Origin of the sequence: Streptomyces sclerotialus, from assembly GCF_040907265.1 — a bacterium.
Classification (GTDB): Bacteria; Actinomycetota; Actinomycetes; order Streptomycetales; family Streptomycetaceae; genus Streptomyces; species Streptomyces sclerotialus.
The window spans coordinates 1,033,895-1,091,565 of sequence record NZ_JBFOHP010000002.1 but is presented as its reverse complement, the minus strand read 5'-3'; the positions used below and the strand labels follow the sequence as shown (position 1 = coordinate 1,091,565).

At 69.1% G+C, this 57,671-nt stretch carries 49 protein-coding genes and 3 pseudogenes (1 of these 52 cut by a window edge); 25 read left to right on the top strand and 27 right to left on the bottom strand.

Translation table 11 applies throughout. The annotated features are described in order from the left end of the window. Together AAC944_RS04940 and AAC944_RS04935 are read left to right on the top strand one after the other, a co-directional pair. On the top strand, positions 1 to 764 hold the 3' portion of the coding sequence (locus AAC944_RS04940; protein WP_258052514.1) for a ferredoxin reductase. 265 nt of this gene lie to the left of the window's left edge; 764 of the gene's 1,029 nt are visible here — the last part of the coding sequence; its start codon lies off the left edge, out of view; the stop codon is at positions 762 to 764. 52 nt (positions 765 to 816) lie between these two features. Further along, positions 817 to 1,953, top strand: coding sequence for a fatty acid desaturase family protein (locus tag AAC944_RS04935; RefSeq protein ID WP_078888421.1), 1,137 nt, complete (start codon positions 817 to 819; stop codon positions 1,951 to 1,953). Positions 1,954 to 2,000: 47 nt separating this feature from the next. On the opposite strand, the pseudogene AAC944_RS04930 reads toward AAC944_RS04935, so the two are convergent. From AAC944_RS04930 to AAC944_RS04920, 3 genes and pseudogenes are all read right to left on the bottom strand, one after another. Then, positions 2,001 to 2,139: pseudogene (locus AAC944_RS04930) on the bottom strand (IS5/IS1182 family transposase); the annotation flags it as partial. A 589-nt stretch (positions 2,140 to 2,728) separates the two neighbouring features. Then, positions 2,729 to 3,316: pseudogene (locus AAC944_RS04925) on the bottom strand (IS5 family transposase); the annotation flags it as partial. A 52-nt stretch (positions 3,317 to 3,368) separates the two neighbouring features. Beyond that, positions 3,369 to 4,256 carry a helix-turn-helix domain-containing protein gene (locus AAC944_RS04920; RefSeq protein ID WP_030611585.1) on the bottom strand — a complete coding sequence of 296 codons (888 nt, stop codon included), beginning with the start codon at positions 4,254 to 4,256 and terminating at the stop codon, positions 3,369 to 3,371. Between the two features lie 589 nt (positions 4,257 to 4,845). Between AAC944_RS04920 and AAC944_RS04915 the strand changes: the two genes are divergently transcribed. The 9 genes from AAC944_RS04915 to AAC944_RS04875 all read left to right on the top strand — a co-directional run bounded on the left by AAC944_RS04915 (position 4,846) and on the right by AAC944_RS04875 (position 11,578). Then, positions 4,846 to 5,079, top strand: a complete 234-nt coding sequence (locus AAC944_RS04915) for a hypothetical protein (protein WP_030611588.1) — start codon at positions 4,846 to 4,848, stop codon at positions 5,077 to 5,079. 2 nt (positions 5,080 to 5,081) lie between these two features. Next, positions 5,082 to 6,041: a hypothetical protein gene (locus AAC944_RS04910; protein WP_030611591.1), complete on the top strand. Its 960-nt coding sequence runs from the start codon at positions 5,082 to 5,084 to the stop codon at positions 6,039 to 6,041. Further along, positions 6,041 to 6,748 (top strand): ATP-binding protein, encoded by a 708-nt coding sequence (locus tag AAC944_RS04905; RefSeq protein ID WP_030611594.1) that lies wholly within the window; start codon positions 6,041 to 6,043, stop codon positions 6,746 to 6,748. Before AAC944_RS04910 ends, AAC944_RS04905 begins: the two co-directional genes overlap by 1 nt. Positions 6,749 to 6,834: 86 nt before the next feature. Beyond that, on the top strand, positions 6,835 to 7,389 hold the full coding sequence (locus AAC944_RS04900; protein WP_030611596.1) for a WhiB family transcriptional regulator: 555 nt from the start codon (positions 6,835 to 6,837) through the stop codon (positions 7,387 to 7,389). Beyond that, positions 7,386 to 8,369 (top strand): DUF2637 domain-containing protein, encoded by a 984-nt coding sequence (locus AAC944_RS04895; RefSeq protein ID WP_030611599.1) that lies wholly within the window; start codon positions 7,386 to 7,388, stop codon positions 8,367 to 8,369. The genes AAC944_RS04900 and AAC944_RS04895 overlap by 4 nt, the downstream gene beginning before the upstream one ends. A 136-nt stretch (positions 8,370 to 8,505) precedes the next feature. After that, positions 8,506 to 8,730, top strand: coding sequence for a hypothetical protein (locus AAC944_RS04890; protein ID WP_030611602.1), 225 nt, complete (start codon positions 8,506 to 8,508; stop codon positions 8,728 to 8,730). 284 nt (positions 8,731 to 9,014) lie between these two features. Further along, positions 9,015 to 9,350 (top strand): plasmid mobilization relaxosome protein MobC, encoded by a 336-nt coding sequence (mobC, locus tag AAC944_RS04885; RefSeq protein WP_368396875.1) that lies wholly within the window; start codon positions 9,015 to 9,017, stop codon positions 9,348 to 9,350. 4 nt (positions 9,351 to 9,354) lie between these two features. Then, positions 9,355 to 11,094, top strand: a complete 1,740-nt coding sequence (locus AAC944_RS04880) for a mobilization protein (RefSeq protein ID WP_030611609.1) — start codon at positions 9,355 to 9,357, stop codon at positions 11,092 to 11,094. Between the two features lie 70 nt (positions 11,095 to 11,164). Further along, a complete protein-coding gene (locus tag AAC944_RS04875; protein WP_030611612.1) occupies positions 11,165 to 11,578 on the top strand; it encodes a hypothetical protein in 414 nt (137 codons plus the stop codon). A gap of 269 nt (positions 11,579 to 11,847) precedes the next feature. Here AAC944_RS04875 and AAC944_RS04870 read toward each other — a convergent pair whose 3' ends face one another. After that, complete coding sequence (locus AAC944_RS04870; RefSeq protein WP_051871561.1) at positions 11,848 to 12,594, bottom strand: PP2C family protein-serine/threonine phosphatase; 747 nt, start codon at positions 12,592 to 12,594, stop codon at positions 11,848 to 11,850. 253 nt (positions 12,595 to 12,847) lie between these two features. On the opposite strand from AAC944_RS04870, the gene AAC944_RS04865 reads away from it, so the two are divergent. After that, positions 12,848 to 14,956, top strand: coding sequence for an ATP-binding protein (locus tag AAC944_RS04865; protein ID WP_051871562.1), 2,109 nt, complete (start codon positions 12,848 to 12,850; stop codon positions 14,954 to 14,956). Positions 14,957 to 15,206: 250 nt separating this feature from the next. Here AAC944_RS04865 and AAC944_RS04860 read toward each other — a convergent pair whose 3' ends face one another. From AAC944_RS04860 to AAC944_RS04760, 21 genes and pseudogenes are all read right to left on the bottom strand, one after another. Beyond that, positions 15,207 to 15,428, bottom strand: coding sequence for a hypothetical protein (locus AAC944_RS04860; protein ID WP_030611620.1), 222 nt, complete (start codon positions 15,426 to 15,428; stop codon positions 15,207 to 15,209). A 211-nt stretch (positions 15,429 to 15,639) separates the two neighbouring features. Continuing rightward, the gene (locus AAC944_RS04855) at positions 15,640 to 16,014 is read right to left on the bottom strand and encodes an SPDY domain-containing protein (protein WP_368396871.1); all 375 of its coding nucleotides are present in this window, start codon (positions 16,012 to 16,014) and stop codon (positions 15,640 to 15,642) included. Positions 16,015 to 16,247: 233 nt separating this feature from the next. Further along, positions 16,248 to 16,457, bottom strand: a complete 210-nt coding sequence (locus tag AAC944_RS04850; RefSeq protein ID WP_196942880.1) for a hypothetical protein — start codon at positions 16,455 to 16,457, stop codon at positions 16,248 to 16,250. 237 nt (positions 16,458 to 16,694) lie between these two features. Continuing rightward, complete coding sequence (locus AAC944_RS04845; protein WP_196942898.1) at positions 16,695 to 16,862, bottom strand: hypothetical protein; 168 nt, start codon at positions 16,860 to 16,862, stop codon at positions 16,695 to 16,697. After that, entirely contained in the window at positions 16,859 to 17,650 is a 792-nt protein-coding gene (locus tag AAC944_RS04840; protein ID WP_030611626.1) for a hypothetical protein, read from the bottom strand. Before AAC944_RS04840 ends, AAC944_RS04845 begins: the two co-directional genes overlap by 4 nt. A 1-nt stretch (position 17,651) precedes the next feature. Beyond that, positions 17,652 to 18,245, bottom strand: a complete 594-nt coding sequence (locus AAC944_RS04835) for a DUF4913 domain-containing protein (RefSeq protein ID WP_030611629.1) — start codon at positions 18,243 to 18,245, stop codon at positions 17,652 to 17,654. Positions 18,246 to 18,624: 379 nt separating this feature from the next. Next, on the bottom strand, positions 18,625 to 19,221 hold the full coding sequence (locus tag AAC944_RS04830; protein WP_368397238.1) for a DNA cytosine methyltransferase: 597 nt from the start codon (positions 19,219 to 19,221) through the stop codon (positions 18,625 to 18,627). Continuing rightward, positions 19,160 to 19,486, bottom strand: a complete 327-nt coding sequence (locus AAC944_RS04825; RefSeq protein ID WP_368396868.1) for a DNA cytosine methyltransferase — start codon at positions 19,484 to 19,486, stop codon at positions 19,160 to 19,162. The genes AAC944_RS04830 and AAC944_RS04825 overlap by 62 nt, the downstream gene beginning before the upstream one ends. A gap of 7 nt (positions 19,487 to 19,493) precedes the next feature. Next, a complete protein-coding gene (locus AAC944_RS04820; RefSeq protein WP_030611636.1) occupies positions 19,494 to 20,678 on the bottom strand; it encodes a DnaB-like helicase N-terminal domain-containing protein in 1,185 nt (394 codons plus the stop codon). A gap of 5 nt (positions 20,679 to 20,683) precedes the next feature. Further along, positions 20,684 to 20,884, bottom strand: a complete 201-nt coding sequence (locus AAC944_RS04815; RefSeq protein WP_030611640.1) for a hypothetical protein — start codon at positions 20,882 to 20,884, stop codon at positions 20,684 to 20,686. Positions 20,885 to 20,971: 87 nt separating this feature from the next. Continuing rightward, entirely contained in the window at positions 20,972 to 22,774 is a 1,803-nt protein-coding gene (locus tag AAC944_RS04810) for a type IV secretory system conjugative DNA transfer family protein (protein ID WP_030611643.1), read from the bottom strand. Positions 22,775 to 22,885: 111 nt separating this feature from the next. After that, positions 22,886 to 23,248 carry a hypothetical protein gene (locus AAC944_RS04805; protein WP_030611645.1) on the bottom strand — a complete coding sequence of 121 codons (363 nt, stop codon included), beginning with the start codon at positions 23,246 to 23,248 and terminating at the stop codon, positions 22,886 to 22,888. A 102-nt stretch (positions 23,249 to 23,350) separates the two neighbouring features. Continuing rightward, complete coding sequence (locus tag AAC944_RS04800) at positions 23,351 to 23,845, bottom strand: hypothetical protein (protein WP_030611648.1); 495 nt, start codon at positions 23,843 to 23,845, stop codon at positions 23,351 to 23,353. Between the two features lie 41 nt (positions 23,846 to 23,886). After that, positions 23,887 to 24,609, bottom strand: a complete 723-nt coding sequence (locus AAC944_RS04795) for a hypothetical protein (RefSeq protein WP_051871564.1) — start codon at positions 24,607 to 24,609, stop codon at positions 23,887 to 23,889. A 224-nt stretch (positions 24,610 to 24,833) separates the two neighbouring features. Further along, positions 24,834 to 26,339, bottom strand: a complete 1,506-nt coding sequence (locus AAC944_RS04790) for an ATP-binding protein (RefSeq protein WP_030611653.1) — start codon at positions 26,337 to 26,339, stop codon at positions 24,834 to 24,836. A gap of 33 nt (positions 26,340 to 26,372) precedes the next feature. Further along, a complete protein-coding gene (locus AAC944_RS04785) occupies positions 26,373 to 26,828 on the bottom strand; it encodes a DUF6238 family protein (RefSeq protein ID WP_030611656.1) in 456 nt (151 codons plus the stop codon). A gap of 23 nt (positions 26,829 to 26,851) precedes the next feature. After that, entirely contained in the window at positions 26,852 to 28,324 is a 1,473-nt protein-coding gene (locus AAC944_RS04780) for an SCO6880 family protein (RefSeq protein WP_030611659.1), read from the bottom strand. 86 nt (positions 28,325 to 28,410) lie between these two features. After that, a complete protein-coding gene (locus tag AAC944_RS04775) occupies positions 28,411 to 29,802 on the bottom strand; it encodes an SCO6881 family protein (protein WP_037771724.1) in 1,392 nt (463 codons plus the stop codon). Between the two features lie 33 nt (positions 29,803 to 29,835). After that, positions 29,836 to 30,519, bottom strand: a complete 684-nt coding sequence (locus AAC944_RS04770; protein WP_030611664.1) for a hypothetical protein — start codon at positions 30,517 to 30,519, stop codon at positions 29,836 to 29,838. Beyond that, positions 30,519 to 30,827, bottom strand: a complete 309-nt coding sequence (locus AAC944_RS04765) for a DUF6112 family protein (RefSeq protein ID WP_030611667.1) — start codon at positions 30,825 to 30,827, stop codon at positions 30,519 to 30,521. Before AAC944_RS04765 ends, AAC944_RS04770 begins: the two co-directional genes overlap by 1 nt. A 68-nt stretch (positions 30,828 to 30,895) precedes the next feature. Further along, positions 30,896 to 31,979 (bottom strand): annotated as a pseudogene (locus tag AAC944_RS04760) (C40 family peptidase). A gap of 647 nt (positions 31,980 to 32,626) precedes the next feature. Here AAC944_RS04760 and AAC944_RS04755 point away from each other — a divergent pair. Continuing rightward, positions 32,627 to 33,376 (top strand): DNA-methyltransferase, encoded by a 750-nt coding sequence (locus AAC944_RS04755; RefSeq protein ID WP_030611670.1) that lies wholly within the window; start codon positions 32,627 to 32,629, stop codon positions 33,374 to 33,376. An 85-nt stretch (positions 33,377 to 33,461) separates the two neighbouring features. Here the strand turns inward: AAC944_RS04755 and AAC944_RS04750 are convergent, their stop codons facing one another. Then, positions 33,462 to 33,665, bottom strand: coding sequence for a hypothetical protein (locus tag AAC944_RS04750; RefSeq protein ID WP_030611673.1), 204 nt, complete (start codon positions 33,663 to 33,665; stop codon positions 33,462 to 33,464). Positions 33,666 to 34,257: 592 nt separating this feature from the next. Between AAC944_RS04750 and AAC944_RS04745 the strand changes: the two genes are divergently transcribed. From AAC944_RS04745 to AAC944_RS04735, 3 genes are read left to right on the top strand one after another with little or no spacing between them, the layout of a single operon-like run. After that, positions 34,258 to 35,421: a restriction endonuclease-related protein gene (locus AAC944_RS04745; RefSeq protein WP_030611676.1), complete on the top strand. Its 1,164-nt coding sequence runs from the start codon at positions 34,258 to 34,260 to the stop codon at positions 35,419 to 35,421. Further along, on the top strand, positions 35,418 to 38,768 hold the full coding sequence (locus AAC944_RS04740) for a DEAD/DEAH box helicase family protein (RefSeq protein ID WP_051871565.1): 3,351 nt from the start codon (positions 35,418 to 35,420) through the stop codon (positions 38,766 to 38,768). Before AAC944_RS04745 ends, AAC944_RS04740 begins: the two co-directional genes overlap by 4 nt. Continuing rightward, positions 38,762 to 41,425 carry an RNaseH domain-containing protein gene (locus AAC944_RS04735; RefSeq protein WP_030611682.1) on the top strand — a complete coding sequence of 888 codons (2,664 nt, stop codon included), beginning with the start codon at positions 38,762 to 38,764 and terminating at the stop codon, positions 41,423 to 41,425. Before AAC944_RS04740 ends, AAC944_RS04735 begins: the two co-directional genes overlap by 7 nt. Positions 41,426 to 41,693: 268 nt before the next feature. Here AAC944_RS04735 and AAC944_RS04730 read toward each other — a convergent pair whose 3' ends face one another. Further along, complete coding sequence (locus AAC944_RS04730) at positions 41,694 to 42,185, bottom strand: PIN domain-containing protein (RefSeq protein WP_051871566.1); 492 nt, start codon at positions 42,183 to 42,185, stop codon at positions 41,694 to 41,696. Positions 42,186 to 42,970: 785 nt separating this feature from the next. Between AAC944_RS04730 and AAC944_RS04725 the strand changes: the two genes are divergently transcribed. The 9 genes from AAC944_RS04725 (at position 42,971) to AAC944_RS04685 (ending at position 57,513) form a co-directional block, all read left to right on the top strand. Further along, positions 42,971 to 45,157, top strand: a complete 2,187-nt coding sequence (locus AAC944_RS04725) for a hypothetical protein (protein WP_368396866.1) — start codon at positions 42,971 to 42,973, stop codon at positions 45,155 to 45,157. Between the two features lie 99 nt (positions 45,158 to 45,256). After that, complete coding sequence (locus AAC944_RS04720) at positions 45,257 to 51,436, top strand: hypothetical protein (protein WP_030611691.1); 6,180 nt, start codon at positions 45,257 to 45,259, stop codon at positions 51,434 to 51,436. 248 nt (positions 51,437 to 51,684) lie between these two features. Further along, on the top strand, positions 51,685 to 51,948 hold the full coding sequence (locus AAC944_RS04715) for a helix-turn-helix transcriptional regulator (protein ID WP_030611694.1): 264 nt from the start codon (positions 51,685 to 51,687) through the stop codon (positions 51,946 to 51,948). 167 nt (positions 51,949 to 52,115) lie between these two features. After that, positions 52,116 to 53,438 (top strand): tyrosine-type recombinase/integrase, encoded by a 1,323-nt coding sequence (locus AAC944_RS04710; RefSeq protein WP_078888422.1) that lies wholly within the window; start codon positions 52,116 to 52,118, stop codon positions 53,436 to 53,438. Between the two features lie 34 nt (positions 53,439 to 53,472). Further along, a complete protein-coding gene (locus AAC944_RS04705) occupies positions 53,473 to 54,297 on the top strand; it encodes a HipA family kinase (protein WP_030611700.1) in 825 nt (274 codons plus the stop codon). Beyond that, positions 54,294 to 54,689, top strand: a complete 396-nt coding sequence (locus tag AAC944_RS04700) for a DUF3037 domain-containing protein (RefSeq protein WP_030611704.1) — start codon at positions 54,294 to 54,296, stop codon at positions 54,687 to 54,689. The genes AAC944_RS04705 and AAC944_RS04700 overlap by 4 nt, the downstream gene beginning before the upstream one ends. Before the next feature lie 257 nt (positions 54,690 to 54,946). Next, positions 54,947 to 55,708 carry a 3-oxoacyl-ACP reductase FabG gene (fabG, locus tag AAC944_RS04695; protein WP_030611707.1) on the top strand — a complete coding sequence of 254 codons (762 nt, stop codon included), beginning with the start codon at positions 54,947 to 54,949 and terminating at the stop codon, positions 55,706 to 55,708. A gap of 154 nt (positions 55,709 to 55,862) precedes the next feature. Then, complete coding sequence (locus AAC944_RS04690) at positions 55,863 to 56,615, top strand: SDR family oxidoreductase (protein ID WP_030611710.1); 753 nt, start codon at positions 55,863 to 55,865, stop codon at positions 56,613 to 56,615. 220 nt (positions 56,616 to 56,835) lie between these two features. Then, a complete protein-coding gene (locus AAC944_RS04685) occupies positions 56,836 to 57,513 on the top strand; it encodes a uracil-DNA glycosylase (protein ID WP_030611713.1) in 678 nt (225 codons plus the stop codon). Positions 57,514 to 57,671: the final 158 nt, after the last annotated feature.

The following is a 57,671-nucleotide window of genomic DNA, read 5'->3' as shown; positions in this document are numbered from 1 at the left end:
ACCTGGCCCACCGCCTCCACCCCGGGGAGGTACTGCGTCTCGGCCCGGCCCAGGGCGACTTCCAGCTGCCCGACCCGCCTCCCCGGCGACTGTTGCTGTTCACCGCGGGGATCGGCATCACTCCGGTCATGGCCATGCTGCGCGACCTGGCCGACAACGGCCGCCTCGCGGAGGGCACCGACGTACTGCTGGTGCATTCCGCTCCCGATCCCGCCCGCACGGTCTTCGGCCCCGAACTGCGGTCGATGGCCGAGGACTTGCCGTGGTTCCGGCTGCACGAGCACCACACCCGCGCCGGCGCCCGCCCGGCCGGTCACCTCGCTCCGGAGCAACTGCCCGCCCTCTGCCCGGACTGGCGCGAGCGCGACACCTGGGCCTGCGGTCCCGTCGCGCTGCTGGAGTCCGCCGAACGGCTCTGGGGTGAGGAGGGACTCGCCGAGCGGCTGCACACCGAGCGGTTCCGCCCCGTACCACTGTTGCCGTCCGGTACCACTGACAGTGCCGCCCCGGGCGTACCCGTGCACTTCGCAGCAAGCGGCGTGGAGACGGCCGCCGGCACCGGCACGCCGCTGCTCCACGTCGGGGAGGCCGCCGGGGTGGCCATGCCGAGCGGCTGCCGCATGGGCATCTGCTACAGCTGTGTCAGCCCGCTGCTGCACGGGCGGGTCCGCGACCTGCGTACCGGCGAAGTACACGGCGAGCCCGGCGACTTGATCCAGACCTGTGTCTCGGCCGCCAGCGGCCCCGTCGCCCTCGACCTGTGAATGCCCGCACCGGCCTGAGCACCCCGCTAGCCTCACCGGAGGAGCCACCACCATGAGCACAGCCCTTTCGACCGAGCCGGTCCTGCCCGATCCGCCCGGTGCGCCATCGCGCGGTACGGACACCGAAGCCCTGGGCCGTGAGCTCGACCGTATCCGCGCCGATGTCCTCGCCCGCCGTGGCGCCGAGGACGCCCGCTACATTCACACCGTCGTGGCCGTCCACCGCCGTCTGGAGATCGCCGGGCGTGCCGCGCTGGCGGTGTCCCTGCTGCCGCCGGCCTGGCTCGCCGGTACGGCCGCCCTCAGCACCGCCAAGATCCTGGAGAACCTCGAACTAGGGCACAACATCATGCACGGCCAGTGGGACTGGATGCGTGACCCGGCGATCCACTCCACCACCTGGGAGTGGGACAACCCCACCCCGGCCTACGCCTGGAAGCACACCCACAACCACATCCACCACACCTGGACCAATGTCGTCGGCCGCGACCGCGACCTCGGCTTCACCGTCCTGCGGATGAGCAAGGACCAGCCCTGGCACCCCTTCCACCTCTTCCAGCCCGTTCTCGCGGCCCTGGGCGCGCCGCTCTTCGAGTGGATGGCCGCCCTGTACGACCTGGAAGCCGACGCCGTTCTCCAGCGCCGCAAGCCCCTGCGCGCCTTCCTCCGCGACACCGCCAACACCGTACGAAAAGGCGCCCGCCAGGCCGCCAAGGACTACCTGCTCTTCCCCCTGCTCGCCGGCCCCTCCGCCGTGCCCTGCCTGCTCGGCAACCTCACCGCCAACACCGTGCGCAGCCTGTGGGCCCACACCGTCATCTTCTGCGGCCATTTCCCCGACGGCGTCCGCTCCTTCACCGAGGAAGAGATCGAGAACGAGACCCGGGGGCAGTGGTACCTGCGACAGGTCCTCGGCTCGGCCAACATCGAGGGCGGCACCGTCTTCCACGTCCTCACCGGCAACCTCAGCCACCAGATCGAACACCATCTCTTCCCGGACCTGCCCAGCAACCGCTACGCCGAAATCGCCCCCCGCGTCCGCGAAGTCCTCACCGCCCACGGCATCCCGTACACCACCGGCCCCCTCCTCAAGCAGTACGCCTCCACCTGGGCCCGCATCTGCCGCATGGCCCTGCCGAATCTCCACCGGGCAACACAGAGTCGGCCGCAAGGCGAAAAGGCTGCCTGAGGGGCCCAAAAGCTCTCTGGAGTGTTGGGTGACCCGCTCGTTTTGCGTCACCCAGCGAGGGTGAGGCCGCACAGGCGGGCGAGCCGAGCATGCCGTGTTGGATGCCTCGCCTTTCAGAGGGCAGCCACGGAGGACCTTCCATGCCTTCCTCCGGGCGAAGACATGCTCAATGCGGGCGCGGATCTGCGGTGAGAAGCGGCCCAATACGGCGCCGACTGGCTGTGCCGCCTGGGCGAAGAGGATGAGCTCCGCTGCCGTCACCGGGACCACTACCGGGCGCTGGCCCACCGGGCGGATGCCGCTTGGATGGGGCCGGACCAGATCACTCGGTAGGACCGGACGGTCGCCGAGCACGCCAACCTACGTGCCGCGCTGGACTTCTGCCTCGCCGAAGGGACGGACACTCCGCGCTGGAGATGGGCGGGGCGCTGTGGTTCTTCTGGCTCGCCTGTGGTTACTTGGGGGAAGGCCGCCACTACCTCGACCGGGCCCTGCAGCGGTGCCCGGCATCGGGTCCGGTCCGCAGCAAAGGGATATGGACCAGCGGCGTGATCGCCATGGGGCAGGGCGACTCCGACACCGTCGCGCGGATGGCACAGGAGTTCCGGGCCGGCGCCGAGGCGGCAGCCGACCCGGCCTCGCTGATCGCCGCCGCCCACCTCGAAGGCACGCACCTGCTGCTGCGCGGGAAACCCGCGCAGGCCGCCACGGTCTTCGATGCGGTGCCGTACACCCAGGAGCACGGCGGTGCGTACACCGGGGCGCGCTTCCTGGCATGGATGGTACGCACGTACGTCCACCCGCCAGCAGGTCTCGGCACGCGCAGCCGCCCCAGAACGGAGATCATCTGCGGGCTGTCGCCCCACTGCCCCGGGGTAGTCAGCAGGGCAAGCGGGCGTCGGCCGCCCTCACTGGCCAGGTGGATCTTCATCGTCAGGCAGCCCCGGGAGCGTCCCAGGGCCTCATCCGGGCGGTGCCATGCGGGACGGGTTCGCTTGCCCGGGACCCGCGGCGCACGTTTCCGGGCGCCGGCGGCATGCTGGTGAGCCCGGCAGACGGTCGAGTCCACGCCGACCATGGACCAGTCGATCCCTCCCTCGGCATCCGTGGCAGCCTGAAGGGCCCGCAGAAATGTCTCCCAGGTACCGTCCGCCGACCAACTGCGATGACGGTCATACACCGTCTGCCACTTGCCGAACCGGGTCGGCAAGTCTCGCCACGGAACCCCCGTACGCAGCCGGAACAGAACCCCGTTGATCACCTCGCGGTGGCACTACTTCCACCGTCCACCCCGCCCGGTATTCCTCGGCAGGTGCGGCTCTAGACGAGCCCACTCCGCATCCGATAAGTCACCCCGGCCCACACTGCTGAGAACGATCCAGGATGCAGGCTGTCACCGACTCGCCAGACACGCCCTAGCGAGAGCCGGAGTCTCTCTGCTCCAGCTCATCCACCAGGTCATTGACGATCGACATCACGTCGGCCGGCAAGCCCTGAGCGCCGCCGCGGGCGCGTACGCGGCCCACCGCACCCCGCCGTGAGGCTGACAGCAGCCGCAATCCCTCGTAGACCTGTCGTGCCACCGCGTCGTCGGGCTGGAAGTACATTGGCGAGACGCCGAAGAAGGCGGCGAGCCCTTCCAGGACGAGCGGGGCGGCGTTCGTCTGCTCACCGGTTCGGAGGGTGCGCACGTCCTCTGCCGAGGCGACGTGGGCTTCGGCGTGCGCGTTCACCGCTTCGGCGATCTCGGCGTCCGAGGGCGGCTTCTGCTGGCCGGGGAACGAGCGCTCCAAAAGGAACGTGATCTTTTCTGCGAGGGAGCCGGGCGGTCCGCCGGCCGCGGTCTTGTCTTCTCCCGCAGCCTCCTCCTCGGCGTCTTGTGCCTTGGCGATCGACCGCTCCTGCGCGCGCAGCAGTTCTTCCTCGCTCACCCCGTAAGCGGCAGCGAGCGGCACGACGTACCGGTCCTTGAGGCGCCGCTCCCCGCGTTCGGCACCCCGGACGGGCCCAGCGCTCTTGGTTCCGAGAATCGCGCTCGTCTCTTTCTGGTACAGCCCTGCATCGCAGCGCAGGTCGGCCAGGTCCGGCAGCCCGGCGCGCGGAAAGAGATCGTCCAGGTCCCGTCCGAGCACTCTGGCCAGCGCGGGGAGCTTCTCCGGGTCCGGCGAGGTCGGGCTGTCCGCTTCCCAGCCGGCCACGGAGGACGTGGCCACGCCGACGCCAGCTGCGACGTCGCCTTGCGACAGCTCCGCAGCGCGGCGCACCGCACGCAGGCGGCCTCTGTCGAAGTGGCGGGCAGGCATCGGACCTCGTTTTTCACTGAACCGAAGGAATGTCGGCGCGTTGACTTTGTTGCTCTATCGGAATAGGTTCAGCCTAGCGAAAAACGGAGTGGTCTGCACCCCGGGCTTCGTGTTGGTCGCGCCCGTCCTGTGGACTTCACGGGGTGGGTGCACGCCGTTACTCCTGCTGTTGCCGTTGGCGGGCGCGTGGAGCGATCCGGCGCCACGCGGTCTCGACCGAGGCAGTGCAGCCGGGAGGGGCTGTGCCCTGTTGCCGCAGGTGTCTGGCTCTGCGCACCCTGCGTCGATCGCCCGGGAATGTGTCGGGTTGGCGTCGGTGTGGGGCAACCCCCTCTAGCGGCTGGAGCGTTGACCGACCTGCGCATATGTTGCTGGTCCCTCGGCGAGAGCCGCCGAGGCAACGTCCGCGAGGAGCGCGACAACCACACCGAGCGTGCCGGAGGGAAACGCGCCCGGCGCCCGGAAGTAGCAGCTTCCGAGCGCCGGGACGCCACCCCCGAAGGGGCGCGGATTCATAACTGGGGCGGGTCGGCTGACCTTTTCGACGAGAGCGGCCGTCCCTCCCCACCTACGAGCGAGGAATTATCGCATGCCCGACAACGCCCGGGGAGGGGCGTCCGCGGCCCTGCCCGCCGATGCACCCTGCGCCGGCATCCGCCAGCAGCATCTCGCCGAGCTGCTCGCCGACATGGCGCGCGGCACTTACACAGTGATGCGCGCCTTTTCACGACTGGACGGGGGCGAGCCGCACTACCTGAAGCCGGCCGCGGGGGAGATGAGGCCCGCGGTTGAGCAGCACGCTGTCGCTGCAAGGGGGCGCTGAGCATGGCGAGGATCCGTACGTTGAAGCCCGAGGCTTTTGCCTCGGAGTCGCTCGCCGAGGTGAGCGTCCACGCGGAGCGGACGTTCTTCGGACTGCTGACCCAGGCCGACGACCGAGGCCGCTTCCGGGACCAGCCCGCCGTCATCGCCGGGCTCCTGTGGTCCCTGCGCCCCGAGCACGGCCCGGTCGACGTCGAGGACGACCTGACCCAACTCGCCGCCGCTGGACTGATCTGCCGTTACGAAGGCCCCGATGCCAAGCGGTACCTGCACATCGTCACCTTCGCCCAGCACCAGCGGATCAACCGGCCCAGCGGCATCCGCCACCCCGGTTGCCCGGTCCACGACTCCGAGGACCCCGCCGCGCCGGATGCGACGCAGACTCCGGGAGCCCTCCGTGAGTCCTCACCGAAGGCTCATGGAGGACTCAGTGAGGGTTCAGTGAGTCCTCATGGAGCAGACCGTGAGCCTTCCGCGGACCGCGAAACCGCAGGTCAGGAGACACTCACTGAGTACTCAGTGAGTCCTCACGGAGGAAGCAGTGAGCCCTCCGTGAGCCCTCATGGTCCGGATCTAGGACCTAGGAACGTGGATCTAGGATCTTCCCCTTCGGGGGCCGCAAGCGCCCCCGCACCCGGCTCCGCCTCCACCCAGCAGCTCATCGGCGAGTACGCCGCCTCCTGCGCCCACCGCCCACCGCAGGGTGTGCTCGGGCACCTGGGGCGCGAGGTCTCCAAGCTGCTGAAGGAGGGCATCGCGCCCGAGCACATCCGCGCCGGGCTGGCCCGCCACCGGGCGAAGGGTCTGCATCCGAGCACCCTGGCGAGTCTGGTGCACGAGGCGATGAACGCCACCGCTCAGCCCGGGAGCTTTGTGCGGCCGGAATCCGGGCCTACCGTGCGCGGTCACCGGGCCTGGGCCAACCCCGCCGACCCTGCCGCCGCCTACGCCGAGGAGCTGTGATGCGCGACCACGACGCCCAGCCCGTCGGCGGTCTCGCCCGCCGTCTGACCGGCATCCTCAAGGCCCGGGGCATCGACCCGAGGACACCGGTTGCCGACGAGGCCGAGCCCAGCCCCGCCCTGGAGGCGGCCCAGGCACGCATCCCGGCCCGCTACCAGGACGCCGTCGCCGACCACCCGGCCGTCACCGCCTGGGTGGACGAAGTCGCCGCCGCCGGACGCCGCGGCCCGGACGGAGCTCCGGGCATCGCCCAGGGGCGATCGCTGCTGATCGTCGGCACCACCGGCACCGGCAAGACCCACCAGGCGTACGGCGCCGTCCGGTCGCTGCTGGCCGCCGGTGTCCGCCTGCGGTGGAAAGCGACCACCGCCGCCGACCTGTACGCCGAGCTGCGGCCGCGGCCCGCCCACGACGGCGAACGCGAACTGCAGGACCTGGCCCGCTGCCCGCTGCTGATCATCGACGACCTCGGTGCCGCCAAGGCGAGTGAGTGGACCGAGGAGATCACGATGCGGCTGATCGACCGCCGCTACACGCAGATGCTTCCGACCCTGGTGACCACCAACCTCGGCATGGCCGACCTCCGCGCCCACATTGGCGACCGCGTCGCCTCCCGGCTGACCGAGATGACCGACAAGGTCATCCTCGACGGCCCGGACCGCAGAAGGGCCATCGCGGCCGAGCGCCGCCGCCTCACCGCCGCCTGACCGGCACCCCCGCACCTTCCTTCACGTACCACCCCGGGGCCGACGCCTGCCCGAATGCACCCCGGGGCCGTTCGGAGACCACACTCATGCACCACTCTCAGCCCGCCGAGCCGCGCACTCTCGGCGACTACACCTGGCACGACCACGCCGCCTGCCTGTCCACACCGGCCAACCCGGTCGACCCGGAGATCTTCTTCCCGGAGCCGGATGAGATGGACCGCATCCGCGCGGCCAAGGCCCTGTGCGAGCAGTGCCCGGTCCGCCAGACCTGCCTGGACGCCGCCTTGGAGGACGGCGACCGCGAAGGCATCCGCGGCGGAATGACCGAGGAGGAACGCGACCTTCTGCACCGCAACCTGCCCCACCGCCTGGACTACGCCCGCGTCAATGCCACCCTGGCCGGCCGCGACATCCACCTGACCGATGCCGAACGGCGCGCGGTCACCCGCGCCGCCTACCAGGCCGGCATTCCGGCCGAGCGGCTCGCTTGGCTGCTGAAGGTCACCGAGGAGCACGCCGAGAAGCTCTACCGACAGGTCCGCCGCGAGATCCGCAACCGCTCGGTCAACCGCAAGAACAAGGCTGACCTGTCTCTGGCCACTGCCCAGGCCGACCACGACGACCTCGGGGCGGCCGCATGACGCACACCGACGCCGCGCCGGTACGTATCACCGGCTGGGACCGGGCTGCCATTGTCACCCTGGGCGGGGCCGGCTGCGCGCTGTCCTACGACGCGCTGCAGCAGATGGCCGTCGCCATCCACATCCGTGGCCTGCTGACGTACCTCTTCCCCTTCGTCATCGACGGCTTTATCGGCTACGGAGTGCGCGCGGTGCTGGTCATGCGCAGCGCCTCCCTCGGCGCCCGCTGCTATGTCTGGGCGCTGTTCGGCACCGCGACGGCGGCCAGCATCTGGGCCAACGCCCTCCACGCCGTCCGCCTCAACGACCACCCCAATGGTGGCGGTCTCCGGCTCGGTGACGTCACGGTCGGCGTGCTGTCCACCCTCGCGCCGCTGGCCCTGGCTGGCGCTGTCCACCTGTACATCCTCATCGCCCGCCGCGCCGGACAGCCCGGACACAAGGAGACGGCACTCGCAAGGGAGACCGCGAGTGTCCGGACGGAGCGTGGCACAGCTGTCCCGGACAGTCGGTCGGGTCGGGGTGTCCCGGACAGTCAACCCCCTGTCCGGCCGGTCACCGGTCAGCAGCCCTCCACGCTGTCCGCCGGGGCCTCCGCCCGGCCCATGGGCATCCGTCCGGACGGCTTGGACGAAGAACCGGTCACCGCAGAATCCGAGCCGGTCAACGCTTCCAAGGGCGCTCCGGAGCAGGGGCGTCGGAACGCTGCCCCCAGTGGAGAGCCCGGCACCAGATCCGGGCACACCGCTCCCACCGATGTGCCTGCCTCGGAGAGCACCAGCCCAGCCGCAGCCGCCGAAGCGGACGACCTGCTGCGGATCGCCCGCCGCGCGGTCGCCGACACCGGAAAGCTGACCCGCAAGGTGGTCGCCGACGCCGTCCGCGGACAGCAGATCCCGCTGTCCAATGACCGACTGACCGAGCTGATGCAGCAGCTCCGCGCCGAGGCGGACAACCGGACGCTCCGGTCCACCGGCTGACCGCGCGAAGTCATTCGGCGGACACCTCGCCCGGTCACTCCGGACACCGCTCAACCGGTCGCCGAGAGCAGGGTGTCCGCCGCGGCTCGGTCACTCCGCCCACCCCGACGTTCCTGTCCTCCGCAGAGGAGACCCTGTGCGCACTACGCCGCCCACTACCGACGAGATCGACGCATGGATCGTTGTCCTGAGCGCCCACGGCCATCTGCACCACGCCGAGCCCGGCCCCGATGGGGCCTGGACGGTCCGGCGCACACCGTCGAGTAGGCCACGCACGCTGCACCACCCCGTCCTCGCCCTCGACTACATCGCCGAGGTCCTGCGCGAGGCCCGCGTCGAAGCCGGAGACAACGCCCGATGACGACCCCGAACGCCTCGGACACCCCACGCGAGGGGCACCCGTACGACCACCCGGAACGAGGCCGAGCAAGCTGTAGCTTGCGAAACTCCCTCGCCGGACAAGCCGCCGAGGGAGTTTCGCAAGCAGCCCCCGCCCCCGGAGGGGCGGGGGAGGCCCGGCACCAGGGGGCGCCGGACCGGGCTGCGACCGGGGGCGGATCGCAGCCGAGGGAGGGGGAGGAGCCACCCGTCGTCGCCGAGCCGCGTATGCGTCCGCGCCTGCGACAAGCCCAGCAGCGCGACCGTGTGCGCAGCATCCGCCTGACCGCCGACGAACTCGCTGATGTAGAACGGGCCGCCTCCAGCATGGGCATGCGGGTGGCCGGGTTCCTGGCCGACGCCGCGGTCGCCGTCGCCCGTGTCCAGGAAGGCCCGCAGGGCTGGCTGATGGACCAGCGCACGCTCATCGAGGAGCTGATGAACGCCTCCACACACCTCGCCCGCGTCGGCAACAACCTCAACCAGGTCGCCAAGGCTTTGAACTCCGGTGGTGAAGCGCCGCACGCCGAGGACGTCCTCGCGCACGTACGGCGCGCTACCGCCCGGGTCGAAGCCGCCGCTGCCGAACTTGCGAAGCGCTGACCTCGTGGTCCCCGACATCTCGCTCGGCGGCCGTACCTACGGCCTGCTCGCCTACCTCTACGGTCCCGGTCGCCGCGAAGAACACATGGATCCGCATCTGGTCGCTTCCTGGCAGCCGGAGCTGGCCCCCGACCCCGGCCGCGATCCGGCGGCGACGCTCAAGCAGCTGCAGGAACGGCTCGACCTTCCCGTGCAGGCGGTGCCCGAGCACCGCCGCCCGAAGCGGCACGTGTGGCACTGCCCGGTCCGCGCCGCCCCCGGCGACCGGTACCTGTCCGATACCGAGTGGGCTGAGGTCGCGCGCCGGATCATGCACGCGACCGGCATCGCCGAAGAGGGCGACGACCAAGCCTGCCGCTGGATCGCCGTACGCCACGCCGAGGACCACATCCACATCGTCGCCACGCTCAAGCGCCATGACGGACGCTCTCCACGCCGCCAGTTCGAACGCGAACGTGTCCAGGCCGAATGCCGCGCCATCGAAATCGACTTCGGTCTGAAGCAGCTCAATCCCGGGGACCGCACCGCGGCGAAGCGTCCCACCAGCGCCGAGCGTGCCAAGGCCGAACGCACCGGCCGCACCGCCACCTCCCGGGAGCTGCTGCGCGACCACGTCCGCCAGGCCGTGGCTGGCGCCGCGGACGAAACCGAGTTCTTCCGCCGCCTCACCGAGGCTGGGGTACGCATCGATCAACGTCTTGCGCCTTCCGGTGACGTTCTTGGGTACAAGGTGGCCCTGCCCGGCGACCGTAACCGCCACGGCGAACCCATCTGGTTCGCGGGCTCCCGCCTCGCCCCCGACCTGTCCCTGCCCAAGATCCGCCACCGCTTCGCCCGGGACGAGGCCCCCGACGACCGGTCAGCCGAACCGCGCCCGCAGCCCAGCCGTGTGGCGCCGGCACGCGCACGGCGCGCTGCTGCCGACCTCGTCGACGACGTGTCCTCCGTCCTGGACGAGGCGAATGAAGCCGAGGCGGGTACGCATCTGTCGGGCATGGGCGAAGTGCTCGACGCCCTCGCCCAGACCTCTCCCACCTCGACCCGGCAGCAGACCATCGAGGCGGCTCGCGCCTTCGAACGGGCCACCCGCTGGCACAGCCGCGCCGAACGCGCGGACCATCGCGCCGTGCGCGCGGCCGCCCGCGGCATCGTCCGCGCCGGCACCGCCCTGGGCCGCGGCGAAGACGGCGGCGCCACCGCCATGCTCCTGTCCACCCTGGTCCTGGCCGCCATCGCCGCCGCCCGCTGGCACGCCGCCCGGCAGCACGCCCAGCAAGCAGCCGCCGCCCACCAGGCCGCCCAGCACCTGCGCGCCGCCTACCAGACGGCCGCGACCACCCCGATGCGCGCGATGCGCGACCACGGCCGCCGTCTCCCCACTCCGGACCGACACCGCCACAGCGACACCGTCGAAACGGTCCTCCCCGACCAGGCCGACGACCTGCGCTCCGAACGCGGCTTTGACGCCCTCCTGGCCACCCTCGACCAAGCCCAGCGCGCCGGACACAACCCAACGGCACTCCTGCATCGCGCGGTCGCCCACCGCGAACTGCACACGGCCGAGAGCGTCACCGACGTGCTCGTCTGGCGAATGCGCCGCCTCGGCAACCTGCCTGCCCAACAACCTCGTACCCGTACCACCAGCAAGACCACGAAGCAGCAGCCTCGAACTGCATCGGTGCCCACCGCCACCGCCGCACCACCGCGGGCTCCTGCCCGACCCGAGCGCCGGCCTCGACGCTGAACCGCCAGGCCTAAGCCCTGGACGCCACCGGCACACCTGTTACGGCTGACTGAAGGAGCACAAGGAGACCATGCACGTGATCACCAACGACCAGCAGCCCAGAACCACTGCGCCCAAAACCCCAACCGGCGATGACCCGCTGCTGCGACTGCAGCACGAGAGCGAACCGGACCACCCCCGCATCCGCTTCACCACGCACTCCGACCCCATCACCATCACCGGCATCACCGTGATGTGCCCGGCCTGTGCCGCCCGCCGCGATTGGATGGTCATCTGCGACGTCCCCGGCCGCGTCTTCCTCCGCTGCCGCTGCGCACACCAGTGGCACGAACCCGAACTCACCCGCGCCGACTTCGACGCCATGATCGAGGCTCCCGACCGGAAGTACCCCAGCCTCAAAGCCGCCGCCCGCCACACCGGACACGACGGCACCCTGGCCGGTACCTACCTCCCCGATGACTTCGCCACAGGAGCGTTCGGCTAAGGCGCAGCAACACAAATCCGTCAAACCCCTACGACCTCGTGCATGGTTGGCTCCGCGGCGCCGGTGGCAAGGATGCGCGTGGCGTTCATCCGAGGACAGTGGACGGTGGCCGGACTGCTGCTTGCTGGAGTGAGGCCAGTCCGGCGATCGCTTGAACGGTGTCGTCGAGGAGTTCGCGGGGGCCATCCTGGTGTCCGCGGCGAACGCGGTACGGCCGCACTGAGCACTTTACGGAGAGATCCGTCATGTGCGGGGATCGCAGCCCTTGATCACGGGGTCGAGGACTGGGGCCGGGGCCGGCGGCCGCCGTCGGGAGTGGCGGTCCGGGCGGCGGGAGCGGGCTGGACCAGGATCACGGTGAGGTCGTCGCCCGGGACGGTGCGCCCGGTGTGCCGGTGCAGCATGTCCAGGAGCTGGTCCAGGGCTTCGTCGAGGTCCGGGGCGCACAGGGCGGAGAAGACGCGCCGGTCGAGGGGGAAGTGGGTGCCGTCGGGGCTGCGGGCCTCGGTGAGGCCGTCGGTGTGGAACAGCAGACGCTGGTCGGGGAGGAGTCCGGCGCGCTGCATCCGGGGGTCGGGGCCGAGCCCCAGGGGCGGAGACGGCTGGGGCGGGGCGAGTGGGGTGAGGCGGTGGTCGATGCGCAGGGGCGGCGGATGACCGCAGTTGACCAGGCGGACCTCGTTGGGAACGAAGTCGGCCACCAGCAGGGTGACGAAGTCCTCCTCGCCCAGGCCGGGGCGTATGCGGGTGTCCAGGGTGCGGGCGAGGCGGACGGGGTCCTCCTCGGTGGCTGCGGTGTCCCGGAAGGCGGCCAGGACGGCGTCGGCCAGTGGGGCGGCGGCAGGACCGTGTCCCTTGACGTCGGCGACGAGGAGCCGGGGGCCGGCCGGAGCGAGAACGACGTCGTGCACATCACCGCCCGGTCCGGCGCCGCCCGCGGGGCGGTTGTGGACGGACAGCAGGAGAGGCATCTCGGCCATCAGCGCCGACAGCGGTCGCGCACGGTTCGCGGACACGGCACCCCCTCGCACGAACCGGTTCCCCCGCACCCGTCCCTCACTGCCCTTCCCTCACGGGCGGGGGAGCTTCCCCTGCCCTGAGGGGAGGCCGGGCAACCAGGCACTCTCCCACACCCCGGTGGCGGGCCGTGGCCACAGTGGCCGAAGTGCCGCGGCGAAACCCTGGTTTCTGGTAGCACCTGGACCCCTGCGGCCGAATGACGTGCCGGGGTCCGGAAAGGGGACGGTCGAGGTGGCGGAGGAGCGGCGGGTGGGGAACCTGCCGGTGCAGCGGGGTCGTCTGATCGGGCGGCGGCCGGAGCTGGCGCAGGTGGCGCGGCTGTTGCGGCGCTCGCGGCTGGTGACGGTGACCGGGGTCGGAGGAGTGGGCAAGACCCGGCTGGCACAGCACGCCGCCGCCGAGGTGCAGCCGCACTTCGCGGACGGGGCGTGGTGGGTGGAGCTGTCGCCGGTGAGCCAGGGCCCGGGGCTGCCGTACGCCATCGCCGAGGCACTGCCGCTGACCGACCAGACCACCCGGCCCATGCTGGAGGTGGTGGCCGAGTATCTGGCCTGCCGGGAGGCGCTGCTGGTGTGGGACACCTGCGAACACCTGGTGGCCGACTGCCGGGAGGCGGCCGCCACGCTGCTGACCGTGGCGCCCCGGCTGCGCATCCTGGTCACCAGCCGCCGCCCGCTGGGCCTGCCCGCCGAGGACACGATCACCCTGGACCCGCTGCCGGTCCCGGAGGCGGACGACGCGGCGGCGGAGGACAACGACGCGGTGCAGTTGCTGGCCGAGCGAGCAGCCGCGGCAGTGCCCGGCTTCACGGTCACCCCGGCCAACCGGAGCGAGCTGGTGGCGCTGTGCCGCCGGCTGGAGGGACTGCCGCTGGCGATCGAGCTGGCCGCCGCCCGGCTGCGCGAGATGCCGCCGGCCGAGCTGAACCGGCGGCTGGATGACCGCTACGCCGTCCTGGGAGAGACCGAGCAAGCGGTGCATGACGCGTACCCTCCCTGGCACCAGGCGCTGCGCACCGCGATCGGCTGGAGCCACCAGCAGTGCACCCCGGCCGAGCGCCTGGCCTGGGCGCGGCTGTCGGTGTTCGCCGGGACCTTCGACACCGACTCCGCTTGCCGGGTGCTGGCCGACGAGCACCTGTCCGCCCAGGACGTTCCCCGCCTCCTGGCCGCCCTGGTGCAGGACTCGATCCTGGAGTGGACGCCCACCGGGGCCGGGGAGCGGTACCGGATGCTGGACACCCTCCGCGAGTTCGGCGCGTTCTGGCTGCGCGGCCTGGGCGAGGAGCGGGCGGTGCGCCGCCGCCACCGGGACCACTACCTGGCCCTGGCCCACGCCGCCGATGCCGCCTGGGTCGGGCCCGAGCAGGTCGCCTGGTACGACCGGACGGTCGCCGACCATGCCAACCTGCGGACCGCGCTGGACTTCTGCCTCGCCGAAGAGGACGGGCACAGCGCGCTGGAGCTGGGCGGGGCGCTGTGGTTCTTCTGGTCCGCCTGCGGCTTCGTGCGGGAGGGGCGTCACTATCTGGATCAGGCCCTCGACCTGGGCCCGGCGCCTGGACCGGCCCGCGCCAAGACCTTGTGGGCCTGCGGCCTCGCCGCCATCGCCCAAGGCGATGCGGAGGCCAGTCTGCGCCTCGCCGGCCTCTTCCGGGAGACCGTGGCCGGGGAGAGTGACGGGACCGCGCAGGTCGCCGCCGCCTATCTGGAGGGCGCCAGTCTCACCATCAGCGGCCACCAGACGCAGGCGGCCGAGGCGCTCGACGCGGTACCGCACGCTCCGCCGCGCCGCGGGCGTTATGACATGGCGTGGTTCGTGGCGCGGGCCACCCGGGCCTTCGTCCATGTCCACCTCGGGCAGTTCGCCGACGCGTTGGCCGTCGCCGAGGACGTGTGCACGCAGTGCGTCCGGCGCGAGGAGACCTGGGCCCGCGCCTGGGGCGATTACACGCGCGCCTTGGCCGCGCTGGGACTGGGACGGACCGAGGAAGCCGCGGCCCATGCCCGCGCCGCCCTCGACGGCAAGCGCCCCTTTCATGACAGCCTCGGCATCGCCATGACCATCGATCTGCTCGCCTCCACGGCCGTCGCCTCCGGATGCGCCGAACGGGCCGCCCGGCTCCTGGGCATCGCCGAGCGGATCTGGCACACCATCGGCACTCCCCAGATGGGCTCACCCGAGCTCGTCGCCGCTCGCTCGGCGTGCGAGGCACAGGCCCGCCGCCTCATCGGGGACGACGCCTACCGGACCGCCTTCCGCTCCGGCTACGCCACCGCCCCCGCCGCCGGCATCGCCTACGCCCTGAGCGTGCCCGATCCGCCCCACCCCGCCACGGTGCCCGGCCGGCCCGGGTGATGCTCCCCGCCCCGTGCTCTCGGGCGACGGATCACGCTGCACATGCCGGAGGGCGCCCGCGCGCCACACCCGGCACCTTTGCTGACTCAACCTGCAGAAAGGTTGGTAGCGCATCTTCCCCAACACCGGCGTCGGCCGGTTATTCGTCCATCACAATGACATCAACCAGTCCACCGCCCTGGATCTGAGGCAGAACGTCCCACCCGCCCCGAAGGCGTCGCCATATCTACGTCCTTTGAGGAGCGCAGCACTAGGCCCAGGTCAGTTCCGTACGGACTGCGGGCGGGAGGACGCCTGCCTGGCCGTCCTCGGCGAGGTAGACCGCGCCCCTCTCGGCCTCGGTGAGGGCCACGACACGGGCGATGTGATGGGCGTAGGGCCAGTCCGGGTTGACCCCGAGGTACACGGGAAGTTCAGGATCGGTCGTTTGGAGCTGGCGAATGAGCTGCCCGACGGTGAGGGTGTTCGGCACGGGGACCTCCTGGAGGAGACGATCACGGAGTGGACAGCCGGTTCAGCGGAGAACCCCAGGCAACGCGGCCTGCCTGGGCCCAGCCGACTGTGCGTGGCGTTGTTGGACGCCGTGGTGGGTGCGCAGCGATGCGGGCCGTTGAACGGCACGAGTGCCCCTCCGTAGACGTGGGTTTTTCGAGACCTCCGTACGTTGACTTGGACTGGGAGCGTCATTCCAGTCCGTTCAGCAGGGTGTGTGTCTGCCTCAGGCGAACCCGGCGTGGGGAAAGCGCTGGTGGCCCCTCGTGCGGGAATGATTCGGTTGCCCTGGGCGAGCCCGGGGCGACTGAGGATGCATGGGGAGGCACGTACGCGGATGAGCAGCGCCAGTTTGACGGGAGCGGTGACGATGCCGAGGCGGCCATCGTGGGGCGGCCGGCCCAGTACACCGACGTCGGTTCGAGGAAGCGGTCGCCCTCTGGGGCCCAGGTGCTGGCGAGGGCTGCGGTGAGGCCGGCGACGCTCTCGGGTGGGAAGGTGTGGTCGAAGGTGGCCTGCCAGCGGGGCGGTGAGACGGCGTCCTGCGCTGCGGTGATCTTCCACAAGTCGTAGTCGTCGCCGAACCAGCCGATCTTGATGCGGTGGTCGGGGGACGAGGAGCTGGCAGAAGTCGTCGTCGAAGGTGTGGTGCGGCCAGTGGGCGACCGGCTCGAAGCCGGGGTCGCCCGCGTAACCGGAGCCGGCGAGATAGCGGGGCGTGATGCGGTACTCGCTCCAGTGCTCGATGTTGTACTCGGTGGGCATCAGGCAGGTCTCTCTCGCGTACACCGTTGCGCTGTCAGCGCTGGCGGCGGGGACGTTGCTGGGACGGCGCCGTGGCCTCGGCTGCCTGGGGGACCGTTTGGCCGTGGGCGGTGCCGACGCGGGTGGTGCGGGACCAGGCGGCGCGGGCTCGGCGGGCGTGCGGGTCGGACTGCGTGTGCTGGCGCTCGCGTTGAAGCCGCCAGGCTGCCGCGCGGTAGGCGGCGTGGTCCTGTCGCTCGCCCACGGCCAGGAGGAAGATAAACCGCAGTCCTGACGTGCCCGCGCATCCCGGCTGGTCTGCGCGGTGTGAATCATGTCATCGAGCAGTGCCCGTGCGTCTCGAAGCTTTTCCAGGGTGCGATCGATGCGGGCACCGCCATCGGCCGGCTCATGAGCCAGGGGCTGGCCCTGCGGACGTGGGCGGGCCGTCACGTCCCGCCCGCTGCGGCGAGAGCCGAATTATCACCCAGGTGAGACAACTTCAGGTGTCTAGAGAACCAGTGAGCTCGCGCTTTAGGGCGGCGCCGCGTTCGTTGCCGTGCACCAGGTGCTGCAGCTCCAGCAGCGCCAGGTCGCGGATGTTCTCCGGTGCGTCGCGGAGGTCGGCAAGCGCATCGGGGTGGGCGGCGAAGGCGTACCGGGCGCTCATCGGCGGCCACCCCTGGTACGGATCGTGCTGGGGGCGGTCGCCGGGGCAGCGCCACCGAGCGGCGTAGTCGGGCTGGGGCCAGGTGGTGCGGGCGTGGTGGACCGGGCGCGGGCGGCTGCCGCCCGGCGCCCGAGGCCAGCCTGCGGCTCGCGGGTGAGCGGCAGCGGGGTGTCGCGGGTGCGCATCCAGGCGTTGGCGGCTTCGGCGGTGGGGAAGGCGCCTTCGCGCACGGTGTAGGTGGCGAAAGAGGACACGGTCTCTTCGAGGAAGACCCGATAGGGCCTGTCGGCCGCATCGGGGTGGTGGTCGTAGAGCAGGGAGCTGACCTGAATGCCCTCGTCGAAGTTGCCAGGGTTGTCGGTGTAGTGATCCAGCAGCGTGTACCGGCCCTCGGGGTGATGGCGCAGCTGGTCCTCCAGGCGGGCGGTGAGCGCGTCGGCCGGGCGCGGGCCCACCGAGCCGCCCGGCTCGATCGCCCCGGCAGGGCAGCCCCGGTGGATGAGCCAGTGCTGGGCGAGGGGGACAGTGGGCCGCCGAATGCTCTCGAAGGTGAACGTGTGCGCGTTCAGGTCGCGCTCGATGTGCACGCCGAGGTATTCGGCGGTGCCGGGGACATCCCAGATGGCGGAGCCGTCGTAGAACAGCAGGAAGCTGTGCCGCCCGTCGGCGGTGTGGTGCGCGGCCAGTCCCGCGTAGGTGTCGTCGTTGATGGTGACCCAGTGGAAGTCGTCTTCGACGCGGCCGGAGGCGGGTTGGAAGCCGTCGAGGCGGTAGTCGGGCGCGGCCATATCAGCCCCCGTCCGCAGCCGTCTCGGGGCCGGGCAGCAGGCGGTGGTTCGGCCGCGTGGCGCTGGTAGTGCAGGCACCGAACGGCCCGTCCGGCGCCCGGAGCTGGAGGAGGGCCGGGTCGAGGTGGTCGCGATGCCAGGTGGAGGGCCCGGCGAGGCCGGCCTCGTCGTCGGTGTACTGCTGCCAGGCCAGCCACAGCGCATGCAGCCGCGCGACGGCTTCGGGGTGGACGCGCCACTGCTGGCACCAGGGGCGGCTGGCGGCGATCTCGCGCCCGTAGGCCGGCAGCAGCAGGTCGTCCACCCAGGTCGCCAGCGCCGCCAGCTCCTTGACGTAGGCGCGGCCTTCGAGCGTAAGGATGAACGAGGAGGACGGCCCCTGGGAGCCGTCCTCCTTCACTGATGTTGAGGGGATTTCCCGGTCGGGCCCTGCTGTCGGCTCGTCCTCCGGGGCGAGCTGTTCATCGGTGAGACGGGCGAGTGTCTCGGCCTGCCGCTGGCTCTTTGCCACCAGCGCGCTGACGGTGGCGACCAGGTCGTCCAGGTTGTGGTCCGGTATCCGTACCGGGCTGTCGTTCTCGGCGGTCCCCGACATCGATGCCCCTTTCTGACTCGGGTGGTTGGGGCGTCGAGGATCCGCAGAAAACGCGGTTTGGCCCGGCCGGGAAGCAGGGTGTAGAAGGGCGTCTCAGCCGTGCACGCGGTGGTGGCAGGCTGGTATGGGTGGGGCCAGGAGACGCAGGGCTTGGGCGGCTTGGTGCGGGAGGACGCCGTTGCCCAGCGCTGCGAGTTGTGCCGGTCGTCCGAGCCCTGGGGTGGCGGTTACCCAGCCGTCCTCAAGGCCCTGCATCCACTCCACGAACCGGGGTGAGAGACGGCCTGCTGCATCGGTCGGCGGTGGTGCCGGGCGGAAGATCTTCTCCCATCGGGCGATGGCGCCTGCGTATCGTCCCCAGGCTCCGGTGGATCCTCGGTCAGCAGCGAGGCGTCGAAGAGCGTCGCCATCGGCTGTTCCAGGTCCACGGGCCCGGCTGTGGAGCGCTGGTGCCGTTGGTCCGCTGCCGAGGGGAGGGAAAAGGGAGCCGTTGTGGTGGCGTTGGCGCGGCGATCCCATGGGCCCGTCGGACGCCACCTGGGTGGGCAGCAGCCACTCGACTTCGTCGGCCAGGTTCGGGCCGTGCCCGCCTTCCTTGCGTTTCGATGGGTGCTGGCTGCCGCCGTTCGTTGCGAGGTTGCTGGTCGGCGTCTTCAGCAACGGCCCAGTGTCGCCAGGCTGTGAGGAAGAGGCGTTCACGCCGGTGTGGGGCTCCGATGTCGCTGGCGCGTAGCACGCACCAGCGTGCATCACGCCCGAGGTCGGCCAGGGAGCCGAGTACGGCACCCAATGCCCGCACAACAGGCCGGCCTGCGCCGTCTCCCAGACACCACGGGCAGGATTCCACCTCGCCAGGGGCAGCGGCGGGGGAGGTGAGGAGTCCTCGTACGTTTTCGATCACCACCAGGCAGGGATCAAGGGCCTCGATGGCACGCACCACGTGGTGCCACAGCCCGGAACGATTTCCTTCCCGCAGGCCGGCACGGCGGCCGGCGACCGAGACGTCTTTGACAGGGGAACCTCGCGGTCAAGACGCACACCCGCGGCACGTCGGCCCACCGGATAGAGATGATGTCACCGAGATTGGGCACGCCGGGCCAGTGGCGGGCCAAAACGCGGGCGGCGCCAGGGTCGGTCTCGGCATGCCAAGCGAGAGAGCCACCCAGGGCGGCCTGGACGCCCAGGTCCAGGCCGCCGTAGCCCGAGCACAAACTGCCGATCGGCCACCGGGAGCCGGGCACTGCTGGATCACCGTGCACGTGCGGTCTCGGGCTTTGCGGAGGGGGAGGGTGCCGGTGCGGTCGCTGCTGGGGTGTGAGGCACAACGTTGCCGGATTGCGGTGTGCTGCTGCGGGCGCGGGCAGCGGCGGCACGCGCTGGAGGCGGCGCGGTGGGCGTCTCCGTCTGGGCTGGGGCAGTGCCGGGGCCGGCATCGGCGGCAGCCCAACGTTGGCGCGCCTGATCGAGTGGGGCGAGGGCGGTGCGGGCCTGGCTGATGAGCTGGCCCGGCGCCAGCGCCTCATTGCCGGCCAGGCCGCGGATGTGCTGTGCGGAGGCGGCAGCGGTGCGCAGCAGGGAGGCATCGAGGATGTGGGCGCCGAAGTAGCCGGCCGAACCCCCGGCGGCGGTGCCGCACAGGTGGCGGACGCGGTCGGCCTCCAGGGTGCCGTCGGCGAGGGCGCCGCGGCGTTGGCATTCCCACAGCACGGTGAGCTGGTCCACCGGCTCGCCCCGGTGATGCAGCGCCCCCAGGGCGCGGTAGATCTGCCCGTGGCCTGGGTCGGTGAAGTCCTCCGGGCGCAGCCAGCCCACCACGTCGCCCAGCTGCTGTGGGTAGGCGGACAGCGTGCCCAGGATGCTCTCCTCATCAGCCAGAACCCGCTCGTCCACCCGGGCAGGAGCGGCGGGGGCCGTAGGTGGCGTTGCCGGGCGAGCGGCGCGGGATTCGCTGCCCCAGCGGCGGCCGAGGTCATCGAGGACGTCGGCCAGGACCTGGGCATGGCGCAGCGTCTCGGCGACGCCCATGCCACGCTCAGCATCGGTGCGGGCGGCCTGGTGCAGGCGGACGGCGTGCTCGGTGACGCTGCGCTGGATGGCGCCTTCCAGCACCATCCGCCCGTAGATCGGTGCGTGTGCCGGACGTGGGCAGGCCGAGACCAGGGAGTGCATGAAGGAGGCGGTGATCCCGCGCGTGTGGGTACTGGCCCGTGCGAGCGTGTCGTTGACCCACGTCAGCGGGACCGGGGCGTCCGGCGGCGCTGTGGTTGCCGGGTGTGCTTCGGCGCGCAGGTCGAGCATGGCGGCATACAGGGCGGCGTGCGCGGGGCGGTAGAAGTGCTCCGGCCGCAGCCAGTCGGACAGGCGGCCGAGCTGGCTCGGCTCCAGCAGCACTGCGCCCAGGACGGCCTGCTCGGCCTGGAACAGCGGCGTCATCACGGTCACGCCTGCTCCATGACGGCCACGGCCCGGTTGGCTGCGGCCAGGTCAGCGGCGTGGCGGTGGAGCGCCTGCGTGAGTTCAGCGTCTGCGGGGACGGCGCCGCTGCGGGCATCGAGCCACCAGCGACCTCCCCGGTACACGGCGGCGGTATCGGCAAGCCGGTTGCAGACGTACGGGGACGGGGAGTCGAAGGAGGACATGGAACACCTCGATGGGAGACGGAAGCCAGCGGATAGATACAGGGCTGGTGGGCCGTCTTGCCGGGGTGCGGTGCGAGGCGTGCAGCATCATGCGGCGGGTCCATACAGGTCGCGGTCGGGCCGGTCCTTGGCCAGGGCGCGTTCGGTGATGGCGGCCGTGGCCTTCTTCGATGCGGCGCCGAGCCGGTCGGCGTCCGGTTCGCGGTACCAGGGCTTGAGGTCGAGCAGCGCGGGGCGAATGCCGGTGGCCAGCAGCAGCGCGGAGCCCTTGGGCAGCGCGCGGATCGCATCGGCCGGCAGGACGCGTTCCTGCCGCATGGAGAGGGAGGAGGACTTGCCGGACTCGCTGGTAGACACGGACACGGTCTGAACCTCGTGGTCGCCGGCCAGGCGGGAGAGCTTGTCGGCGAAGTCCGCGTCGTCGATGCCGGAGCCGATCAGCTTGATCGTCGCAGCCGACCAGAGGGCGTCCATGCCGGTCTCGCCCCACACCCGCTGGCCCTGCCGGTAGGACTGCAGGATCGTGATCGGGATGACGCCCCGGCTGCCGAGGTGGGAGTACAGGTCGGGGAGGTCCTGGATGCGGCAGACGTTCGCCGCCTCATCCAGGATCGCCAGCATCGGCGGGTCCAGGCGCCCGCCCGCGCGCTCGGCCTGGACGACGGCCGCGCGCATCACCGCATCGGCAGCGGCGGCGATGATCGCCGAGGCGGAGCCGCCACCGTCCTTCGACAGCAAGAAGAGGGTGTCCCGGCTGGTGGAGAACGCCTCTGGCCGGAACTCCTGCAGCTTGGAGCCGGGGTGCGGCGGGGTGACCCAGGCGGCGATCCGCGGGTCGAGCAGGCAGCTGGCGTACTGCCGCGCGGTCTCGAAGATGCCATCCCGGGTCTCCACGGCCCCAGCGACGGTGCCCTGCAGCTGGGCGGCGACGGCGTCCAGGCCGGCATCGGTGAGCAGGTCGATGGGCGTGCGGTCGGCCGGGGAGGCCAGCCAGGCGGTCACGTCGGTGACGGGGCGGCCGCCGCGGGCGGCGGCGAGGAAGAGGGCGGTGAGGGTGTTGGCGGCGGCGGTGGACCAGAAGTCTCCGGCGCTGGATTCGTTCACGCTGGCGGTGACGAAGTGCTGGGCCAGCCGTCGCGCTCCGGCCAGGTCGTGGGCGTCGGCGAGGATGTCCCACCACATCGTCTGCTCGGCGTGCGCGATCTGCTGGGGATCCAGCGTCCACACCGTGCCCACGCGAGCGCGTGCGTCGACCGTCGCGGTGAAGGCATCGTTCGCGGCCTTGTTGGAGGTGAGCAGCACCGGGCCCGGCGCGCGCAGGATCGCGGGGATGGCCAGGGAAGAGGTCTTGCCCGAGCGGGGCGCCATGATGGCCAGGAGCACGTCCTCCCAGGAGGAACGGACCTCCGCTGCGCCGGGCTGGAGGGTGCCCAGCAGCACGCCGCGGTCGTCGGGGGCGACGTCCTTCGGCTTGGTGGCGGCGAGGCCGGCGCGCAGGCTGATGGCCTTCGCGGCGGCCTTCTTCGGCAGCAGGTCGCCCAGGTCGCGCGGACCGGCTAGGCCGCGTGGGTTCGCACGGAAGCGCAGCCACAGCTTCGCCGAGACGAACACGGCCGTGGCCATCAGCAGGGCCGGGATGCCGTAACAGCTGACCAGCAGGCCGGCGTGGGGCAGGCGGGGCCAGAGCTGGTCGGGATGGAACAGCGCCTGTGTGGGTTCAAACGGTCCCCACGGTCCGGAACCGGAGGCGGCGTTGGCGAGGTTGCCGAACAGCCAGGCAAGGGAGCCGCCGCCGATACCGAGGGCGGCGAGGGCGAGCAGGAGGTAGAGCAGGACGTCCGTACCGGTGGTGGTCGAGGGCGTCCTGGTACGAGATGGCGTGGAAGGCAATGTGCAATCCCAAGAAGTGCGGAACGGTGCGCGCGGGGGAGGCGGCGGGCTCTGTTGGTGATCACGGCAGCTCCTGGCGGGGGAACGGATGGGCGCGCGGGTTGTTCGAGGTCATCGTGCCGAAGGCGTGCGACGGGCGTCTTGGCAGCGGCCGTCCAAGTGGGCCTCCTGTGTAGCGGGGCACAGGAGCGAATTGTCGATGTTCACGTCATAGCGAGCCGACAGCAGCCGGAACGCGGCTTGAGTGGCACGGGTTTTCTTCTCTGCCTCGGTGAAGTGCTGCGGCAGGTGGAACTTCTGCCACCCGTGGGGCCTTTCGAAGCCGCAGTCGAGGAGGATCGTCTCGGCACCTTCGTGGTAGCAGTCGGCGAGGACTGCGCTGCTGCGTGGCTGGCGGTAGATGTCGGCGTCGTCAGCGAACACCTCGTGGACGAAGGCGAGAAGGTGGTTCTTGAAGCGAGTGAGACGGGACATGAAGGCTCTCCGGGCAGGAATGATCGGTTGCGGTGGAGGGGGGACAGCAGGGCCAGCGGCCGAGGCCCGGGGAAAGGACTGTCGACGAGCGCGGGACGTCTCTCAGGAATACGGATGCTCCGGCAGCCGGTCGCTTACGGCGGCATCCAGCAGCTCTGGCAGGTCCACGGGGTTGGCCTCCCTGTTGTCGATCCACCATCCCGCCCGGGTGACCGCCCGTACGGCGCCTTCGACGCCCTGCCACGCGGATGAGTCCATGACGCCGTCCCTGACCAGGGCGGTGTAGGCGGCGGTCACCAGCCGGTGGCGGCAGCGGGTGGCCCAGCCGACGGCGCGCTCGCTGCCCTCCAGCGGCGGCATCCGGTACCGCTCGGCCCACGCCTCCGCCTCGGCCACCTCCTTGGCACGCTTCTTGGCCAGCCACTCCGCCTGCGACTCGCAGTCCGCTTCGCGGGAGGCGCGCCAGCAGTCGGTGCAGTCCCGGGCGGCGAGCCAACGGGCGTAGCCGGCGCGCTGATCAGCCGGGCGGGCGGACAGATCGACCTCCTGGCGGTGGCCGCAGGCGTGGTCAACGATCCAGATCTTCTTCACGGGCACAACAAGCTTCCTTCCAGAGAACGGGGAGTTGAGCGGGGCGGTCAGCGAGTGCGCCGGGTACGGGGTACGGGCGGCGGAGGCTGGGTGGCCTCTGGCGGCGTCTTCGCCGCTGCGGCCGGGCGGTGCGGAGAGGAGGCCGTCGCGGCGCCGGCACGCCGGGCAAGCACCTGCCCGTCTCCCTGCGTGACCGGGGGCAGGCCGTCCAGATAGTGCGATACATGAGCGAGCCGGTCGCCGAGAACCTCAACGTGTTCAGCGAGGCTGCGCAGGTGACGTGCCAGTTCGGGGCCGTCGGTGTGGTCGAGCCGATCGCACCAGGCGGCTGCCGAGCCGAGGAAGTGGCGTAGCTGCGGAATGACGCCGCCCTGACCGTCAACGGGGGAGCGCAACCAGTGGGCGACATCCGAGGGCCTCTCCAGCGAGGAAAGCGCGGCGGACAGATCGGCCAGCGACTGGCGTGGCGGTGTGACCGGGGCGGATGGCTTCGGCGGAGGACCGGTGGCAACGACCCGGGGGTCCGCTGCCACCGACAGCCCCGCCCTCTGGAGCTTCCGAGCGGTAGCGGCCACTGCGTGGACAGCGGTGTGGTGTGCGGTGCCGGGTGGCAGCAGGTAGATGTCCCGCCGGGAGTCGTGGGCGAAGCCGTACTGACGCAGTACTTCAGCGGCCCAGGAATGGTCCTCGGACAGGGCGGCAGCCACCCCCAGGTCGGGGATGACACCGAACGCCACCTTGGGCTGCGCGGACTCATCGGGGCCAGGCACAAGAGCTTCCTTCAAACGGTGAACAGGGCGGGCAAGCGACCACGGCAGGGGCCGGGTCGCCGATCGTGATGTGGCGGGCGTCCGCCACGGCTACCTCGATGGATCAGAGGGGCGTGCGAAGAACGAGGGTGCGCGGCGAAGTGGGGCTTGGTGGTGTCGGCGATCCGGTGTTAGTGCGACCGCAGGGCCCGCCCTCCCGTGTCGCCGGTCGGCGTGACCGCTGGTCAGGCACACATTCGAGCATCCGTATCGAACAGCTCGCGCTCCCGTGGATGAAGCAGATGTTGCGTGACGAAGGAACGGCCGGCGACCTTCCACAACCCACGGCCCTTTGTCAGGGCAGACACCGCCTGCGTCTCGACACCGGTGAGCCCGAGCAAGGCGGCGGCGGAGTGGAGTTGGTCGGCTTCCTGACGGTAGATGATGCGGGTGGAGCAGTCCGTGAGCAGGCCCTCGGCCAGAGCTCGGCCGCGAGAGCCGGCGTCGCCTGCCGCGAGGAGGTCGGAGAGGCGGTGGATGACCATCATGTTGGCGATGCCCAGGCCGCGGCTGAGCTTCCACTGGGACTGCATGCGCTCCAGCAGGGCGGCGTGGCGCATGACGCGCCAGGCTTCGTCGTAGATGACCCATCGTCGCCCGGCGTCGGGGTCGGCCAGGGCGGCTTCCATCCAGGCGGAGGCGCAGGTCATGGCCAGGACGAGGGCGGTGTCATCGCCGCTGCCGCCCAGGCGGGACAGATCGATCGACAGCATCGGCGCGGCCGGGTCGAAGGCGACCGTGGACGGGGCATCGAAGAGGCCCTCCAGGTCGCCGTGGACCAGACGGCGCAGGGCGTGAGCAAGGTCCTCCGCCGCGCGGCCGAGACGCCCAGGCGTCTCATCGCGGGCGGCGTCGAGCTGCTCGGGGGAGCCGAGGACGTGGGCCACTTGCCCGAGCAGTGGCGTGGCGCCGCTGGCTTCGGCGCGGGCGACGACATGATCGAGGGCGACGTCGAGAGCGGTGTGCTCCATGGGATGCAACTCCCGGCGCAGCACCGTCTTGGCCAGTGAGCCCAGCAGGAGCAGACGGCGCTTGCGAACCTCGGTGCGCCAGTCCTCCTCGCTCACCCCTCGCGGTCGGGTGGGAGCATCCAGTGGATTGAGGCGACCGGGCAGGCCGGGGCCGAGGGCGATGGTCTGCCCGCCCAGTTCGCTCGCGACGACGGACCACTCACCCTTGGGGTCGCAGGGGACGTAGATCTTGTACCCGAAGGCGACGGCCCGGACGGCGAGGGACTTGGCCAGGGCGGACTTGCCCATGCCGATGACGCCGGCGAGCAGGATGTTGGGGTTGGTGAAGCCGTCGAGCTTGCCGTAGAGGGTGAAGGGGTCGTAGGCGAAGGCGCCCTCGGCGTGGACGTCGTGGCCGACGTAGATGCCCTGGGAGCCGAGCCCGCCCTCGGCGAGGAAGGGGTAGGCGCCGGAGGCGGTGGCGGTGGTCATCCGGTGTGGCGGGAGCTTGAGGTGGCCGCCGCGGGCGGAGGCAGGGCCGGGCCGCCCGGCTGGCGCGTAGCTGGCCCGCAGCTGTGGATCAGTCCCGGGGGCGGAGGTTCGGTTCGGTGGCCGGGAGGCGTGCCGGGCCTGTTTGCGGGCGGTTGTGAACTGCTCGCGCGCCGTCCGGCGTGCGCGGCGGTCGGCCTTGCGGGGTGTGTAGAGCGGGCTGGCGGTGGCGCGGGTCCTGGTGGTGGGCATGCTCGGCGGTCTTCCTCTCGGGCGGGCGGCGGGTCAGTGGCGGGTGAGGCCGGTGACGGGGTCGTGGAGGTCGGTGGGTGTGTGGTCGCGGCGTACCCGCGCGCTGGTGGAGAGGTGGCGCTGGCAGATGGTGAGGTCGGGGGCGCCCTCCGGGAGCCGGGCGCGGCACGCCTCCCGGCTCGGAAGCCGGCCGTCGGTGGCGGGTGGGGCTGCGTGGAAGGCGTCGTGGAGATGGTCGGCGGCCTGCCACAGCCGGATCCGGGTGGCCCGCAGGCGGTCTCCCTCGATGAGGGCGACCGGCCGGGTGCGGGCGGTGTGGGAGCCGAGCAGCCGGTAGAGGGCGGTGAGGTGGGCATGCAGCGCGTCCAGGTCGGCACGGCTGGCGGGTGCCTGGGCGGCGGGCAGGTTGAGGGAGCGGTGGAAGTCGAGCGCGGCGGTCGCGAACGGCACGAAGTTCTCGACTGGTTCGGGCAGCGGGGCGGAAGGCATGGGGGAACTCTCGCTAGGGTGGTTCAGGGGCGGCGGGCGAGGGGGAGGGCCGCGGTGGTGAAGGCTTCGGCCTGCTGCCAGGTCAGGCGGCGCAGGTCGGTCATGGCCGCCACGGCGGCGGTCTCGATGGCCGCGCACGCGGAGTTCAGCTCCTCGTCCGACTCGGCGGAGACGGTGAGCAGTCCGGTGAGGGCGACGTCGGCGTGGCCGGCGATCAGCTGGCGTTCGCGGTCCTTGATGTCGGCGTACTCCACCGAGTCCTCCTCGGAGTCGACCTGTCCCTTGCGGGCGCGTTCGGCGGCATCGGCGATGACGGAGGCCTTCTTGCGCTGGACGTCCTTGAGCGCGGCATCCAGGCCCTTGGGCTCGTAGCTGAGGGAGAGGGTGCGGCGTACGCCGGAGGTGAACAGCAGCTGGTGCAGGAAGCCGGGGCTGGTTTCGATGCGGGGCCAGTTCTCGATCCAGTAGGTGGCGTGGTGGGCGGAGTCGGTGGTGATGCGGTCGCTCTTTTCCACCATCACCACCGGCCCGGCAGCCGCGGGGGCCGCCTGCGGGGCGCCGGTGTCCGACCACTGATCCAGCGCGGCCGAGGCGGCCGGATCGTAGGCGCTGCGGATCACCGCAGCGACCTCGTCGGCCGCCAGCCACGGCCCCGGAGCGAGCCCTGTGTTGCGAGCGGACTGGTCGAAGGTGGAGGTCAGCTGTGCGAGCACGGCGAAGGCGCCGGTCAGGCCGCCGCCAGCCTGGTTGATCAGACGCCGGGCCGCCTTCATGTCCAGCGCCAGCGCAACGTACGCCTCGTGCGGCGCGGCGGCCGGCCCAGCGGCCTCGATCAGATCCCGGTAGACGTCCCCGGCCAGCGGAGCGTCGGCGTCACCGTGCTCGGTCCAGTAACGGTGGAGCGCGTCACCGGAGTCCGGGACGGTGCGCTCCAGGACCTGGATGCGGGCGATGTGCCCGGTGCGGGCGAGCGCGGCCAGGGTCCGGCCCCAGCCGGCCACGTTCGCCGACTGCGCCGCCGGATCGAGCAACGCGAACGCGCGAGCCGAAACTCGCACTACTGCGGTGAGCGTGGCCTGGTGCGGGTCGTGCACGGCCCCCAGACGCCGATGGGCGGAGGAGACCACCCGCAGCGAGGCGGCCGTGCCCGGCAGGTGCAGCAGTCCTTCGCGGCGCGGCCGAGTGGCGGGCCGGGCCAGCCACAACAGCTGCCCGCGCATCCGGCGCAGCGCGTAGCGCAGGGCGATGGGGGTCCAGTCGGCCAGCGAGCGGCCCCGGTGCCGGACGAAGACTGCCGCCAGCAGCCCGGCCCACGCCGGTATCAGCTTCAAGGCGCCAACGACGCCGATGGTCAGCAGCACCGCCAGGAGCAGCAGGCCGGTCACCGCGACACCGAGCAGCTGCGGTGCTGTCAGCCCCATCAGGACGCCGCGGCGAGTGCGGTGGGGGAACTTCACGGTGGCCAGGCCACCTGGCGCGGAAGAGTCGGAGGTCATGGCGAAGCCGTCCTAGAAGAGAAGCGAAAGAAGAGAAAGGCCCGGGGCGGACACCGTGGGGTCGGTGCCCGCCCCGGAGAGGCCGGTTACGACCCCGGCTTGTGCGGTGGGCCCGGGTAGATCCACCGCTGTGGCGTCGCACCGCCCTGCGGCGACGGCCCGCTCGCCGGAGGCGGACTGCTGGGCCGCGGGGAGAAGCCCTGCGGTGCGCCGGACGCACCGTCTGCGGCGCCTTCGGGCGTTGGTCCGGCGGATATGGGCGCCGCATCCGTACCGCCTGCGGACGCCTGGCCCGGGCGGCGGATGAGTGGCACGCCCCGGTCGCCGCCGGTCGGGGGACGACGGACGAGCGCGCGGCCCTTGTCACCCGCGGCGTGGGGGTTCTCGCCGTACCGGAAGCGCGTCTGCCTCGACTTCCCACCATCGCCGGAGCTGCCGCCGGTCGGGTCGATGCCCGAGGCCACGCCGCCCGCGCCCTGGCCGGGCACCTTCGCCGGGCCCTGAGGGGTGATGCCGCCGGTCTTGGCCTGCAGCGCCAGCTGACCCGCGGTCTTGGCGGCACCGGCCGCTGTGCCCATGCCGGCGACGCCGGTGCGGTGCAGATCATCGTGGCCGCCGCCGTCGGAGGCCCAGTGCACGAACTTGTACGTCGCATACGGGCACAGCAGCACCAGGACCATCACGACGATGCCTGCCATGGCGTCCGAGAGCGCGCCGAGCCCGCCGTGGGAGTCGGGCTTGCCCATGGCAGAGACGCCGAGCAGGAAGACGATGGTCATCAGCAGTTTGGAGACGACCAGCGTGGCGGTGGCTTCGATCCAGCCGCGCCGCCAGCGCTTGGCGACCTCCCAGCCGCCGCCGGCACCCGCGAAGACGGCGAGCGTGACGAGGACCAGGATGCCGACCTTGCGGGCGACCATGACGGCCCAGTACAGGAAGGCCCCGATCGCGCAGCCGAGTGCGACGATCGCGGGCACGCCCCAGCCCAGGCCGTACATCGCCCCCAACTCGTTCACCTTGACCAGGCGGCGGACTGCATCGTCGACGGAGCTGTTGGCCGCCTTGAAGAGGCCCGCGCTCAGGGCGTCGGTGACGGTGAGGGCGACGGTGGTGCAGGCGATCGCGGCGAAGGCGAAGAAGACACCGGTCATCGTCCCGAACGCCGCATGCGCCAGTGCGCGTTCGTCACGGCGCCAGGCGGCGCGAGTGAGCTGGAGGCAGAACGTACCGACGGTGAGCACCAAGCCGATCGGCAGGATCAGCTCGTAGTTGTGGCGGAACCACTCGGCGTTCAGGTCGACGGCGGTGGTCTTGTCCACGGCCTTGGAGGCTAGGTCGGCGGCGGACTGGGCGACCTCGCCCATCGACTTGGCGATCCAGGCGCCAATACCGCCGGTGATGGCCTCGCCGGTCTTACCGACCACGCCACCGACGGCCCCGCACACGTGGTTCATCAGGGGGAGGTCACAGGCACCCACCGCGCACCTCCGTCCTCGTTATGGTTGCGGCGGTCACGGGGCGACCTCCGGCAGCACGCCGGACAGGGCGCAGTCGTGGTCGGGGCGGCACTGGACGGCGAGCGTGACCTGGCGAGGTTCGGCGCCGGAGCCGCCGTGCTTCCAGGCGATGGACTGCTTGCCGATGACGGTGACCGCGTAGACGTACGCCTGCGTGATCGCACCCGGATCCTGGGCCAGGGCGGTCTTGAACGCCTCCGGCAGATGGCCCTCCTCGACCGAGGCAGAGGCGTGCTGGGCGTTATCCTGCAACCGCAGCCACAGCTTCGTGCCGGGCACCTGCCCGCTCACCGACTTCCAGTCGCGGTACTGCTTCTCGTCCGTCATCCACGCTTCGAGCCCGGACAGGTGCTCGGGGCGGGAGATGTGCCGGGTGTCGTACGTCCACAGCGCCCTGGTTGCTGCCTTGGCGAAGGTGACCGGGTCGTCGGTGTGCGGGGGCGTTGCCACGGTGCCCCGGCTACCGGGATGCGACGTGTCGTGAGGTGCTGGGGGAGCGGTTTGCGAGTCGGAGGTGGGCGGCGGCTTCGGGGCTTTGGGACGGGTGAGGTAGCCGACCAGGCCAGTGGTGCCCGCCAGCACCACGAGGACGATGCCGACCATCACCGTCCGCCGCACCACCGACGAGGAGGAAGCGACTGGCCCCTCCGAGCCCTTGGGAAAACGTTGCTTCGGCATCAGTGAACCTGCGTCCCCATCGCTGAGAAGAAGGCCACGATGCCGTTGGCGGCGCCGAGCAGCAGGGCACATCCGGCTGCCACCGTGACGCCCTTCTTGCCGTTCTGCTCGGCCTGGTGACCGCCGGAGTGGTGGCCCCAGGCCCAGATCAGCGCCGAGACCGCCAGAGCGCCGACTACGGCGATGATGCCGAAGAGGTTGATCGAGCCCATGACGTCCTTCAGCACGCCGAGGCCCGGGAGGCCGCCCTCCTTAGGGCGGACTCCTGGGTCGTAGGCCAGGTACTGGAAATGCTGCGCGAGCTGCAAAGGAACTCCCGTGTGAATCGGGCACAGAAGTGCCCGTATGTGGTGGAACGGAGGAAGAGCGATGTGGTTCAGGCGACGCGGCGGGCAGCGAGGAGCGAGGGGCGCCACTCGGCGAGGCGGGAGATCTTCACGACGTCGCCGGTGTGCGGGGCCTGCAGGATCAGACCGTGCCCGATGTACATCCCGACGTGCTCCGGCCGGGCGGCCGAGCCCTCGGTGAAGAGCAGATCCCCGGCCTCCAACCGGTCCGGGCTGACCGACTTGCCCTCCGTGACCTGCGTATACGTTGTCCGGGAGAGCGTGATGCCGCCTACCTTGTACGACGCCTGCATGAGACTGGAGCAGTCGCACCGTCCCATGGGGTCCTTGTCGTGCGCGTGCGCACACGACCCGCCCCACTGATACCGCGTGCCCAGCTGCCTCAGGCCCCACCTGATCGCACGACGCACCGGCTTCGGCGCGTTGGCAGGGATCTTGTAGCCCTTCGGCACCTTCCCCCTCGGGATCACACCGAACGACGCACCGGCCTCGCTTCCGCAGTCTCCGGCGCCGGGGGCGAGGGGCTTGTCGCCCTTCGCGGTTTCCGTTTCGGGGCCGTCGGGATGGAGGGAGTGGGCCAGTGCCTTCTGCAGTTCGGTGGCCAGCGGCTCCCACTTCGCGTACGCGTCAGGCAGGGCGCTGGCCTGCACCGCCTGAGCGGCCTGGGCAACGGTCATCGACTGCCAGCCTGGGACCTTCTTCAGGTGCTCGTAGAACTCCGTCGATGCGTGCACCGGATCCCGCACCTGCGCTGAGGTCCCCCAGCCCTGGCTGGGCCGTTGCTGGAACAAGCCGAGCGAGTCCCGGTCGCCATAGTTCAGGTTCTGCAGACCCGACTCCTGCAGGGCCGTGGCCAGCGCGACCGCCTGCCCCCGGGCCGGCACCTTCAGCGCAACGCCGGTGGCCTGAATCTTCTGCGCATTCGGGATCTGCTCCTTGGGGGCACCGAGCCCGGTGACGTGGACCGAACCGGACTTGCCGCCCTTCAGGATCGCACGGACCTGCTTCGCGATCGCCGCCGTATCAACGCCGTCGCCCGCGCCGTCTTTTACAGGCGGCCTCGGCCCTGTGCGCACCGGTCATGGCCATTGCCATGGGGGCGATCAGCAGCATCGGCGCGGCCACCACCACGCCGATGACCAGCACGGTCTTGTTCACGAGTGCGGACCAAGGTGGGCAACGATCCGGATGCCTGGCCGTGGAGCCGGGCATATCAGGGGAGGCCGCATCAGCAGCGCAGCTCCTTATACGTAGGTGTGAGCACGGGCGCTCTCGTCGGAAAGGCCACCCGCACCCTGGGCGAGACTGACAATCCCGGAAGGCGCGGCGGAGCCAGCGGCCGGGCCTGCCATTACCCGGCCACCGGACCGCTCAGTGAAGCGCGGTAGCAAGCCGCGCTGGTAATCTCACGCGCCACATACAGGAATTCCTTTCTTCCTTTCCGCCGACGTCAACGACGCGCTGACTGCGCCCCGGATTGGACGGGACACCACGCATCCACACCGTGCAGTCAGGCAGAACCGGCGCTCTGTCTGATGAACACGCCGAGACTGTAGAGACGGATTACGGCCGCACCAAACGAGCCCAACCAGTTGTCCTCGGCCGCCTCTTCCTGGCTTGGTGCGGCCGGAATTACCGGACTACTCTCCAGCGATCATCCGCACTCACCCCGCCGAACTCACGGGTTGAGAGTCCCCAGCGCACGTACTCCTTAGCGGAATGAGGAACGTGCGCTTGTTCCCGAGAGAGAGACAGCTGGAATGCCCTACACCCTGCACCGAGGCGACGCGCTGACCAAGTTGTCGGAACTGCCCGATAACAGTGTCGACGCCCTCATCGCCGACCCGCCCTACAACTCCGGCGGCCGGACCAGCAGTGAGCGCACCGGGCGCACCGCGCGGGTGAAGTACACCGCTGCGGGCGCCGAGCACAACCTGGCCAACTTCTCCGGAGAGAACCGCGACCAGCGCAGCTATGGCTACTGGCTCACCCTGCTGCTGACCGAGTCCTACCGGGCCACCGTGGAGTCCGGCACCGCCCTGGTCTTCACCGACTGGCGGCAGCTGCCCACCACCACTGATGCACTGCAGGCCGCGGGCTGGACCTGGCGAGGTATCGCCTCCTGGCACAAGCCGGTCTCCCGCCCGCAGCCCGGCCGCCTGAAGCAGTCGTGCGAGTACATCGTCTGGGGCACCAAGGGCAGGGTCGACCCTCACCGCAACCCCGTCTACCTCCCCGGCCTCTACACCGCCAGCCAGCCCCGCAAGGGCCGTGTGCACATCACCCAGAAGCCCATCGAGGTGATGCAGGAACTGGTGAAGATCTGCCCCCAGGGCGGCACGGTCCTGGACCCTTTCGCCGGCTCCGGCTCCACCGGCGTCGCCGCCCTGCGTGAAGGCCGGCAGTTCATCGGCATCGAACTGGACGACCACTACGCCGACATCGCCGAACAGCGTCTGGACCAGGCTCTCGCCCAGGACGACTACGACCTCGCCGGGCCCGAAGCATGAGCGCGAGACCCAGCACAGAATCTGGTACGCGAAAAGGGCGGTGCCCTCCTTCAGGGGAAGGCACCGCCCTTGTACGTTGTGCAGCTCAGGCTGCCGCGACGCTGCGCTGCAGAATATCGGCGGCTCTGTGCAGGTCGTCGAAGGAACCCAGTCGCAGCTCGACACCGTCCCGTACGCCCAAGCAGCCCGTCCCGCGCAGATCGCGGGTGAAGCCGTCCTCCAGCTCGACCGTGTCCGGGTCCAGTAGCAGGTTGACTACCAGCTGGTGCTTGCGCGGCTGGACGCGCACTGTGGCCAGGTTCTTGATTCGCCGGTAGGCAACGTAGTGCAGCTGCGTTTGCACATGGCCGTGCAGCCAGTACAGATAGGCTGCAGCGTGAGCACGTCGTCGAAGACCCGGTAGCGAGGCACCGCAGTCGCTCCGGGATCTATATGAAGGCCTGGACGCGGTCCTTCTCGGGTGTGAGGGTGTGCGCAAGGAGTGGTCAAGGAGAAGTTGGGCGCCGAAGCGGGACCAGCAGGTCGATCCGGTGACCGATCATCTGCACGGCCGTGCCACCGTCCAGCGCAGCACGGTGGCCGCGCCGACGCACTCGTCGGGAAACGGGCGGGCTGCCCGGTCGACCGACCTCCGAGCACTGCGCCCTTTGGCGAGGCGAGGGCGAACCGCATGGGAAGGAAATCACCCGAGCGAGTGAAACCCTGAATCACTTCACAGGCCCCGGTTGGACACAAACGGCCTGATCAGAATGGACGGGCCGTCCTCGGACGTCTGACGCGCCGGCCCAGGTGCTTGCGGTCGAATCTCCAGGACTCCGACATCATCACCTCCGTCACACAGAGCTCTCTGTCAAGAACACTCAGTAAAGTGAGATAGGGGAGTGACGGTGCTTGATGCCGTTATGAGCCGACGCCGGACCATGTTGATCAGCGCCACGATCCGCCTCGGATACGCGTGGATGGTCAGACGCCAAGAAGCCAGGGCCTGGCGCGAAGTCATGAGTATGACCGGGGTGGTCAACTCGATTCTCGGTACCGGCCACGAGGCCCTGACACCGGCCGAACTCGTCGACCAGCTTTCACGGCATCCACTGCGGCGAATCGCTCCCGAAGTCTTTGAGGATGATCCACTTGGGCGAGTCACGGTCCTGGAGTGGGGCGAGATCAGCGACGACGTCTACTCCGACGGATGCTCGGCGATCGTCGAGCTCCTTGAGAAAGGTGATCGTGGCCGCGGTTGGTTGCCCACGTGGACGTGGCTGCAACACGAGATCATCGAGAACGAAGCATTCCTGGGGCTCAAAGTCGGCGCGAGCGACATGGACTACGTGGTTCGTCGACGATTCCCGATCGAGCATCCAGCCGGCGAGCGGGAAGCCATCGCTGACCAGTGCAGCGATGCGGGGATTCTGCCCCCGGTCCGCTACGTTCCCCTCCCGCCGGACCGTGCCTATCAAGGGTGTTATTGGTGGCCTTGCCCGGAATGCCGCTGGCCCATGCGCGTCAACGGGACAGCGGTGCGTTGCAGCTACCGGACCCACAACGCCGCCTACGCCATCCGTAGCCTGAACGGCGGACAGCCTCCCAAGCTCCGTCCGCGCGATGACACGGTGCGCAGACAGCCCGCCGCCAAGAACGTGTACGCCGAGGGCCCTCGTCAGACGGTGTGTGTCGAGTTTCCGGTATGGCGCTACATCGTCGTTCCCGGCATCGAGGAACTCAGGCTGTACAAGAGGTGGGACGGCAAGCCGCCCCTGAGCGTTGAGCTATGGCCTCGCCAGGACGCCTACGACATCAAGTTCGCCATCGACGAGCTGGACTGGGCACTGACAATCGATCTCAAGGACGTCGCCAGTGCTTCCGCCCTGGCAGACGAGATTGCCAGAAAACCGCTTGTGGCGAAGACCATCGTCCTCCCGGACCACCGCGGCATGGCTCAGCGCGCGGAACTGCAGGATCTCCTGCCTGACTACACGGTGCTGATGGTCGAGGACGTGAACCGGATCGTGAAGAAGAAGCTTGCTGAGGCGAGGAGGGCCCGATGATCGACGCACGCGAACGCAACGGCCTCGGAAACGGGCAGTCCCGACTCCTTTCGCGCCTCGTCGCCTGCGCCTGCGCCTGCGCACAGGCCTACTTCCCAGAGGGCAGGGCGGGCACCACCCTGACGGCCGCCCAGTTCTTGCTCACCGGCAAGTACGACACCTGGTCGGTCTTCGCCTCGCTGCCCCTGGACGATCAACGTCGCCTCAGTCGACTGCTGGCCCACAGGGCGAACCCCCTCGCGAACGACACCGCGTTCCGTGAGTACGCCAGCACCAGCTTCTTCGAGAGGAACGTCCCCGGTTTCCGATTGCACGAGAGCGGTGAACATGTGGTCGCGCACCACGGCCTTGAGCCCCGTGCCTGCGTTGACCAGCTCCTGAAAGAGATGGATGACATCCGGGCGGCACAGCTGATCACCAGCCCGATCGCGAAGCCCGGTGAGTACACCCACACACTGCGGGTGCCTATGGCCGGCCGGCAGAGCGCACCCGTGCTCGCCTACTACACCTTCGAAGAGCACCAGACCCCGCCACGGCAATCGTCACCAGTACGGTTGTCCACCGCTCCGGAACTCGTGGAGGCAGCGCTCAAAATCGAGCCCTTCCTGCAGCTCAACACAGAGCTCGATGAGGCGACGGGTAAGGCGTTCCGGGCTGAAACCCTGACCCCCTTTTTCAAGAAGATGCGTACCGCACGGGGAGAAGCAGTCGAGAACATCCTGAGGCTGCAGGCGGGGCCGACGAGAGTGCTGAGCGCCCCCACGGGCTCAGGCAAGAGCGTGCTGCTGCGGAGTTACGCGACCTGGGCCGTGCAAGAGGGACAAACAGTGGCCCTGATCGTCGATACCAATGCAAACGCCCTGAAGCTCGCCCACGCGATCGAACAGGACCTGGACGAGTGGGGCGTTCTAAAGCGACTGGGGGTCGACGCCTCAACAGTGGTGGTCCCGTTGATGTCGCCGAACAGCCTGATGCGAGAACTGGATCGAGCGGTCAAGGGTGCACACGACCCGGACTACGTCGACTGGGTCTTCGCCCGGATCGGCTACTCCTGTCAATTGCCCGCATGCGCCTCGGTAGACGAGGCAGTTGACACATGGGTGCCCGGCGGAGAGCCCTGCACAAAGCTGACACCCGTACGTCCAGAGCGAGGTGAACCCTACCGGAGCATGCCGGCCCCGAGGGTCTGCCCCTTCCGGCAGGGCTGTGGCAAGTTCCGCCTGGCCCGACAGGCAAGTTCCGCGCAGATCATCGTCACCACGCACACCAACCTCTACGAGGGACGCATGCACATCCCCCTGGAGACCGACGACGGGGTGGTGGACGAAAAGATCAGCGTGGAGAAGTTCCTCACGACACGCGCCCAGGTCATCCTGATCGATGAGCTCGACGCCTTCCAGTCGACAGTGATGGACCGCTCCGGGCGGGGGCTGACACTGGCGTGGGGCGATCGTGGGCACGATCGCCCACTCCTGGAGACGGACACCCAGCTCGTCAGCGCCTTCAACCGACTGCCCGCAGCCTTGGAAGAGCGGGCACGCTCCAACGTGTCGGAGTGCAGGCGCCTGGCCGAGACCTACACCATGCACCTGGCACGAGGCGACCTCACCCTGAGCGAGCAACTCCCGGACGATCCGCACCACAAACTACGCAAACACCGAGGCGGCCGTCGGTGGATTGTTCCACAGCGCTGGGACGGGTGGCTGGGCAGGCACCTCGCCGCGTTCCTTGCCGACGACGTCGCCCAAGTGTCCAGCATTCCCGAACCTCAGCAGCCCGCAGGCGCCGCCGTGCTGCTGGAAGCCGTGTACGACAGCAAGATCGCCACGCACCTCCTGCCCGCGCATGTCCGCGAATTCACGCAAACAGTGCGCTCGATCACCACCGCCGCTGACGCTGCCGGGATTCTGGAGAACGCCCGCGGCGAGCTGTTCGAGATGCTGGCCTCCTGGGTCCCTGCGCCGAAGACCCGAGCCGCTGTGATCGACCGGCTGGTACGCAGAATGTTCCTCGTTCCCCTGAGGGACATGCTGTACAGCTTCGTCCACGATGCCCCACAGCTGGCGCTCGCCGGCGTCCCGGCGGCAGAGGAGATCGCCCAGGCCCTGGGCGGCTACGAAAAGTGGAAGGCCATCCCGCACGGACCGCTCGGGCGACTGGTGTTCGCCTTTACCGAGGACCACAACCCCAAATCCCCCCACGAGACCAAGCTCAGCGCTGCCGCGTTCGGCGGTGACCCGCACCGCTACATCACTTCGCTGGGGCAGACCGCCGCACTCGCTCACTCGGGGCACCCGAGAGTCGTCCTCGGCCTGTCGGCGACCGCCTATATGCCAGGCGCACACCGGCACCACATCCACACCCGGCCCCAGTTCATCGTGCCGGACGAAGGCTCATCGGTCGTGATCGACGCCCGAGCCATTCCCGACCTGACCGGCGAAATGATCCGGATCTCGGGGCTGACCGGGAAGAAGAGACGTGAGGCCACGAGAGAGCTCGGCATGAAACTGTGGAGCGAGCTCTCCCGGGAACTCGAAGGGCTCGCCGAAGGCAACCTCCCTGGTATCCAGGATGCGATCCTGCTCGCGACAACCTCCTATCAGAGCTGTCGAGACCTGGCCGAAGGGCTGCGCGCCGCCGGCGCGCCGCCGGGCCTGATCGCGGTAGCGGTACGACCTGACACGAACACCGAGACGATGCCTGAGCCGGAAGTTGAGGACCGGCCCTGGATCGAGATCACCGGCGATCAGCTGGAGGACTTCGGCGCCCTAGCGCACGCTCGCATTCTCATCGCCCCACTCAAGCGAGCCGAGCGCAGCCTCAACATTCTCACCCCCGGCGAGCGCCGCTCCCGGATCGGCTCCATCTGGCTCGCGGTACGTCCGATGTCGATCGTTGACGACCCTGATGAACTGCTCGCTCACGTGGGCGCGAGAGCCCTCGACGATCAATATCTCGACGACCAACCTTGGCGCGCACTTGCACGATCCAAGCAGGTCTCTGGCCAGTACTTCGACGATCTGCTCAGCAGCGAGCGCTATTTCAGCGCGCTGCCCCGTCGGGCGAAAAAGGCCATCGCGGCCGAGCTCATCGCCTCCATCATCCAGCTGGTCGGACGCGCCCGCCGCGGTGGCACACCTGGCCGGATCCGGCTCGTCGACTACGCCTTCCTGGACCCAAAGGGTAACTCCGACCTACCTAATCTCATTCGGCAGCTCCGTGGTGACTGGGCTCGCTCCGGTGAACTCGACACGCTGCTCACCACCAACGGCGAGGCTCTACGGGCCTTCTTCAAGTTCGCCGACAGCCACTCAGTCACCGCCGACTCCCTGGACACTGCATGCTGACCTCCCTGGCCTACCTCCTTGACCCCAAGCGTCTCGGCTCTGTCGTGCTCTACAAGCTGAGCGAGGACTTTGCTCAGGCATGGAGCGAGCTGCCGCGCTACCGAGACAACGACACCTCCAAGCCGGTACGGCCCGCCTACGCAGGACTCGCCACAGCGCTCTCCGCGGTGACCAACCAACCCGTCGTGATCATGCCGGACACCATCGCGCCGCCCGACGACGACCTCACCGTTCCCGCTGTCCTGGCCACCACCAAGCCCATCGCGCCACGTCTGCTCACACGGGCCATCCGCAGCTGGGAGCAGCTCATCCGCGGCGGCGTCGACGAAAACGTCCTCGCCCCGCTCCTGGCGCAGGGCGAGATGGTCAAGCCCAAACTCGACAGCTTCATCCGAGACGCGGGCGCCGGCCGACCGCGCGCGCCGCAGTGGTTCTACCGAGTCGCCGCATGGAACTTCGCCGCAACGCTCGCGCGCGCCCCGCTCCACCTGCCCGGGGGCGTGGCAGACGCGGGTCAGCGTCTCCACTGGCTCATGGACACCAGAGGCAGTCTGCTCGCGTGGAGCCACGTACTGGAAGGCAAGACCGAGAGGCCGGCGCGGGTCGGCTACGCGATGCACAAACTCGACTTCCGGGTCATCACGCTCCCCGGCGAGCCCCGGGTCGGCATTCACGTGCTACCGACGTTCAGCAGGCTGGCCACCCACTGGGCCGGCACTCGCACCGCGTTCGTTCAACGCGGAAAGAACACTGTGCTTCGCATTCCTGTCGGCCACCGCCGCACCGAGGAAGGTTGGGAACCCTACGCTCGCAACTTCGCGGCCCAGGTCGTCGCGGCCTGCAACCTTGAGGCGATCGAACTCGGCACCAACGAAACCCTGGCCAAGGTGTGCGGATCGGTACGCGCCTTGGTTCCCGGCCCCACCGAGCATCCGCTGGGAAAGGGCACGGGCACTCGCTTCAACCTCCATCTGGCCAACCACATCAAGGAGGCCACAGCCAAGCTGAAGGCTGAGCAGGTCACATATGAACGAACCGACGTGGAGGTAGTCCGCCATACGAAGGGGCCAGTCCTACGGGAAGACCTCGACCACGCGCTGAGCGGCACCGGACAGGACCGCGTGCGAATCCTCGCTTTGTACGACGCGGAGTACACACGCGAACGCATGATCACTGCTCTCAGCCCGTACCTTGAGGAACCCGAACAAGCCAAGGAATGGGTCGACACCCGCGATCACCGGCTCACGGATAAGCTTTGGGTCCAATTCCGGCGCATGCCTGCTCTTGTCTCCCCGGTACCAGTCGATTGGGACCGCGAACTCGCCTTCCTCGCCCCCCTTGCGAAGACTGCGCTCACCGGCGTATGGGTCGAAACACTCTGGAACCCCAAGAAGCGCACCGCTCGCAAGAGCCAACAGTCCGACATCTATGATCCGAAGCGTGACCTCCGCCGAAACTTTCACCTGCGAGGCGTGGTCTCCCAGTTCATCGCTCATCGTCCGCGCCCGAAACCGCCCAAGCCCGAAGACGAAGACTGCCTGCCTAAGAACCTTGAGGCCGGTGCCGAGCTTCAGACACCCGAAGCTGACGACGCCCCCGCGCCCGAGGAGCGTGAGGAGGTCAAGAAGCCGAAGCAGCGACGGCCCCGGCTGGACTATCCGGCGATCAACGGGTTGCGCGACCTGACGTTCCGCTTGGGCGCGGTGGACGGACGTCTCGCCGAGGGGGTCGCGCTCGATCACCCAGCGATCCTTGTCGGCCTACACCTGCGCCAGCAGCGGGTCAGCCAGAGGTTCGGCGCTGCCGACAAGACCCAGATGGTGGAGGTCCTCACGGCCCTGCACACCGATCCGGATCCGCGCCAGCCCTGGCGACTGGAGATGTACAGCCGCCGCGATCATGCCTGGCTACCGCTTCCGCAAGGAGAGGCTTCCTTCGGTGCCGGACCGATCGGTGTCGATCAGCACGCTCGCCACAAAGAAGGCGCTGCCCTTGTCCGTGAACACATTAAGGCGGCGCTGCGGATTCTCCCGGGCCAGACACCCCTCATCATCTTCGTGGACACAGAGGCATGCCGGACCATCTGGCCAGGGTTGCAACATGCCCAATTCGGTGAAGGCACGCTTCCCAGCGAGGGGCTCGATGACAACGGACGCTCGGTTGCCGTGGTCAGCATCAACACGTCGTACGGCGAAGTACCCACCCCCGTCGACCGCGCCGACGCCCGAGGCCGGCGTGACCCCGCTCGGCCACAAGCCCCCGACGACTGGCTGCACGAACGAGCCACAGCCACAGGGGTGACCAGCTGGTACTTCGCCCAGAAGTCGCGCAGCTACGATGGCTTCGGCCAGACCAGCATTAATGGCAGTACCTGCACCCGGTTCACGATTCCGAGCCACCTCAAAGAGACACTGCTGCGCAAGGACTGGCACAGTTTCACCGCAACTCAGATCACCGTGCCGCAGCCCGGCCAGCACAAGGCGAAGGATCTCGCCGCACTAGCCGCAGCACTGTGCCATCAGTCACTCGCCTGGGACGCACGCACCCGCCATCCTGTACCACTCCACGTTGCAGGAGCAGTTGATCGGAACCACCCCGAATACCGTGGCTCCAGCTTCGAAAGCGAGGCCGACCAGATCGGCGAGGACGTCTCCTGACCACTGAGAGTGCCGCTATGTCCGCAGGCTGGCGTCCAAGGCCGGCACCTGCATTCAAGTGAGGGACTGCTGTCGTTGTCCGGGCCAGGGGTGTCACCGAAGACGACCAGGGGGGTGGGAGGTGACCGCAGGCGCTTGGCCGGTGCAGCACAGCCGCTCCCAGGGCAACTCATGTCGGGTCGCTCGCCGAGGGGCGAGGGACGCGGAAGCGCGCTGACGTCAGTGGGATTATTCGGGACTGGCGCGTATGTTCTTGTGCTTCTCTGCGCTATCTCATCCATGGTGGCGAAGGTGCTTGCTCAGCGCTGTCGGCGAAGCCGAGCTGCGCAAGGAAGTCGAGTGGGGCGACGACGTCGCCCCCGTTCGCATGAGCATTTCGTGAAAGTTCGTCGTCTCTGGTTACAAGCGTGCACTGCTCGAATTCTGCCGTCACTCCGATCAAAGCATCGCGGGTGTTCCTGTCCTTGCCCGATTTCAGGACATCGAAGGTGACCGTGTCTTCGCTCAGACGAGCTTGATCGAGCCTCGACTGGTCGAGGACGAACCCACCGCTGAAGACGAGCCGGGCAAGGCTGACCAGCACTACCAGCAGCAGCTGCCGGCGTTCCAGCTCCTTAACCTGGGACAGCTCGTCTAGCGTGATATGCGGGAAGAGGATCTCGATGTGCTTCTCATCGACCGCTGCGCGAACCACTTCGTAAGCCCCAGGGAGATCAGCGATGGGGTCCACTGCGTTGGAGTCGAAAACGTAGCGGCGCATAGCGTGAACGGTAAGTGTCTGCGCTTCGCCAGTGCGGGAGGCACGGTGGCGAATATCGCGTAGCTCGATAGTCAAGGGAGAGGGCGCGGGCCGGGCAGGCTTCTTCGCCGACGCGGTGTGGTGCGCCGTACGTCTTCCCCACGGGAGGGCGGTCCGGCGTCCGTGGTGCATCCCCAGGTCGGCAGGGAAGCGCCAACGGGCTCCGCCGCACTGAAGGCAAGCGGTGGACCACGTTCCTGTACGCGGGTGTACCCGGAGCGTGTCCCGCCCACCGAGCAGGCAGGACTGTGCGCGTAAGGGCTACCGCGTACCGTCACGCTGGCCCCGACCAGTACATGGGCCCAGAACCTACGTGGATGGTCGCGCAAGGCCGTCATCGTATGGAGTCGACCTGGTGGTTCAGCTAGGGACTGCTGGTCTGGGTCGGTGACGACTGTGAGGTTGACCCAGTCCGGTGCAGCTCGTCGGCCCATGGGGCGGGGGCAAGCAGGGTGACGACTGAGCTGCAACGAAGAGACGGTCGAAAACGTGGCGGGAGTGCCGAAGGCAGGCATATTCTTAATCAATATGCATTTGGGTCGAGAGGCCTATGGTGCGGCGGAGGTGTCATGGGTGGGGAGCCGCGGAGACCAGCAGCCGTCGGGAAGTCTGGAGGGCTGCCTGAAGATCATTTAAAGTACGGGGTCGGGCAGTTGGGGCAGAGGAATCCAGCCGAGGGCTTGCCGGCGTCTCGGGTGGGTCATGCCGCGGCCAAGGTCTCGGACCCTTATGGAGACCAGGCGTTGTTGACCCCCGCCATGGTGGCGGGCCATGACGCGGTACCGGCGGTGGAACGGGAGCGGTTACTCCGGTACTTGGAAGCGGTCATCACTGTCCGTGGCATACCCCTGCACGCCGCTGTCGCTTTCAATGCCGTGTACTTCGGCTACGACCTCGGTGGTGACGGTTACGGCCGCAGCCCTCTCCGCCTGGACGACTTCCCTGTGGCCGCTCTCGGTGAGTGCGCGGCAGCGCTCCCGGTGGGCGCCATGGTGTGCGTGGCCACGGGGTCGGATCCGCTCTTTGCCGAGATCGTCTACAAGGAGGGCGCCCACCCGGACATAGGTGAGCTCGGCGAGGTGCCGGGCTGGGTGTCCGGAGCGCCGGCGGGTGCCGAGGGCCCGGGCAGGCCTGGGTCGGAGGCCTCTCCGCGTCGCCGGGAACTTCTGGTCCCGGATCCACACGCTTTTGGGCCCGGTGTGAGTCTTTCGCCTGCCCAGGTCCACCGTTTATGCAATCACCAGCGCTGGATCAACGAGGACGGCCATCTCGTCGTCGAAGCTCGCTATCCGTCGCAAGAGGCGGCCCAGCGCGATGACCTGTCCGCCTACACGGACTACTTGATGACCACCGCACGGGCGCAGCTCCTCAGCCCATTCGTTCCCGTGTCCATCGCCGATCTCGTGGGGAGCACGGACGACGAAGCGATCCGCGCCGGCCTGCTACGCCTGCTCGGTACGGTTCAGCGCATACTCACCTCCAGTGACTTGCTTCGTACCTGGGGGCCGTACGCCGTGTCACGGTCGGCCCTGGCGGCCGGCTGGCGCGACAGCGGACCGTTGGGTGGTGACGACTTAAGAACTCTCGCGGCCACCGTGGAACGGGCGGCCACCCCTTCGCGGCGCCGCTTCGGACTCACCGCTCCGACCGCCGTCTACACGGCGGTCGGTCCTCGCTTACGAGCGTTCCCCGGGGCCAAGGAACTCCTCAAGGGGGTGGGGTACGCCGCGGCGGTGTGCCGGGCGAATGTGGCGCTCGCGGACGTCGTTCAGCGCGACAGTGAGCAGGGGTTGTTCGCGAACGGTACGCGAGTGGTGCTCGACGACGCCTTCCAAGGAGGAGGTGTCTGGCGTTCCCGTAATCCCGGTGACACGGAAGCGCCGGCGAACCCCCTGGCCCCGGCCGGGCTGGGATGGACGTCCACGATGGGTAGGGAGCCGGAGCCGGAGCCGGCCGATCTTCCGCTCCCGGACGATGCTGTCCTTGGGCCGAGCGAGCTGCTGCAGGACGGACAGGATGAGTTCATTTGGCGACTGCCGCTGCGCTTGGCGCACCTCATCGACGGCTGTCTGCCTCTGCGCTCGCCCATCGCCGAGGAACTGCAAAGGGCCTTCGGAAGGCGTCCCGCCCTACGGCTAGAACTCGATCACCCCGGCGGCACTCTGGACGCCGCCGAAGGGGTACAGAACACCGTGGCAGAACTCGGCAGCGAAACCGGCTGGCTGACCGGAATCGTCTGGCCCCTCGATTACTTCCCCGGCCTGATGCTCCAGCTGCACTGGCGCCGCGGGAGCCGGTCAATCCGCGTTGTGACGTCCCGGCTCGATCAGCCGGTGCAAGTCGGTGACCGACTTGTCGGCCACTACTACGACCCTTGTGTTCTCACGCGGGAAGACGCCCCGGGCAGCGATCGTAACGGTGACACGGCAGTGGGCCTCGGCCCACGGCAACTGGTAATGCGCACGGTGCGACGCTGTGGGCTGCTGACAGTTGACGGTCACGCTCTGCTCGATCGCTTAGGTTTGCCGCTTGCCGTCTACGGGCGGCGCCCATCCCGTAGACAGTCGGCCGCGCTGGAAGCAGCGGTGGAGCAACTGCTCACCGAGCGGTTCCTCGAACCTGCCGTCGGCAGCCGTGACTCCACCGGCCAACCTCATTTCCCGGCATGCTTCGGGCAACCGGTCATACCGCTCATCGGTTACCGTCCGGCCCGAGTGCGCGTAAGGCATCCCTGGGGAGCTACCGGATCGGCAGATGAGCCGATGCGCATGCAGTATGTGCCTGGGCATCTGCGCCGCTTGCGGCCTGGTTGCTCGCCGAGCGAAACCCAGCGGACTGCCTTTCGGGAACACTGCCGAAGGCTCGGCAAGGCTGACGGCTGGGAACTACCCCAGGGATACACCTTCGTGACCGAGCACACCCGCGGTCACTGAGTCTTTGGCGAGAGCTCGCTCGCGACCAACCCTTCCTCGCGCTCAGAGCCTGGTGTCACCGGGCGAAAGCGCCCGCATCTTCGGATGGAGTACGCAGGTATGCAGGACGCTTACCACGTCGTAGCGAAACCGCCGATGTCACCGCAAAGTGTCTCGGTGGAGAGCCTTGAGGCTTTGGCCGCAGAGCTCAACGCACTGGAACGCCCAGTCGCCACCGCCATGGACGACCTCACGGTCGGCATGGTGGAGCTGGCCTTCAACTCCCTTCCGCCCAGAGACCGGCAAAGTCTGCTCAGCCGCCTGGGGATCCGCATGGCAGCTCCTCGAAGAGCGGGCAGCGCCCTGTGCCGTGACGTACTGAACAGGCTGCAGCGTGAGGTGCGGCAGCACTCGCGCACCGGCGGCGTAAAAACACTCACCCGTGCCGTGCTGAACGATGTGAAGAATGCCGCCTTCGCGGACGGCAGCGAGGCCGCCTCGGTCCCCGTGTCCCGGTGGGGCGGACCACTGGTCCGAGCTGCCCTGTTCGCATGGTGCAACGCCTCGGTCGCTGACGCTTACCTCCTCTCCTGGGCGGCGGCCGAGGACTGGTTCGGGGCGGCGAGCGAAGACGCTGCGCAGGCTTTTGACGCTGTACGGGCTGCAGCGCAGGCCCTGGTGGACGCGCATCCGGACTTCGTTGTCGGCGAACCTGAAGCCCTCAGCGACTCCGAACACAAAGGTGTGCAGGTGACGACCGTGAAGGACCGGCCCTCCGGCGTGGACCTGCTGGCCTCTCCGACTGCGTCGACACGGCACGCCTCGGGCCAGGAGACGCCCACCGCGGTATCGGATGACTCTGCGGTCGATGACGTTGCGGATCCGGAAGAAGTCTGCCGGAAGTTGCAGTCCGCCCTTTCCGAGGCCGCAGGGGCCGCGGAGCGGGTCACCGCGGCGGTCCTGGACGGACGCCCTCCCGCCCCGGCTGACCTGGCCCCGTTGACTGGGCTGGAGGCTCGATTCGACAGTGCTCGGACCGTGTTCGTCACGGCGGGCATAGCCGTGGGGCAGCTCCGCTTGGAAGACATGAGGCGGGCCGCACAGCTGTATCGCTCGACACGTGACCGCGATCGAGCTGCGCGACAGAACCTGCGGGAAATGCTGTCCATCGATTGCCGGAAGGACAGCCCCGCTGCCGCTGCCGCTGCCGCTGAGGCCGTGCGTGCCGTCGCCGGACGGCTCCTCGGCGTTGCGATGTGGGGAGAGACGGAGCGGCAGGAGAGCACCGCGCTCACCGCCCTCGCCGACCTTGTCCGGCTGGGGCGGCAGACGGATGCCGCGACGGAAATCCTGGCCCTTCAGGAACAGGTCGTACGTGTGCTGCCTGCATGCGCCATGGCGGCAGTGATGGCACACGAACTGACACTGCCTGGCTCGGCGGGAGACCCCGTGGGACAGGACCCCACTGAAACAGACGGGCCCGGCAGCACCGAGGCGGAGGCCAGTACCCCAGTGACCGACTCGGTGACGGGCCGGCATCTGATCACAACACCTTCCGAGGCTTCGATCACAGAGACCGCCGAGCAGAGCACCGCCAGGGACACCCCTGACGAGGCCACCGAGAACTCCATGCCCGCAGCCCATGCAGCCCCGCAGCCGACCGTGGGCCCGGAAGCGGTTTCTCCGGAACCATCTGCTCCCAAGGCGCTTGATGCGGCCTCAACGGCTGGTCCCTTTGTCGGGGACGAGGAAACCGCACCCACGAAGCTCCACCACGCAATCGGGCACACCACAGCGACCGCGGATGACGGCGCCCCTGCACCTGCGCCCGCCGACAGCACCTCGTACGAGGAGGAGGCCCCGAAGGAGGAAGCAGCCGATCTGGATGACGACGGGGCTGAGGCCGAGCGCGCCTTGGCGAGACTGGTTGCGGAGCGGCGCTTCGGACTCGCCCACCATGTGGCGCGAGCCGCAGGTCGCCCCGACCCCCAAGTGACAGCGCTCCGGCTGGCTGGTGCGGCGGCACTCCTCACCTCTGGCACCAGTCACGGGGCCCGGCTGGTCGCGGATCTGCTCCAGCAACAGAGTAGTTTCGCCGGCCGTGACGCCGAAACCAGTGACCTCGTTCTGCTTCCGGCTCTCTTGCGTGCGGCTCTGATCACCGGTGACCACCTGGCCGGCGCCCAGCTCAAGGCCATGGTGCCTCGGCTCCCGGACGCGCTCGCCGAAGTGGCGACCGCAGTCGCAGACCGTGCACTCAGCGGTGCCCTGATGATTGTCTCCCCACTGGGCGTGATCGCCGACGTCTCCGAGACCGAGGCCAGATTGCGGGAGCTTCGCACGCAGTGCAGCGCCCTCATCGCACCACAGCGGCTCCGATTCGCCAGGGCTACAGACATCGTCAAACGATGGCTGGACCCTGATGAGGGGTTGCTCGGCTCCATGCTCACGGCTGTGATCAACGATGACCGTGACGCCTTGTCGACCGTCCAAGAGAGGACGGAGCGTCTGTCGAAACTGGCAGAGATCAACGGCGAGATCGACCGTATGGACCGCAAGCACCGTGCATCGAGCAGTAGGCCGCTTCAGGGCTCCGGGCGACAAGACCTCGTGCACATCGTCGAGCGGGCCGTGGGGCTGGCCAAGGACTGGTGCCTGGCGGTCGACGGGATTCAGCGAGGTGACCGGTCGGACGGCAGCCGGGCTGCCAAGGAGGTTTCGGCCCTGCGTCAGTCGATGCTGGTGCGTCGTGATGCCGTCCTGACGGAGCTCGAACGGTTGGCGAGGCGACCCGGTAGTTTCACCGCAGCAGCTGCATGGGCAGCGCGCAGTGCCATGGAGGAACTCTTCTCGTTGCTGTCGGGGGACATCGGCACCGTGCGTCCCGGCAGTGGGGACAACCCGGAGCTCGTCCTGGACGCGGAGTTGTTGAAGGTATGCGACACGGTCGGAGAGCGGCCCTCACTTGGGGTGCTTCTGACGGCGGTGGACCTCGGCTGGGAAGATGCGCTGCGCGAGCGGCTCAGCCGTGACGCGTTCACGGCGGCTCGGGCAATTGTGGAGCTGGCTGACAAGGGCGCGCTGCCGGCTTCCGACGGAGTGACGTTCGGAGCGGCGACGAGCGCGGAGATCGAGGAGCTGGAAGCCACGAGGCGTACTGCGCTCCGGGCTGTCCACGACGAACTCGTCGCGGAGCTGCACCGGGCTCAGGCCGACGGCGCGGTGACCGACGACCAGGACCTACGGTTGCAAGAGCTGCTGGCTGACGCGCGCAAGAGCCTCGACGACGTCGATCACCGCGAACTCAACGACGTGCGACGGGCCCTGGAAACGGTCCGATCGGACCTGCCTGCGCACAGGCAGGAGGCGACCGACCGAATCCGGGCACGCCTGGACGCCTTGGAGGTCACGGACGACGAACGGGCGCGCGTTCTGCGACACCTGGACACCGGCGGCCTGGCGACCGCAGCAGACCTCGTCTACTTCCTGGAGATCGGCGAAGAGGTTCCGGACATCGAGGCAGGCGAATCCCACCTGACGGAGTTCTTCCCCGCCGTGCCAGACGGACTCCCCAGGGGCATCGATCACGAACTCGTCGAAGTGGTTCGCTCTGGCGGCAAGCACCCCACCGTTCCGGTACTGGACTACGTAAACCTCTCCAGCGACGAGGCGGCACTGGCGGCGGACGCCCTGAACGACTGGCGTGAGCTGGGTGCCACCGAGCCGAAGGACCGGCCCAACGTCTCTGCCCGGCGGAAGCTGCTCCCGGCCTTGAAGCTTCTGGGGTACGACGCGAAGAGTGCCAGGTCGCTGGACGAACTGTCGCCGCAGCGGCGGGAGTACCGCTTTTTCGAAGCGACCGGCGTGGAGGTCAACGGACGGGCAAAGGTGCCGGCCTTTGGCTCGCAGATCAAGGAGCAAGGCGGCAACCTCCGGGTGCTGATGGTATGGGGCCGCCCACCCGCCGAGGTCGTCATGAGCCTGGCGTCCCGGGACCCCAGTGAGACCAGTCTGCTGGTCGTCTACTTCGGCACGCTCGGCCGGGAGGCCCGAGCAGAGCTCGCCGCTGGATCCGACCGCCTACAGCCACTCCTCGTCGTGGACGACGCGGCCTTGGCCTACCTTGCGGCCCGCGGCAGTCGGCAGGTCAGTACGGCCACGCAGACGCTACTGCCGTTCTCCGGTGTTAATCCGTATATCAGAGAAAAGCGCGGCCGCATCGGTGGTGAGATGTTCTACGGGCGGGACGCGGAACGCAAAAGCATCCTCGACCCGCGCGGCACCCAGGTCATCTTCGGCGGTCGTGGGCTGGGCAAGTCGGCCCTGCTCAGTGACGCCGGAGAACGCTTCATGGAGCAGCGAGCAGGATTCCATCAATCGGTGTACGTGAACCTGGACCAGGAAAACATCGGCAAGGGCAGCTCCCTCGGGCCGGAGGCGTTGTGGAGCGTCCTGGACCGGGAGCTGACCGAGGCCGAAGTTCTGGGCCGACCCCAAGGGCGCAAGTCGCAGCGGGAACGCTCCGAGCGCGTGCGGGCCGGAATCCGCAGCTGGCTCGACGACGATTCACGGCGCCGGCTGCTGATCCTGCTCGACGAGTGTGACCAGTTCTTCGAGGCGGACGCTCCTCGATTCGACCAGACCAAGAAGCTGAAGGGACTCGGCAGCGACACCAAAGACCGGGCCAAGGTGGTCTTCGCCGGCCTGCACTCCGTGCAGCGTTTTTCCAAGCTCGCGAGTAACGGTCCGTTCGGTCATCTGGCGCAGACCCCGAAGGTGATCGGCCCGCTTTCTCCGCAGTTCGCCGCCGAACTGCTGGTGGAGCCGATGCGGGCACTCGGCTTCGAGTTCGACGACGTTGACCTGGTGAATCGGGTGCTGGGCTACTGCTCGTACCAGCCGTTCCTTCTGCAGATGTTCGGCCACCGGCTGGTCGAGCTGATGCACCGCAAGCGGGCACGGCGCGGACTTGAGGGACCTCCGTATACGGTGCAGGTAGCCGACATCGAGGCCGTGGAGTCCGATGTTGCCCTCAGGACGGGCATCTCAGCGGCCTTCAAGGACACCCTGAGCCTGGACCACCGTTATGACGTGATCGCCAACGTTCTCGCGTACCACGCTCGTCACCGCGGTCTGGAAGTGCGCCTGAGCGACGCCGAACTGCGTGAGGAGTGTGAAACCTGGTGGCGGCAGGGTTTCCAGCAGCTCGACACCGAGGGGTTCCGGGCCTACCTCTCCGAAATGGTGGGGCTGGGCGTCCTCGCGCCCAACCACGACGGTCAGGGCTGGCATCTGAGAGGACCGAACGCGCTGCGCATGATCGGTACATCCCACGAGGTGGAGGCCCGTCTGCTGAGGGCCGAACAGGACTGCAAACTGGAAGAAAGCATCGTGCTGGAGGGACGACCTGAGCTGCCCGACCGGCGACCCGCGCCCCTCACTATCACCCAGCTCGATGACCTTCTCGGTGAGCGCGCCAACCAGACGCGGGTTGTCCTGGGAACACCGGCTACCGGAATCGGCGACGTGGGCGACACCCTGCGCGCGGTCGCAGGACGCATCGCGGACTGGAAGCTTCCCCCTATCGGCAAGCCCAGCGTGTTCAAGCAGGAACTCACGGGCGGGCGGCCCCGCGAGCGACGAGTGATCATCAGCGACTTCGCCCGTTACCCGGCCAAGCCGGAGACCTGCCGCGAGGCCGTCGACCTGGCAGAGACCCTGCTCCCCATTACTCCAGGAGTGACCCGGGCGGTAGTGCTCGTGACTGACACCCGGCAACTGGACCTGTGGCGTGTCCTGCTGACGGGTCAGGAACGCACCTCGGCGCTTCCTGTGGTGCTGCGCCGCCACGACCGCAGCAGCTTGCGAGGGTGGGCACAGCAAGTCGAGGTGTTCAACACGGACGAACGCCTGGACCGACTCTACGCGCTGACGAGCGGCTGGCCACTCCTCGTCGACCGCGCCCACCAGCTGCATGGTGAGCTCGGCGACCCCGACGAGGTCCTGCGGCGATTGGCCGTCATGCTCACGGATCCCTCAGCGGCCCGCGCATTTGTCGAGGAGACGGGTGTGTATGCGGACCCGCAGCTTGCTGCGGGATACCGGGCCATCGGCGCTGAGCTCCATGGAGACCTGGTCGACACGGAGGCCATGGTGACCGCCATCGCGTACCAGGCCGGGGACGAGGAAGAGGCCCGCTGGGTCTTCTCGTGTCTCGATGCCCTTCAGGTGTTCGACCGCGACGGCATGCAGCTGCGCTTGGAGCCACTGCTTCAGCGGTGTGTGACACTCGGCGGTTAATGCCCTCCAGCCGTCCCTTGCGGCCCGCTGGCCAGCGGGCCGCAAGCGGAAGACGATGCGGAACCGTGCCTGAGGTCCCCGCCCACGTGGCGGGGATTTGTTGTGATTGGTCAGGTACCACTGAGCTGAGGCCGAGGCGCGGGTATCGAAGCTGATCTATTGCATTAGCAGGTAAACGCGGCACAACCAAACAGTGTTCTTGCGTGCACTCTCATCTGCGTAACGACCTTGCAGATGGAAGGGCTGACATGTCTGACGCCACCGCCCCTGTCGCGGCTTTCCTGACAGTCAAGAGGGCAGCCTCTTACCTCGGTATCTCTGAGAACACTCTGTACGTGTGGCGGCATAGGCGGCAGGGGCCGCCCAGTTTCCGCATGGGCGGCAGGGTCATGTATCGGGTCTCCGCGCTCGACGCGTGGATAGGTCAGCAAGAGGCTGCTGACTCGCGGTCGAATCCGCTGCTGAGTCCACTGGAGCGCGAGCCGCAGCATCGGTCGCGGGTCGCTGCTTGACGGTGAGCGCATTTGGCGCATCGCCCGCGTCCGTCGAGTCGGGCCCCCTCTCGTGCATCGGATCCGCTGAATTCCGATCGCAGTCGAGGAACTTCCGGGGAGGGGTGTGGGTTGGTGTTGCTTGCAAGAAGCATGGACGACCTCCAGAAAGACGAGGAGTAGCAAGAGTGCCGGGGTACGTAGAAGACAGGTGGCTCAAGAAGCGGAAGGACCCGATAACCGGGAAGAGGGAACGGACTACCCGCTACGGGAAGGGGAAGCGATACCGGGTCGCCGGCATCCCCGGGGTCCGAGATCGGTCGTTCGAGACCTTGGAGGATGCCAAGGCGTGGCTTCGTCGGTCTTCCACGGATGAGGAGCGGGGCGAGTTCGTGGACCCGCGCGATGGGTCCATTGCGCTCGCCGACTACATCGCCAAGTTCTGGGCGCCGGCTGCGGGAGCGGCTCCGAAGACTCGGCAGGGGCAGGAGCGGCGGGTTCGGCTCCATATCGTTCCGCACCTGGGGCATCTGCCTCTCAGGCAGGTGACGGCAGCCGAACTGCGCGCGTTCCTAGCAAAGTTGGACGCGACAGTCTTGTCGGTCGACTATCGGCGAGCGATTCTGGGCGAGCTGTCCGCGATTTTGGAGACTGCCGTGGACGACCGGCGGATCGTCAGGAATCCGATGCGGTCGAAGTCGGTGCGATGGCCGAAGGCGTCGAAGGAGCGTCGCGAGGCATGGTCGCTGGAGACCGCACTCCGCGTCCGGGACCTGATCAATGACCGACACCGGATAGCGGTGGTGCTCGGCCTGGGATGCGGGCTGCGCCAAGGAGAGGTGTTCGGCGTCGGCCCGGAGGACATCGACTGGGCGCGAGGCATCCTGCACGTCCGGAAGCAGGTGCAGGCCCTCGGTGGGAAGCTGTACTACGCCCTTCCGAAGGGTGGGAAGACCCGCAGTGTGGACATGCCCGCCTCAGTGGCTGCAGAGCTGAGGCAGCACATCGAGCACTTTCCTCCGGTGGAGGTGGAGCTCCCTTGGGGAGGGCCGGGCGAGGACATGGCACGCAAGAAATTCCCGCTTCTGCTGACCTCTCGCTTCGGCAATGCTGTCGCGGTGAACACGTGGAACACCTACGTGTGGAAGCCAGCCCTCGCGAAGGCCGGCGTCATCCCGCCGCAGGCCGAAGGCGCGAAGCCCTGGCAGTGGGCGGCGGCACCCAAGGACGGCTTCCATGTGCTGCGGCACACGTACGCCTCAGTGATGTTGGAGGCGGGGGAGTCGGTGGTTACGCTCGCGCGGTGGCTGGGGCACTCGTCGCCGACCATCACGCTGGACCACTACGCGCACTTCATGCCGGAGGCCGGTAATAGGGGGCGGGGTGCCATCGACGCTCTGTTCGGAGGTGGGGAGAGCGGCGTCGTCGTCAGCGGCCGAAACTCCCCAGAAACTCCCCAGGGGGGTTCAGGGTGGATCGCCAGGTCGGAGGGCCTTGTCGGTCCGTCGTGATTCCTAAGGTCAGACGGGCGTATAGCCTGGGGAAATGCTGACAGAAGTCATTGCGACTCGATATGTGACACCCCTCAGGGAGGGTGGATCGCTCCCCGGGATCGTCGAGGGTGACGACCCGGGTACTTACGTCATGAAGTTCACCGGGGCGGGGCAGGGGCGGAAGACGCTCGTTGCTGAGGTGGTGTGCGGGCAGCTGGGGCGGCGGCTGGGGCTGCGGGTGCCGGAGCTGGTGCGGATGCAGCTGGATCCGGTGATCGGGCTGGGGGAGCCCGATCAGGAGGTTCAGGAGCTGCTCAAGGCCAGTGGCGGGCTGAATCTTGGCATGGACTACCTGCCGGGGTCGCTGGGGTTCGATCCGCTCGCGTTCGAGGTGAGTGCGCGCGAGGCGGGGCGCGTGGTGTGGTTCGACGCGCTGATCAACAACGTCGACCGGTCGTGGCGTAACCCGAATCTGCTGGTGTGGCACGGTGAGCTGTGGCTGATCGACCACGGGGCCACGATGATCTGGCACCACAACTGGCCGGGGGCGGAGAAGGCGGCCCTGAAGCCGTACGACGCCTCCGATCACGTGCTGGCTACGTTCGGGCCGGACGTGGCGGCCGCGGCGGAGGAGTTCGCGCCGCTGGTCACCGAGGAGCTGCTGACCGAGGTCGTGGCGGACGTGCCGGACGAGTGGCTGGTGGATGAGCCGGGGTTCGCATCGGCCGATGAGGTGCGGCAGGCGTACGTGCGGGCGCTGCTCGCCCGGGCCGGCGTGATCAGTGACAACATCACGATCGGGGAGCGTACGGAGGACAAGCCTTCGCAGGCGCCGGAATGGCTGGCCGGAAAGTTGCCGCGGAGGGCAGTGAAGTGAGCGGGCTGCACAACGGACGGGACGTGTTCGAGTACGCGCTGCTGCGGGTCGTGCCGCGGGTCGAGCGCGGGGAAATGATCAATGCGGGGGTGGTCGTCTACTGCCATGCGCGGCGCTTCGTGGAGGCGCGTACGCATCTGGACGAGGCACGGCTGCGGGCGCTGGACCCTTCGGTGGACGTGGCGGGCGTACGGGCCGCGCTGAGTGCCGTCGAGGGGATCTGCCAGGGCGGTGAGCATGCGGGGCAGGCCGCGGGGGAGGACGTCGGGCGGCGGTTCCGGTGGCTGATCGCGCCGCGCAGCACGATCGTGCAGCCGGGGCCCGTGCACACCGGGCTGACGGCCGACCCGTCCAAGGAGGCGGAGAGGTTGCTGGATCTGTTGGTGCGGTGAGTGGCAGGCAGGCGGGCAGGTAGGCAGGTCGGCAGGTCGGCAGGTCGGCCGGGGGATGTAGGGATGTGCGGGCGGGTGCGGGCTTCCGTGCCCGTCCGCGGCGTCCGATTGCGCAGGTGAGGTGAGCAACGGCGCGTTCGGGGGGCGTTGACAGCGGGTGGCCTGGCTTCTAGCGTCAGCTCTGCTGAAGCGACTAAGCGGTTGCTCACCTGCCTTCCGGGAGCGGTGAGCCGCTTTCGAGGTGAGGAGAACCCCGCATGTCCACCACCGAGCAGCGCGTAGCCATCGTGACGGGTGCCGCCCGCGGCATCGGCGCCGCCACCGCCGTGCGCCTGGCCGCCGAGGGCCGCGCCGTCGCCGTACTCGACCTGGACGAGGCCGCCTGCAAGGACACCGTCGAGAAGATCACCGCGGCCGGCGGCAAGGCCATCGCGGTGGGCTGCGACGTGTCGGACTCGGCGCAGGTGGAGGCCGCCGTCGCGCGCGTCGCCGACGAGCTGGGCGCGCCGACCGTACTCGTCAACAACGCGGGCGTGCTCCGCGACAACCTGCTGTTCAAGATGAGCGACAGCGACTGGGACACGGTCATGAACGTGCACCTGCGCGGCGCGTTCCTGATGTCGCGGGCCTGCCAGAAGCACATGGTGGACGCCAAGTTCGGCCGTATCGTGAACCTCTCCTCCAGCTCCGCGCTCGGCAACCGGGGCCAGGTCAACTACTCGGCCGCCAAGGCGGGTCTGCAGGGCTTCACCAAGACGCTCGCCAAGGAGCTCGGCAAGTTCGGCATCACCGCCAACGCCGTCGCGCCCGGGTTCATCGTCACCGACATGACCGCGGCCACCGCCGAGCGGGTCGGCATGGGCTTCGAGGAGTTCCAGGCCGCGGCCGCCACCCAGATTCCGGTCCAGCGCGTCGGCAAGCCCGAGGACATCGCCAACGCGATCGCGTTCTTCACGGGCGAGCAGGCCGGCTTCGTCTCCGGCCAGGTCATGTACGTCGCCGGCGGCCCGCTCAACTGACGTCCGGGTACGTCAGGACCAGCCGACGGGACGCCATCGGCCGGCGGGGCATGGTCGGCCGACGGGACGCCGCCGGTCGGCGGGGCATGGTCGGCCGACGGAACACCACCGGCCGATGGAACACGGTCAACCGACGCCAGGAGAGCCAAGGAACATGACTGAGCAGGACAACGCCAAGGTCGCCCTCATCACGGGTGCCAGCCGCGGCATCGGGTACGGCGTCGCCGAGGCCGTGCTCGCGCGCGGCCACCGCGCCGTGATCACCGGCCGCAACGAGGAAGCGCTGAAGGAGGCCGTCGAGAAGCTCGGCGCCGACCGGGTGATCGGCGTGGCCGGGAAGGCGCACGACGAGGCTCACCAGGCGGCCGCCGTCGAGCGGGCCATGGAGGCCTTCGGGCGGGTCGACTACCTCGTGAACAACGCCGGCACCAACCCGGTCTTCGGGCCGATGGCCGAGCTGGACCTCGCGGTCGCCCGCAAGGTGTACGAGACGAACGTCGTCTCCGCGCTCGGCTTCGCCCAGCAGACGTGGAAGGCGTGGCAGAAGGACAACGGCGGGGCGATCGTCAACATCGCCTCCATCGCAGGGGTCTCCGCGTCGCCGTTCATCGGTGCGTACGGCATGAGCAAGGCCGCGATGATCAACCTCACGCAGCAGCTCGCGCACGAGTTCGCGCCCGTGGTGCGGGTCAACTCCATCTCGCCCGCCGTGGTCAAGACGAAGTTCGCGGCCGCGCTGTACGAGGACCGTGAGGCGGAGGCGGCGGCGCAGTACCCGATGGCGCGGCTGGGCGTGCCGCAGGACATCGGGGGCGCCGCGGCGTTCCTGCTGTCGGACGACGCGGGCTGGATCACGGGCCAGAACCTCGTCATCGACGGCGGGCGCTTCTTGAACGCGGGGGTGTGAGGGCGCTCGACCGCGGGGGAGTACCGGTGGCGGCGGTCCTGGGGCCGCCGCCACCGGCCGTTCGGGCGCCCCGGTGGCTCCCGTTCCGCCGGCGGCCTCGCGTCCTGGCGAGTCGTCCACAGGGGGCGGGGCCCGGCGGGGGGCGTTGTCAGTGGTCGCCGGTAGGTTCTGCAAGGAAAGACGGGAAAGACGCGGAACCCACCCGGAGGTCGTTGACGTGATGCCCGACATGCTGCCCGAGTCCTGGCGCGGCGTACTCGGCGAAGAGCTGACCAAGCCCTATTTCCAGGAGCTGACGGCCTTCGTGGAGGAGGAGCGCGCTCGGGGGCCGGTCTACCCGCCGCGCGAGGAGGTCTTCGCCGCGCTGGACGCCACGCCGTACGACCAGGTGAAGGTGCTGATCCTCGGCCAGGACCCGTATCACGGCGAGGGGCAGGGACACGGGCTGTGCTTCTCCGTGCGTCCCGGGGTCAGGACTCCGCCGTCGCTGCGCAACATCTACAAGGAGATGCACGACGAACTCGGTACGCCGATCCCCGACAACGGGTACCTGATGCCCTGGGCCCGGCAGGGGGTGCTGCTGCTGAACGCCGTGCTGACCGTGCGGGCGGGCGAGGCCAACTCCCACAAGGGCAAGGGCTGGGAGAAGTTCACCGACGCGGTGATCAGGGCGGTCGCTGCCCGGCCCGACCCTGCGGTGTTCGTACTGTGGGGCAACTACGCGAAGAAGAAGCTGCCGCTGATCGACGGGCAGCGGCATGTGGTCGTGCAGGGGGCGCACCCCTCGCCGCTCTCCGCGAAGAAGTTCTTCGGCTCGCGCCCCTTCACGCAGATAAACGACGCGGTCGCCGCCCAGGGACACACCCCCATCGACTGGCGCATTCCGAACCTCGGCTGAGCGCCCGTCCGCGGTGGTACGTCGTCCTCGGCGGCGGCTGATCGGCGGGCGGGGGGAGGGCGCCGGTCGGTCGGGCCCGGTGCGGATAAGCGGCCGTGGGGGCGTGCGGCGGGGCCGTCTGGACGGTTCGTCGTGCCGGGTGTGCGGGGCGCGGTTAG

Bases quoted from the DNA above. Each gene is read 5' to 3' on its own strand.
- AAC944_RS04935 (WP_078888421.1), top strand. From the start codon at position 817: ATGAGCACAGCCCTTTCGACCGAGCCGGTCCTGCCCGATCCGCCCGGT.
- AAC944_RS04920 (WP_030611585.1), bottom strand. From the start codon at position 4,256: ATGCCTGCCCGCCACTTCGACAGAGGCCGCCTGCGTGCGGTGCGCCGC.
- AAC944_RS04915 (WP_030611588.1), top strand. From the start codon at position 4,846: ATGCCCGACAACGCCCGGGGAGGGGCGTCCGCGGCCCTGCCCGCCGAT.
- AAC944_RS04910 (WP_030611591.1), top strand. From the start codon at position 5,082: ATGGCGAGGATCCGTACGTTGAAGCCCGAGGCTTTTGCCTCGGAGTCG.
- AAC944_RS04905 (WP_030611594.1), top strand. From the start codon at position 6,041: ATGCGCGACCACGACGCCCAGCCCGTCGGCGGTCTCGCCCGCCGTCTG.
- AAC944_RS04900 (WP_030611596.1), top strand. From the start codon at position 6,835: ATGCACCACTCTCAGCCCGCCGAGCCGCGCACTCTCGGCGACTACACC.
- AAC944_RS04895 (WP_030611599.1), top strand. From the start codon at position 7,386: ATGACGCACACCGACGCCGCGCCGGTACGTATCACCGGCTGGGACCGG.
- AAC944_RS04875 (WP_030611612.1), top strand. From the start codon at position 11,165: ATGCACGTGATCACCAACGACCAGCAGCCCAGAACCACTGCGCCCAAA.
- AAC944_RS04845 (WP_196942898.1), bottom strand. From the start codon at position 16,862: ATGAGCGCCCGGTACGCCTTCGCCGCCCACCCCGATGCGCTTGCCGAC.
- AAC944_RS04840 (WP_030611626.1), bottom strand. From the start codon at position 17,650: ATGGCCGCGCCCGACTACCGCCTCGACGGCTTCCAACCCGCCTCCGGC.
- AAC944_RS04835 (WP_030611629.1), bottom strand. From the start codon at position 18,245: ATGTCGGGGACCGCCGAGAACGACAGCCCGGTACGGATACCGGACCAC.
- AAC944_RS04820 (WP_030611636.1), bottom strand. From the start codon at position 20,678: ATGACGCCGCTGTTCCAGGCCGAGCAGGCCGTCCTGGGCGCAGTGCTG.
- AAC944_RS04815 (WP_030611640.1), bottom strand. From the start codon at position 20,884: ATGTCCTCCTTCGACTCCCCGTCCCCGTACGTCTGCAACCGGCTTGCC.
- AAC944_RS04805 (WP_030611645.1), bottom strand. From the start codon at position 23,248: ATGTCCCGTCTCACTCGCTTCAAGAACCACCTTCTCGCCTTCGTCCAC.
- AAC944_RS04790 (WP_030611653.1), bottom strand. From the start codon at position 26,339: ATGCCCACCACCAGGACCCGCGCCACCGCCAGCCCGCTCTACACACCC.
- AAC944_RS04785 (WP_030611656.1), bottom strand. From the start codon at position 26,828: ATGCCTTCCGCCCCGCTGCCCGAACCAGTCGAGAACTTCGTGCCGTTC.
- AAC944_RS04780 (WP_030611659.1), bottom strand. From the start codon at position 28,324: ATGACCTCCGACTCTTCCGCGCCAGGTGGCCTGGCCACCGTGAAGTTC.
- AAC944_RS04770 (WP_030611664.1), bottom strand. From the start codon at position 30,519: ATGCCGAAGCAACGTTTTCCCAAGGGCTCGGAGGGGCCAGTCGCTTCC.
- AAC944_RS04755 (WP_030611670.1), top strand. From the start codon at position 32,627: ATGCCCTACACCCTGCACCGAGGCGACGCGCTGACCAAGTTGTCGGAA.
- AAC944_RS04740 (WP_051871565.1), top strand. From the start codon at position 35,418: ATGATCGACGCACGCGAACGCAACGGCCTCGGAAACGGGCAGTCCCGA.
- AAC944_RS04735 (WP_030611682.1), top strand. From the start codon at position 38,762: ATGCTGACCTCCCTGGCCTACCTCCTTGACCCCAAGCGTCTCGGCTCT.
- AAC944_RS04730 (WP_051871566.1), bottom strand. From the start codon at position 42,185: ATGCGCCGCTACGTTTTCGACTCCAACGCAGTGGACCCCATCGCTGAT.
- AAC944_RS04720 (WP_030611691.1), top strand. From the start codon at position 45,257: ATGCAGGACGCTTACCACGTCGTAGCGAAACCGCCGATGTCACCGCAA.
- AAC944_RS04715 (WP_030611694.1), top strand. From the start codon at position 51,685: ATGTCTGACGCCACCGCCCCTGTCGCGGCTTTCCTGACAGTCAAGAGG.
- AAC944_RS04705 (WP_030611700.1), top strand. From the start codon at position 53,473: ATGCTGACAGAAGTCATTGCGACTCGATATGTGACACCCCTCAGGGAG.
- fabG (WP_030611707.1), top strand. From the start codon at position 54,947: ATGTCCACCACCGAGCAGCGCGTAGCCATCGTGACGGGTGCCGCCCGC.
- AAC944_RS04690 (WP_030611710.1), top strand. From the start codon at position 55,863: ATGACTGAGCAGGACAACGCCAAGGTCGCCCTCATCACGGGTGCCAGC.
- AAC944_RS04685 (WP_030611713.1), top strand. From the start codon at position 56,836: ATGCCCGACATGCTGCCCGAGTCCTGGCGCGGCGTACTCGGCGAAGAG.